Source organism: Candidatus Methylobacter oryzae, assembly GCF_003994235.2.
Lineage (GTDB): Bacteria > Pseudomonadota > Gammaproteobacteria > Methylococcales > Methylomonadaceae > Methylobacter_A > Methylobacter_A oryzae.
On record NZ_RYFG02000115.1, the window covers coordinates 1 to 57,671 of the forward strand.

33 protein-coding genes and 3 tRNA genes are annotated in these 57,671 nt (G+C 50.2%); 27 read left to right on the forward strand and 9 right to left on the reverse strand.

Features of this window, described 5'->3' with window-relative positions; translation table 11 throughout:
- Positions 1-86: 86 nt before the first annotated feature.
- Both EKO24_RS17775 and EKO24_RS17780 read right to left on the reverse strand, forming a co-directional pair.
- A complete protein-coding gene (locus EKO24_RS17775) occupies positions 87-857 on the reverse strand; it encodes a hydroxypyruvate isomerase family protein (RefSeq protein ID WP_127027577.1) in 771 nt (256 codons plus the stop codon).
- Positions 850-1,734 carry an NAD(P)-dependent oxidoreductase gene (locus EKO24_RS17780; protein WP_127027578.1) on the reverse strand — a complete coding sequence of 295 codons (885 nt, stop codon included), beginning with the start codon at positions 1,732-1,734 and terminating at the stop codon, positions 850-852. The genes EKO24_RS17775 and EKO24_RS17780 overlap by 8 nt, the downstream gene beginning before the upstream one ends.
- A gap of 455 nt (positions 1,735-2,189) precedes the next feature.
- Here EKO24_RS17780 and EKO24_RS17785 point away from each other — a divergent pair, with 455 nt between their 5' ends.
- The 8 genes from EKO24_RS17785 to EKO24_RS17820 all read left to right on the forward strand — a co-directional run bounded on the left by EKO24_RS17785 (position 2,190) and on the right by EKO24_RS17820 (position 32,091).
- Positions 2,190-4,340, forward strand: coding sequence for a heavy metal translocating P-type ATPase (locus tag EKO24_RS17785; RefSeq protein ID WP_127027579.1), 2,151 nt, complete (start codon positions 2,190-2,192; stop codon positions 4,338-4,340).
- Between the two features lie 3 nt (positions 4,341-4,343).
- Positions 4,344-5,492: an FAD-dependent oxidoreductase gene (locus tag EKO24_RS17790; RefSeq protein WP_127027580.1), complete on the forward strand. Its 1,149-nt coding sequence runs from the start codon at positions 4,344-4,346 to the stop codon at positions 5,490-5,492.
- 1 nt (position 5,493) lies between these two features.
- Positions 5,494-6,972: a class I adenylate-forming enzyme family protein gene (locus tag EKO24_RS17795; RefSeq protein WP_127027581.1), complete on the forward strand. Its 1,479-nt coding sequence runs from the start codon at positions 5,494-5,496 to the stop codon at positions 6,970-6,972.
- Positions 6,969-7,226 (forward strand): acyl carrier protein, encoded by a 258-nt coding sequence (locus EKO24_RS17800; protein WP_127027582.1) that lies wholly within the window; start codon positions 6,969-6,971, stop codon positions 7,224-7,226. The genes EKO24_RS17795 and EKO24_RS17800 overlap by 4 nt, the downstream gene beginning before the upstream one ends.
- Positions 7,227-7,536: 310 nt before the next feature.
- A complete protein-coding gene (locus EKO24_RS17805; protein WP_127027583.1) occupies positions 7,537-17,595 on the forward strand; it encodes a non-ribosomal peptide synthetase in 10,059 nt (3,352 codons plus the stop codon).
- A 28-nt stretch (positions 17,596-17,623) separates the two neighbouring features.
- Positions 17,624-30,028, forward strand: coding sequence for a non-ribosomal peptide synthetase/type I polyketide synthase (locus EKO24_RS17810; RefSeq protein WP_127027584.1), 12,405 nt, complete (start codon positions 17,624-17,626; stop codon positions 30,026-30,028).
- Between the two features lie 247 nt (positions 30,029-30,275).
- Positions 30,276-30,842 carry an elongation factor P-like protein EfpL gene (gene efpL / locus EKO24_RS17815; RefSeq protein WP_127027585.1) on the forward strand — a complete coding sequence of 189 codons (567 nt, stop codon included), beginning with the start codon at positions 30,276-30,278 and terminating at the stop codon, positions 30,840-30,842.
- A gap of 109 nt (positions 30,843-30,951) precedes the next feature.
- Positions 30,952-32,091, forward strand: a complete 1,140-nt coding sequence (locus EKO24_RS17820) for a methyltransferase (RefSeq protein ID WP_127027586.1) — start codon at positions 30,952-30,954, stop codon at positions 32,089-32,091.
- A gap of 750 nt (positions 32,092-32,841) precedes the next feature.
- Here EKO24_RS17820 and EKO24_RS17830 read toward each other — a convergent pair.
- The 3 genes from EKO24_RS17830 to EKO24_RS17840 form a co-directional block, all read right to left on the reverse strand.
- On the reverse strand, positions 32,842-33,210 hold the full coding sequence (locus EKO24_RS17830; protein WP_127027588.1) for a PilZ domain-containing protein: 369 nt from the start codon (positions 33,208-33,210) through the stop codon (positions 32,842-32,844).
- A 6-nt stretch (positions 33,211-33,216) separates the two neighbouring features.
- Positions 33,217-33,849, reverse strand: a complete 633-nt coding sequence (locus EKO24_RS17835) for an FHA domain-containing protein (RefSeq protein ID WP_127027589.1) — start codon at positions 33,847-33,849, stop codon at positions 33,217-33,219.
- Between the two features lie 109 nt (positions 33,850-33,958).
- Positions 33,959-35,209 (reverse strand): HlyC/CorC family transporter, encoded by a 1,251-nt coding sequence (locus tag EKO24_RS17840; RefSeq protein WP_127027590.1) that lies wholly within the window; start codon positions 35,207-35,209, stop codon positions 33,959-33,961.
- A gap of 302 nt (positions 35,210-35,511) precedes the next feature.
- Between EKO24_RS17840 and EKO24_RS17845 the strand changes: the two genes are divergently transcribed.
- The 15 genes from EKO24_RS17845 to waaA all read left to right on the forward strand — a co-directional run bounded on the left by EKO24_RS17845 (position 35,512) and on the right by waaA (position 51,227).
- Positions 35,512-36,963 (forward strand): sigma-54 dependent transcriptional regulator, encoded by a 1,452-nt coding sequence (locus EKO24_RS17845; protein WP_127027591.1) that lies wholly within the window; start codon positions 35,512-35,514, stop codon positions 36,961-36,963.
- 126 nt (positions 36,964-37,089) lie between these two features.
- Positions 37,090-38,418, forward strand: coding sequence for a sensor histidine kinase (locus EKO24_RS17850; protein ID WP_127027592.1), 1,329 nt, complete (start codon positions 37,090-37,092; stop codon positions 38,416-38,418).
- The gene (locus EKO24_RS17855) at positions 38,405-39,802 is read left to right on the forward strand and encodes a sigma-54-dependent transcriptional regulator (RefSeq protein ID WP_127027593.1); all 1,398 of its coding nucleotides are present in this window, start codon (positions 38,405-38,407) and stop codon (positions 39,800-39,802) included. Before EKO24_RS17850 ends, EKO24_RS17855 begins: the two co-directional genes overlap by 14 nt.
- A gap of 59 nt (positions 39,803-39,861) precedes the next feature.
- On the forward strand, positions 39,862-40,176 hold the full coding sequence (fliE, locus tag EKO24_RS17860) for a flagellar hook-basal body complex protein FliE (protein ID WP_127027594.1): 315 nt from the start codon (positions 39,862-39,864) through the stop codon (positions 40,174-40,176).
- A gap of 21 nt (positions 40,177-40,197) precedes the next feature.
- Complete coding sequence (fliF, locus tag EKO24_RS17865) at positions 40,198-42,009, forward strand: flagellar basal-body MS-ring/collar protein FliF (RefSeq protein WP_127027595.1); 1,812 nt, start codon at positions 40,198-40,200, stop codon at positions 42,007-42,009.
- Positions 42,002-43,021: a flagellar motor switch protein FliG gene (fliG, locus tag EKO24_RS17870; protein WP_127027596.1), complete on the forward strand. Its 1,020-nt coding sequence runs from the start codon at positions 42,002-42,004 to the stop codon at positions 43,019-43,021. The genes fliF and fliG overlap by 8 nt, the downstream gene beginning before the upstream one ends.
- Complete coding sequence (locus EKO24_RS17875; RefSeq protein ID WP_127027597.1) at positions 43,008-43,883, forward strand: flagellar assembly protein FliH; 876 nt, start codon at positions 43,008-43,010, stop codon at positions 43,881-43,883. The genes fliG and EKO24_RS17875 overlap by 14 nt, the downstream gene beginning before the upstream one ends.
- Positions 43,880-45,238: a flagellar protein export ATPase FliI gene (gene fliI, locus EKO24_RS17880; protein ID WP_127027598.1), complete on the forward strand. Its 1,359-nt coding sequence runs from the start codon at positions 43,880-43,882 to the stop codon at positions 45,236-45,238. Before EKO24_RS17875 ends, fliI begins: the two co-directional genes overlap by 4 nt.
- 89 nt (positions 45,239-45,327) lie before the next feature.
- Positions 45,328-45,786, forward strand: a complete 459-nt coding sequence (fliJ, locus tag EKO24_RS17885; RefSeq protein WP_127027599.1) for a flagellar export protein FliJ — start codon at positions 45,328-45,330, stop codon at positions 45,784-45,786.
- A 29-nt stretch (positions 45,787-45,815) separates the two neighbouring features.
- A complete protein-coding gene (locus tag EKO24_RS17890) occupies positions 45,816-47,552 on the forward strand; it encodes a flagellar hook-length control protein FliK (RefSeq protein ID WP_127027600.1) in 1,737 nt (578 codons plus the stop codon).
- 211 nt (positions 47,553-47,763) lie between these two features.
- Positions 47,764-48,219, forward strand: coding sequence for a 30S ribosomal protein S6 (rpsF, locus tag EKO24_RS17895; protein ID WP_127027601.1), 456 nt, complete (start codon positions 47,764-47,766; stop codon positions 48,217-48,219).
- A 32-nt stretch (positions 48,220-48,251) separates the two neighbouring features.
- Complete coding sequence (gene rpsR / locus EKO24_RS17900) at positions 48,252-48,479, forward strand: 30S ribosomal protein S18 (RefSeq protein WP_104424167.1); 228 nt, start codon at positions 48,252-48,254, stop codon at positions 48,477-48,479.
- Positions 48,480-48,541: 62 nt separating this feature from the next.
- On the forward strand, positions 48,542-49,378 hold the full coding sequence (locus EKO24_RS17905; RefSeq protein WP_127027643.1) for a YybS family protein: 837 nt from the start codon (positions 48,542-48,544) through the stop codon (positions 49,376-49,378).
- Positions 49,379-49,437: 59 nt separating this feature from the next.
- Positions 49,438-49,887 carry a 50S ribosomal protein L9 gene (gene rplI / locus EKO24_RS17910; protein WP_127027602.1) on the forward strand — a complete coding sequence of 150 codons (450 nt, stop codon included), beginning with the start codon at positions 49,438-49,440 and terminating at the stop codon, positions 49,885-49,887.
- A gap of 80 nt (positions 49,888-49,967) precedes the next feature.
- On the forward strand, positions 49,968-51,227 hold the full coding sequence (gene waaA, locus EKO24_RS17915) for a lipid IV(A) 3-deoxy-D-manno-octulosonic acid transferase (protein WP_127027644.1): 1,260 nt from the start codon (positions 49,968-49,970) through the stop codon (positions 51,225-51,227).
- Between the two features lie 103 nt (positions 51,228-51,330).
- On the opposite strand, the gene EKO24_RS17920 is transcribed toward waaA, so the two are convergent.
- The gene (locus EKO24_RS17920; protein ID WP_161990618.1) at positions 51,331-52,092 is read right to left on the reverse strand and encodes a flagellar regulator YcgR PilZN domain-containing protein; all 762 of its coding nucleotides are present in this window, start codon (positions 52,090-52,092) and stop codon (positions 51,331-51,333) included.
- Between the two features lie 491 nt (positions 52,093-52,583).
- Between EKO24_RS17920 and fchA the strand changes: the two genes are divergently transcribed.
- The 4 genes from fchA (at position 52,584) to EKO24_RS17940 (ending at position 53,661) form a co-directional block, all read left to right on the forward strand.
- Positions 52,584-53,213, forward strand: coding sequence for a methenyltetrahydrofolate cyclohydrolase (gene fchA / locus EKO24_RS17925; protein ID WP_127027604.1), 630 nt, complete (start codon positions 52,584-52,586; stop codon positions 53,211-53,213).
- Between the two features lie 190 nt (positions 53,214-53,403).
- Positions 53,404-53,480: transfer RNA gene (locus EKO24_RS17930), tRNA-Pro, on the forward strand.
- A gap of 5 nt (positions 53,481-53,485) precedes the next feature.
- Positions 53,486-53,562, forward strand: a tRNA-Arg gene (locus tag EKO24_RS17935).
- A gap of 23 nt (positions 53,563-53,585) precedes the next feature.
- A tRNA-His gene (locus tag EKO24_RS17940) sits at positions 53,586-53,661 on the forward strand.
- Positions 53,662-53,734: 73 nt separating this feature from the next.
- On the opposite strand, the gene EKO24_RS17945 is transcribed toward EKO24_RS17940, so the two are convergent.
- The 3 genes from EKO24_RS17945 to EKO24_RS17955 all read right to left on the reverse strand — a co-directional run bounded on the left by EKO24_RS17945 (position 53,735) and on the right by EKO24_RS17955 (position 57,435).
- On the reverse strand, positions 53,735-54,001 hold the full coding sequence (locus tag EKO24_RS17945; protein ID WP_127027605.1) for a site-specific integrase: 267 nt from the start codon (positions 53,999-54,001) through the stop codon (positions 53,735-53,737).
- A gap of 607 nt (positions 54,002-54,608) precedes the next feature.
- Positions 54,609-55,940, reverse strand: coding sequence for a hemolysin family protein (locus tag EKO24_RS17950; RefSeq protein WP_127027606.1), 1,332 nt, complete (start codon positions 55,938-55,940; stop codon positions 54,609-54,611).
- 157 nt (positions 55,941-56,097) lie between these two features.
- Complete coding sequence (locus EKO24_RS17955) at positions 56,098-57,435, reverse strand: POT family MFS transporter (protein ID WP_127027607.1); 1,338 nt, start codon at positions 57,433-57,435, stop codon at positions 56,098-56,100.
- Positions 57,436-57,671: the final 236 nt, after the last annotated feature.

The window sequence follows — 57,671 nt, forward strand, 5'->3', positions numbered from 1 at the left end:
TAGCGCTTGCGGTGTTTTCTTTTAGCCATTGCAAATTTTAAATTTTGCAGGTTTTGCAACTCAATGGCTACTTTTAAAACACGCACTTAGAGCGTTAACCAATTCAAGCTTTCCTCCGTCGCTCCAACCGGCTTATATTCCGCTCCGACCCATCCCGAATAGCCGGATTCTCCAATAGCTGAAAACATCCGCTCAAAATTAATCTGACCGGTGCCGGGCTGTCCGCGGCCGGGGCAATCGGCAAACTGGATATGGCCGATTTTGTCGGTGTATTCGGCAATAAATTCAGCGGGGTTTTCGCCCATTGTTTGCATATGATAAATATCGTACTGCATGAACAAGTCAGGGCGCTTCAGTTGATCCAACATGCTGAGCATTTGCGCGCCGCTATGGATGATAAATCCCGGCATATCGTTAGTATTGATCGCTTCAAACACGGTTTTAATACCTAAAGGCGAAAAAGCATCGGCAGCAAAACTCAGGTTTTCCGTAAATGTTTCCATATAGTGTCCTAAACAGTTTTTACCCAGACAGCGCCCCGGCAGGACATTAATCGCTTCCGGTTTTAACAGCCCGGCATATTCGACGGTTTGAGCGACGGCCCGCCTGAACCGGTCGCGCTTTTCAGGCACGCAAGCCAGCCCTTCGCCGCCTTGCAGCAAGTCGTCGGCCGCGACATTGAACAACACCAGTTGCAAACCGTATTCGTCCAGTCTGTCTTTAATGACGGCTGCGCTTAAGTCGTAAGGAAATTGGATTTCAACGGCGCTAAAGCCGGCTTGTCTGGCGGCCTTAAAGCGCTCTATCAGGGGCTGTTCGGTAAACAGCATGCTCAGGTTGGCGGTAAATTTAAGCATCGTTTTTTGCGTAGAGTTTGATTAGGGTTGCTGGATCTTGCTCCAGATAGCCGTGGCTGCCGTGCAATTGCATCAACTGCGAGGCCAAAGCCGACATCGGCACCGCAGTGCCTTGCTTGCCGGATAAATCAACCGCCATGTTCAAATCTTTCAGCAGCGTCTTGACCCGCCATTTGACCGGCTCGAACGTTTCGGCCGCCATTTCCGTGCCGGTGATTTGCAGCGGTTTGGAATCCGCAAAACCGCCGGCCAACGCCACCGGAATTTGCTTTGCATCGACACCGGCCTGTTTGGCCAGCGCCATCATTTCGGCGATCACCAGCACGTTGCAACTGACGATCATCTGGTTGCAGATTTTGGTAATCTGGCCGCAGCCGACTTCGCCCATATGCGTCAATTGCTTGTACAACGGCGCCAGCACGAGCCGGGCAACTTCAATATGTTCCGCATTGCCGCCCGCCATAATGGCCAGATTGCCTTGCTCGGCGCCGGCAACGCCGCCGGAAACCGGCGCATCGACCCAGCCCATGCCGCATTTTTCATGCAATAGCGCGGCCAGTTGCCGGGTGTTTTGCGGATGAATGCTCGATAAATCGATCAGCAATTTGCCGGCTGCGCCATTCGTCGCAATGTCGTTACGCACGACAGTTTCCACGACGGACGTATCGGCCAGGCACAGAATGATTATTTCGGATGTCCTGACTAATTCGGCAATGGAGAGGCAGGCTTTTGCGCCCGCACCGACCACAGGTTCCAGTTTTTCAGGGCTGCGGTTCCAGACATTGACGCTAAAGCCGGCATCCAGTAAACGTAAAGTCATCGGTTTGCCCATCAGGCCTATACCGATGAAGCCCAGGGTAGGTTTTTTATCTGTCATAAGTTTTGATTGACGGTGTGGTTAATGTTTAAAAATGAAACGCCTGATAACGGGCTGTCTTGTGATTTCATGGCATTTAAACGGTTTGTGGTGGCAAAGATTATACTGGCAGGTTCAGGTTGCTGTGAATGCATTGACGATCGGGACAGTGAACGCATTAATTTGAAGCTTCATGGGTGACAAGGTCATTCCAACTTCATTGCGCCGAAAATAACCGAGAGCACACCATCAATGACAGTATTTTGGGCATAGCGTGCGCTTTTTTCGCTGAATGCGAGGATCGTCGATTATAGAAGTCGGTGTGGTACTATTGTCTAGGGCGAGGCTTGAGGGTAATATAACTAATTAATCGGGTTGGCTCTTTCCCCTATTTCATTTTACTGCTTTGCAAAAAACATATTGCTGATAAAGTCTTTAGACTTTTTACTTTAAACTATCCAATAAAAATTACGATTATGATAGACCTTGCTATCGTTTTTCTTTCTTATTCCGGCACTAGACTTTATGAAAAATACAAAAAAAGCAAAGCGCCCCAAGAAATTCAAAAAGCAGCTAAAGACCTGAGTATCTTCCCTGCGGCAGATGAAACCGGGCTTACGCAGAAAGAACAGCAACAGCGCAATAATATCATGAGCGGCGTCACGCTGGGGGCCGCGACATTGCGCGTGTTAAACCCGACCCCGCTATTTGCGCTGCTGGACATCGCCTCTTATACCTACACCATGTTTCCGTTTTACCGTCAGGTTGAATTCGCGGTAAAAGAGCGTCTTATTAAAGACCGTAGAGTCGACAGTTATTTACTGATGGGGATCGGCAATCTGTTGCTGCTGGGCACGGGCCGCTATTTTATCGCCGCCCTGGGTTTGAGCCTGGCCTATATCAGCGAAAGCATTATTACCAAAGCAACCGATACCGCACAGCAAAACCTTCACGCCAACCTGTTCGGCCAGCTGTTCGATCCGAACCAGAAAGTCTGGGTCATCCAGGACGGCGTCGAGTTGGAAGTGACGCTGGAAAATGTCCAACAAGGCGATATCCTGGTTGTCAAAGCCGGCGAAGCGATTCCGGTCGACGGCGTCGTGGTTGACGGCATGGCCAGCGTCGATCAGCATGCGTTTACCGGCGAGTCCTATCCGGTCGAAAAAGGCGTTGGCGAAGCCGTTTTCGCGTCAACGCTGATGCTGACCGGTAAACTTCAAGTCAAGGTTGAAAAGTCCGGACGCGATACGGCCATCGGCAAATTGAGCGATATTCTCGGGCAGGCTTTCGAGAATAAAACCGAGATTCAATTGCGCGGCGAACAGTGGGCCGAAGCTGCTAATCTGCCTTTCCTGGTGCTTGCCGGCGTAGGTCTGGTTTTCTCCGGTCCAACGGGCGCGATGGTGATTCTCGGCGGCAACACCGTGCAGGCCATTCGTCTGCTTGGCCCTTTAGCCACGATCAATTACCAGAGCGTCGCGTCCTCGGAAAATATTTTAATTAAGCAAGGTCAACGCATCGAACAGATCAGCAGTATCGATACGCTGTTGTTCGATAAAACCGGAACCTTGACCGACGGTGCGTTGAACGTCAGTGCTATTCATGTCGTGCATGCCGATTACCTGGAAACCGACGTGCTGTTCTATGCCGCGTTAGCCGAACATCAGCTGACTCATCCTATCGCTAAAGCGATTATGCAGCACGCAGAGCTGGCGGGCCTGGATGTGGATAATCTCGACGACATCGAATACCGCCAAGGTTTCGGTATCGTGGTGCAATTCGATCAGCGCACCATTCATGTCGGCAGTGCCCGTTTTATGACCGTGGAAGGCATTGCGCTGTCCGATTCGGTGGCGGCATTGCAAAACCGAATCCATGAACTAGGGCATTCCCTGGTCATGGTCGCCGTTGATTCGGAGGTTGCCGGCGTTATCGAGCTGCAAGCAACCTTGCGGCCCGAAGTGCAAGCGGTCTTTAAAAAGCTCAAGGAACACGGCATTAAGCACATCGGCATCGTTTCCGGCGACCATGCGGCCCCGACGCAAAAATTAGCCGAACAGTTGAACGTTGACAGCTTCTTCGCCGAAGTGTTGCCTGAAGACAAAGCGGGCATTGTCAAACAGTTTCAAGCCGAAGGGCGCACCGTCTGCTTTATCGGCGACGGCGTCAATGACACGATTGCGATGCGCCAGGCCGATTTGTCGATTTCGTTGCGAGGCGCGACCACGCTGGCGATTGACGTGGCGGATATTATTCTGACCAACCCAGATCTTAACCGGCTGTGCGAGCTGATGGCCTTGTCCGACAAACTGGAAAACAATCTTAAGCGGGGGCTTGGAATTTGTTACACCGGCATGGGCGTTGTGCTCGCCGGCAGTTTCTTGGTCAATATGGACATTCTTACCGCGACGCTGGTGCATTTCGTGCTGGGAACCGGCGCTGTCGGCAATGCGATGTTACCGTTGCTGGAAATCAACAAGGAAAATGCCGGGAACGCACCGGAAAATCTTGATGCTGCCTCCCAGCCATCAGCTACCGCCGCCGGGCCGGCCGATCCAGCCCTCGGCGTCCCTGTCGAATTATCTCCCGTCCCGGCAAAAGCACAGCAATATCAATCAGCCGCTTAGCTTATGTCCGCATTATCCCCTGCACTCGTTATCGCCGGTGCCGGCGCCACAGGCATCGCCTGCGCGCTGGCCGCCGCCCGGCAAAAAATCCCGGTGGTTTTGCTGGAAAAATCGGACCGGCTTGGCGGCACGGTAACCGGGGCCTTGATTCATACCTTGGGCGGCTTTTTTGACGACCGCGGCGATGCCCTTAATCCGGGCCTGTCGGCGGAACTTATTGATCGACTCGTCGAAGCCAGTCCTTATACCTGTAAGCGGCGCATCGGCAAGACCTGGGTTTTAAACGTAGACCCCGCTATTTATCAGCAAGTTATCAGCCGTTGGCTTAACGAGTATCCCGGTATTAACGTTTGTTACCGGACCGGCATTAGCCATGCAGCCATCAATGCCCAACGTATCGAGGCAGTGACGGTTAACTGTGATGAGCAATCGCGCACGCTCGATACGCTGGCCGTCGTCGATGCGACGGGCCGGGCCGACATCGTGCGCAGTATCGATTCGCTCTGGGTTAGCGAGGGCTCGGCGCTGGCCGGGCTGATCGTGCAATTGGGCGGAGTTAGCCCCGGTACTTTGGATTTTCCTAAAGGCCCCGCGCTGTTACGGCATATTCGGAAAGCGGTTGAAAACCATGAACTACCGCCGGAATGCGCGACGTTATGGCTTGACGGCGGCGTTTATCCCGATGAGATTTATCTGAAATTTAATTTACCGGCAAATGATTACGATCATGCGAGGATGCTAACCGTGGTCAACCGGCTTTTAGCCTTTCTTCAGGTACGGCCTGGATTTGCCGATGCCTTCATCCGTTGCGATGGCCAGTTGGGTATCCGCGACGGAGGCCGCGTATACGGCGATTACACGCTGACCGAAGCCGATCTTAAACAAGGCCGGCAGTTTGACGATGCCGTATGCCGCGCCGCTTGGCCGATTGAATATTGGCATCCGGAACACGGGGTCAGTCTCGATTACTTCCCGCCCGGCCACAGTTATCAGATCCCTTTGAAAGCTCTCAAAGTCGGCGGGCTAAATAATTTTTTCGCGGCCGGAAAATGTTTTTCAGCGGAACCGCGCGCCCAAGCTTCGGCACGGGTGGTCGGGAGTTGCTGGGCAATGGGGGAAGGTTTGATTAACGCGTACTTTGGAAAATCGTAAAATGACACTGAATTTGGCTGAAGTTTTTTTTCAACAAGCGGCTTTAAGGCCGGAACATCCCGCGATCCTTGGGCCGCACGAACACACCTCAACCAGCTACGGGGCCTTGCGAAAAGAAATCCAAACCTTGGCGGAACAGTTACAGGCCGCCGGCATCCATCCCGGCATGAATATCGGCCTGCACTATCCGGGCGGCCAAGCCTACATTGCCTTTACTTACGCGCTTTGGGCCTGCGGGGCCTGCGTTACGCCGATTCCGATGGAATTGGCGACGGAAGAAAAGCAACTGATTTTCCAGCATATCGCGATTGACGCGGTCATAAGCACAACCGGTTGTACGCTATTTGCCGCATTTGCGCACGGTGAATCCATACCGTTAACTGCACAAGCCTGCTTACTGAATCTTACCCCCTTGCGTACGCCGCCCGCGGAGTTGGCCGGACTGAACCCGGCGTTCATCCGCTTTACCTCGGGAACCACCGGCGAAGCCAAAGGCGTGATTCTTTCCCACGACAGCATCTTTGCCCGCATCCAGGCCGCCAATGAAGGTTTAGAGATCGATGCGAACGACCGTATTGTTTGGCTGTTATCGATGGCCTACCATTTTGCGGTGTCCATTGTTGCTTACCTGAGCTTTGGTTCCACGATCATCTTATGCAAGAACAGCTTCGGCAGCACGATTTTGCAGGCCGCCAACCGGCATCGCGCCACGCTGATTTATGCGGCGCCGACGCATTACGAGTTAATGAGCCACGACCGTAGCGAGCAAACCTTGTCGGGCATACGCCTGGCCATCGTCACCACCGCTTACCTCCGACCCGACATCGCCGAGGCTTTTTACCAGCGCTTCGGCATCGCGCCGAACGAGACCTACGGCATTATTGAAGTGGGCCTGCCGGCCGTAAACCTTGATGCGCCGAAACAAAAACGCGGCTCGGTCGGCAGATTATTACCCAGCTACAGCGTCAAACTGGACTCGCCCGATGAAAACGGCATCGGCGAAATCATGCTCAGTGGTCCTGGGCTATTGGATGCGTATTACCAGCCGTGGCAAGCGCGCGGCGTTATCCTGAACCAGCACGGCGGCTGGTTGGCGACAGGCGATTTGGGCTTCATCGACGAGGACGACTACCTGTTCATCGTCGGCCGCAGCAAAGAAATGATCAGCGTCGGCGGCATGAAATTCTTCATCCGCGAAGTCGAGACGGTCCTGGAGCGTCATCCCGCTATCCAGGCCGCCTGCGTATTTGCCGTTAAAGCGCGCCGCCTGGGCGAAACGCCGATGGCCCATGTCGTGCTGGCCGATAACCATGAACCGCCCGATGAAGCAGAACTCAAAGCATACTGCGGCGAACATTTGGCCGCTTACAAAATTCCCGACCAATTTCACTGGGTCGATAGCTTGGCCCGCACCGCCAGCGGCAAATTGATCCGCAATACCGATAAATTATTGTCCACCCAAACTATAAAAACACTATGAACTTACAGCTCCTACGCGAACATATTATTAACCAATACGTTAAAGACAAAGCGCCGGAGGGTTTTAACGACGATTACAACTTGATCGACGAGGGCATCCTCGACTCCCTGGCTATCATGAATTTGATTGCATGGCTGGAAAAGCAGTATGCGATTGAATTTGACGAAGGCGATATCGTGCTGGAAAACTTCAACTCCGTGAATGCGTTGGTTGATTTCGTGCAAAAAAAGAGCGCCGCTAGCGCAGACCGTTAACTTATTCAACACATGTGAAGAATGGAACAGGGATGACACGGATTAAACGGATCATCACGGATTTTAAAAAAGCGTCATCGAACTTTGTTACTATGAAAGTAATAAAGATTAGTGGCAAGTAAGCGTGTCCAAAACAGTATCACTTTCATGAACCGGGGCGAAAATGTTTTTCATGAGCGTTAGGGCTAAAAATCCGTGTAAATCCGTCCTATCCGTATCACCCGTGTTCTATTGAGCAACGCTGAGTAGTCACGAAGAAAATAACGGCTACTTACCTCACTGACATCAACGTATTTAAGGAAAAAATACTGTGCAAGTTATCCCATCGACACCGCTCTCATACAGCCAGCAAGCGCTTTGGTTCATTTACCGCGATGCGCCCCAAAGTGCGGCTTACAATATGGCTTTGCCGCTCCGGTTTACCGGAGATGTCGATGTACAAACTTTGCGGCAGGCCTTACAGCGCCTAGTCGAACGCCATTCGATGCTGCGCAGCCGTTTTTCCGAATTGGACGGCGTGCCGTACCGGCATGTCGCCACCGGCATTGATGGCTATTGGCAGGACGTTGACGCGGAGGGCTGGACGGAAGTAACCCTACGAGAGGCGCTTTACCGCCAGTCACTGCAGCCTTTCGCGTTGGAACACAGCGTATTCCGCGCTACTCTGTTCCAAGGCTCCGGCACGGGCGACGTATTGCTGTTGAATCTTCACCACATTGCCGGCGATGCGGCCTCCCTGGCTGTTCTCGGCAAAGAATTATTGGCGTTTTACGGGGTGGAAAACGTGCCGCCAACGGCTACGGATTATGCTGATTACGTCCACTGGGAGGCCGAACTGCTTAACGGCCCCAAAGGCCAACGCATGGCGGCCTATTGGCAACAACAGCTGGCCGGCGACGTGCCGGTTTTGCAGCTTCCGACCGATTATCCGCGCCCGGCGCGGCAGACTTTCAACGGCGCCTCGGTGCGTGTCGAACTGCCGGAGCCGTTGACGGAGGCCGTCAAAAATCTCGCCAAAGCTCACAAGACGACCTTGTTTACCGTGCTGTTCAGCGCCTACCAAGTGCTGTTGCAGCGTTATTCGGGGCAGGACGACATTTGGATCGGCATACCGACCTCGACGCCGCGCAACCAAGCGGAATTCGCCGACATGGTCGGTTATTTGGTCAACCCGATGATCATGCGCGGCGATTTTGCCAACGCCAACAACGTCAGCTTCAGCCAACTCCTGCAACGTAACGGTAAGCACATGCTGACCGGGCTTTACCACCAGCCTTATCCGTTCACACAGTTAATCGAACAGCTGCAGCCGCACCGGAATCCGGCTTATCCGCCTTTGGTGCAAGCGATGTTCGCGCTGGAGCGCGACGACCTGATTCCCAAGCATTTTTCAGCGAACGGCGTGCAAGCCCGAAGCCTGGCTATTGCGCAAATGGAAGGTCAGCTTGATTTGGCGCTGACTTTTTCCGATAGCGACGACGGCAAAACCTTGTCGGCACTTTGGGATTACAACCGCGACCTGTTTAACGAAGTCACCATTGCCCGGATGGCCGAGCATTTGCACGTGCTGTTGCAAGGTGCGGTCGACGATGCCGAACAAGACATCGCGAAGATGCCGCTGCTGACAGACTACGAACAGGCGCAGCTTAAGCAGTGGACGTCAACGGAAACGGATTATCCGAAAGACCAAACGGTTGTTGATTTGTTTGAACGGCAAGCAAGCACAAAGCCCGATAATATTGCGGCGATCTTTGCAGAGCAGTCGCTGAGCTATTGTCAGCTGAACGACAAAGCCAACCGGCTGGCGCACTATCTGCTTGATCTGAAAACGGAAACGGGGGTGCCGTTATTGGCCGCTAACCCGCTGATCGCGATTGCGGTCGAACGCTCACTGGACATGGTCGCCGGCCTGTTGGCCATCCTCAAAATCGGCGGGGCTTATCTGCCGATAGATCCGGATTATCCAAGCGCCCGCATTCTGGATATGCTGGACGACAGTGCAACGCCGTTATTGCTGACTACAAGCAATGCCCAAACCCGGTTGCCGTTGGCCGGCGGTAAACAGGATTATATTGTGCTGTGCCTTGATGAACTGGATGTCACTGGCCAACGCACAGACAACCCGGCCGGAAGAGTAGGGCCGGAAGACTTGGCTTATGTGATTTACACCTCGGGATCGACCGGTAAGCCGAAAGGGGTAATGATTGGACATCAAGCCTTAACCTTGCATAGCCAGGCCATGTTGCAACACTATGGGCTGACTGAAAACGATAGAATTTTGCAATTTGCTTCGCTGAGCTTCGACACCTCGCTGGAGCAGCTGTTGGTCGCCTGGCTGAGCGGTGCCTGTTCGGTGCTGTTAACAAGCAATTTAATGCCGGCACAGGACTTATTGGCTTTAATAAAAAAACACGCCGTCACGGTAGCCGACTTACCGCCGGCTTATTGGCAGCAGATGCTGGATATTGCAACGCTTGCCGATGACTGGGTTAGCCTCAGAATGCTTATTTTAGGCGGTGAAGCGCTGCCGCACAGCTTGGCTCAGCAAACCCGCGACCGCTTTCCCGCATTGACTTGTTTCAATGCTTATGGGCCGACCGAAGCGACTATCACGCCTTGCATTTACCGTTTGCCGCCGACGTTAACCGGCAACACAAATTACGTCGCCATCGGCAAGCCCCGCGCAAACACGCCCGTTTATATTCTTAACGGGCAGCATCAACCCCAACCGTTAGGCATTCCGGGCGAATTGTGCATTGCCGGTGCCGGTCTTGCCCGCGGCTATCTGCACCGGCCCGAACTGACCGCCGAGAAATTCGTCGACGTCGAATTGTTCGGCAAAAGCGAACGGATTTACAAAACCGGCGACCTGGCCCGCTGGTTATCCGACGGCAACCTCGAATTCCTGGGCCGCATCGACCAGCAAATCAAGCTGCGCGGTTTCCGCATCGAATTGGGCGAAATCGAGGCGGCGCTGTGCGAATATCCCGGCGTCAAGGAAGCCGTCGCGAACCTGTACGAAGCCGACGGCGATAAGCGCATTGTCGCTTACCTGACGACCGATAACGCCGGCTTCAACACCGATGAGCTGCGCGGCTCGCTAAAAGACCGGCTGCCCGATTACATGGTGCCCAGCCATTTCATCGTGCTTGATGTTTTGCCGCTGACGCCGAACGGCAAAATCGACCGCAAAGGCTTGCCTGCGCCTGAGTTTCAGGCCGCAAGCGGTTTTAGCCAGCCCGTTACGCCCAGCGAAGACTTGTTGGCGGCTTTATGGGCCGGCGTCCTCAAACGCGAGGCCATCGGCCGCCACGACAATTTTTTCGAAAGGGGAGGGCATTCGTTGCTGGCGACGCAATTGATCGCCCGCATCCGGGAAAGCTTCCAGGTCGAATTGCCGATCCGTACGGTGTTCGAGCACCCGCAACTGTCGGAACTGGCGGCGGCCATTGACGCAGCCGCCGGCGGCATCCGCCTGCCTGCGATTGAGCCGCAGGCCTCAGATGAAGTCAAAGTCTTATCTTTCTCCCAGCAACGGCTGTGGTTCCTGAACCAGTTCGAGGAAAACAATAGCGCAACCTATAACATGCCGTTGGCTTTGCGGCTGTCGGGCCGGCTGGATGTCGACGCCTTGCAGCAAAGCCTGCACTGGCTGGTGGAACGTCATACCGGCCTGCGCAGTCATTTTCCAACGCTTGCCGGGCAGGCGCAGGTAGATATCCGGGACATTGAAGCCCTGCAAATCCAAGATTTGCGTCTTCTGCCGGCCGGAGACAGGGAACGTGAAGCCGCGCGCCTGACCGACAGCCACGCCGTTGCGCCTTTCGATCTGGAACAGGGCCCGTTATTCAGGGCCGACCTGCTGTTGCTGGACGATGCCGGCGCGGTGCTGCTGCTGAACATGCACCACATCGTCAGCGACGGCTGGTCGATGGCCGTGTTCATGCGCGACTGGCAACACGCCTATACGGCTTTTGCCGAGGGCGGCCAGCCCAGCTTGCCGGTGCTCCCGATCCAATACAGCGACTATGCGGCTTGGCAACGGCAGTGGCTCCAGGGCGACGTGCTGCACCGGCAAATCGATTACTGGACAGGGCAGCTTAACGGCCTGCCCGAATTATTGGAGCTGCCGACCGACAAGCTGAGGCCGCCGCGGCAAAGTTACCGGGGCGCGCACGTTGCCCACAGCCTGCCGTCAACGCTGAGCCAAGCCGTCACCCGGTTAAGCCGGCAACAGGGCGTGACCGACTTCATGACCTTGCTGGCGGCCTTTGAGGTGCTGTTGTCGCGCTATAGCCGCCAGCAGGACGTTTGCGTCGGCAGCCCGATTGCGAACCGCACTCACGCCCGTACCGAGGATGTGATCGGCTTCTTCGTCAATACACTGGTGCTGCGCGGCCAAATTGACCCGCGACAAAGCTTCGCCGCGCTGTTGCAGGCCACCCGCCAGACCTGCCTGGACGCTTACGCGCATCAGGACATCCCGTTTGAAATGCTGGTCGAGAAACTGCAACCCACCCGCAGCCTGAGCCATAGCCCGCTGTTCCAGGTCATGTTTGTGTTGCAAAACAACGAAGCCGCCGAATTGGCTTTGCCTAATCTGGAGGTTAGCGTTCTTGAAGCAGACTACCCGATCGCCAAATTCGACCTGACCCTGAATGTCGCCGAACAGGATGGGCAGTTGCAGTGTTACTGGGAATATGCGACCGACCTGTTTACCGGCGACACGGTCAAGCGCATGGCGGAACATTTTGAAGTACTGCTTCATGCCGTCGTCGCCAACCCGGAGCAGGCCATCGGCCAACTGCCGTTGCTGACCGAACAGGATATTCTGCAATTGCAGGCCTGGAACGACACCGCGACCGACTACCCGAAAGACCAGACTATTGTCAGCCTGTTTGAACGGCAAGCAACCACAACACCCGACAATATTGCCGTGGTTTTTGACGGCCAGTCGCTTAGCTATCGTCAGCTCAACGATAAAGCCAACCAACTGGCGTACAATCTACTCGACCTGAAAACGAAAGCGGGGGCGCCGTTATTAACCGGCAACCCTTTGATCGCGATTGCGGTCGAACGTTCGCTGGACATGATCGTCGGCCTGCTGGCCATACTGAAGGCGGGCGGAGCCTATCTGCCGATAGACCCCGATTACCCGGCCGTCCGTATCCGCCATATGCTGGAGGACAGCCAAGCCCCGCTGCTGCTGACCCAAAGCCGCCTGCAAGGCCAATTGTCGCCGGCTGAATTGGAACATAACTGTACGTTGCTGTGCATCGATGAACTGGAACTCACCGGCCGGTCCACGGAAAACCTGCCGCTAAAGCCCGGCCCCGAGGATTTGGCTTATGTGATTTATACCTCCGGTTCGACAGGGGTGCCGAAAGGCGTCTGCATAGCCCATACCGCCGTGGTCCGTTTAGTTAAAAACACCAATTATATTCAAATCGGCATGGACGATTGCCTGGCGCAGGCCTCGAATGTTTCCTTCGATGCGGCCACCTTTGAAATTTGGGGAAGTTTATTAAACGGCGCCCGGCTAGTCGGCGTCGCCAAAGAGCTGCTGCTGTCGCCGCAGCAATTGACGGAGCATTTGCAAAGCCAGCGCATCAACACGCTGTTTGTGACCACGGCATTATTCAACCAAATTGCACAAACCCAGCCCGGCTGCTTTAAGAGCTTAAAATACCTGTTTTTTGGCGGCGAACAGGTTGATCCGTATTCGGTCAATACGATTTTAAGAGGCCATGCCCCCGAGCAGTTGCTGCACGTCTATGGCCCCACCGAAACGACAACGTTCGCGTCCTGGTACCGGGTCAATAACGGGCAAAAAACGGATAACACTATCCCGATCGGCAAGCCTCTTGCCAATACCGAAATCTTTATCCTGAATCCGCAACACCGGCCGCAACCGCCGAATGTGCCCGGCGAGTTGTGCATAGCCGGGACCGGTCTGGCGCGCGGCTATCTGAACCAGCCCGAATTGACCGCCGAGAAATTCGTCAATGTCGAGCTGTTCGGCAAAAGCGAACGCATTTACAAAACCGGCGATTTGGCGCGCTGGCTGCCGGACGGCAATCTGGAATTCCTGGGCCGCATCGACAACCAAGTAAAAATACGCGGCTTCCGCATCGAATTGGGCGAAATCGAGGCGGTGCTGTGCCAACATCCCGGCGTCAACGAAGCCGTCGCGAACCTGCACGAGGCCGACGGCGACAAGCGCATCGTCGCCTATTTGACCTCCGCCCAGGACCACTTCAGCCCCGATGACTTGCGCGGCTGGCTGAAGGACCGTCTGCCCGACTACATGGTGCCGAGCCATTTCATGGTGCTTGACAGCCTGCCGCTGACGCCGAACGGCAAAATCGACCGCAAGGCCTTGCCTAAGCCGGATTTGACCATTCAGGGCGAACAACAGTTGCCGCATAGCGCCACCGAACAATTGCTGTGCAGCCTCTGGTCGCAAGTGCTGCGCTTCGACGTGGCGAGCGTCAGCGCCAACTTTTTTGCCGTAGGCGGGCATTCGCTATTGGCGACCCAACTGGTTTCCCGGATTCGCGAGAGCTTTGACATTGATATGCCGTTGCGGACTGTTTTTGCCTATCCGTCTCTCCGGGAACAGGCCGAATGGCTGGACCGGCAGCAACGCGGTTCGGAATTGCCTGTCATCCTGCCGTTGGCCGAAGGCGAAGCGCCGGCACTGTCTTTCGCCCAGCAACGCCTGCGCTTTCTGGCGCAACTGGAAGGGCAGAGCGCAACCTATAACATGCCGGCAGCGTTCCGGCTGGAAGGCCGGCTCAATGAAGAGGCGCTGCAACGTACCTTGACCGACTTGATCCAGCGCCACGAAACCCTGCGTAGCTGTTTTCCGATGATTGACGGAAAGCCAAGCGTACAACTGAACAAGGCTTATAACCCGCTCAGCGTCACGGACCTTAGCGGTTTAGCGGATGCCGAACAACAAGGCCAAATTGCCGAATGGGTTGACCGTCACGCCAATGCGCCTTTCGACTTGAGCAGCGGCCCGCTGTTCAAAGCGCAACTGCTCAGGCTTGGCGGCGAAGACCATATCCTGCTGTTCAACATGCACCATATTGTCAGCGACGGCTGGTCGACAGGCGTGATGATCCGCGATTGGTGCCGGTTGTACGAAGCGGCTGTCCAGAATCGCGAACCGCAACTCGACGAACTGACTATCCAATACAGCGATTACGCGGCCTGGCAAAGAAACTGGCTGCAAGGCGCGGTTCTGGAACAACAGCTGGACTACTGGACAAACAAGCTGGCCGGCGCGCCGGAATTACTGGAACTGCCGACCGACAACCCGCGTCCGGCAGTCATGAGTTATCGGGGCAAGCATCTGCAAAGCACGTTGAATCCGATACTGACGCAATCAATCAAGCAGTTGAGCCGGAAACAGGGAGTCACCGACTTCATGACCTTATTGTCGGCCTTTACGGTATTGCTGTTCCGCTACAGCGGGCAAACGGATATTGTGGTCGGTTGTCCGATTGCCAATCGCACCCAAAGCCAAACCGAGCATCTAATCGGCTTTTTCGTCAATACGTTGGCCCTGCGCATGCAAATCGATGCCGACCAGGCCTTTTCGGACTTGTTGAACCAGGTTAGAAAGACCGCGCTTGAAGCCTACAGCCATCAGGATATTCCGTTTGAAGCGCTGGTTGAAAAAATCAATCCCTCCCGCAGCTTGAGCCACTCCCCGCTGTTCCAGGTGATGTTCGTGCTGCAAAACGCGCCGGAAGCAGCGCTGGAACTGAGCGATTTGCAGATCACGCCGGTTGAATCCGAGCATGCGACGGCTAAATTCGATTTGACCTTGAGCGTCGAGGAACAAGGCGGGACGTTGGTTTGTAATTGGGAATACAACACGGATCTGTTCCGCCAGGAAACCATCGCCTTAATGAGCGAACATTTCCAAGTATTGCTGGAGGGCATCGTTTCCGGGCCGGAACAATCGCTAGCCGGGCTGCCGTTACTGACGGCTGCCGAACAACAACGGCTACAGGCCTGGAACCGGAGCGAAAGCGATTATTGCCAAGACTTGAGCATTGTTGATTTATTCCAGGCCCAGGCCGAAAAAACGCCCGACAATATCGCGGTGGTTTTTGAGAGCCGGCAGTTGACCTATCGCCAACTGAACCAACAGGCCAACCAACTCGCGCATTACCTGCTCGACTTTAAAACCGGCAACGGTTTGGTCGGCATTTGCGTGGAGCGCTCGCTGGAGATGATCGTCGGTCTGCTGGCCATACTGAAGGCGGGCGCGGCTTACGTGCCGCTTGATCCGGATTATCCCGAACAACGCCTGCAATTCATACTGGAGGATTCCGCGGTACCGGTGTTGCTGACCCAAAGCCATTTGCTTGAAAGAGTGCCGGCATCGACTGCGAAAGTGGTTTGCATCGATAAGGAGTGGGACTTGATTGCGGATCGTCCCGTCGATAACCCGGCCCGACAAAGCGGGCCGGGTGATTTGGCCTATGTGATTTATACCTCCGGTTCGACCGGAAAGCCCAAGGGCTGCCAACTGACGCAAGCCAACGTCACGCGGCTTTTTAGCGCAACCGATCACTGGTACCGGTTCAGCGAGCAGGACGTGTGGACGCTGTTCCACTCTTACGCGTTCGATTTCTCGGTCTGGGAAATATGGGGCGCATTATTCTACGGCGGCAAACTGGTGATTGTGCCGTACCACACCAGCCGTAACCCCGCGCTTTTTTACCAATTGCTGATAGATCAGGGCGTCACGGTACTGAACCAAACGCCTTCCGCATTTAAACAATTGCAGGACGTCGATAAGCGGCCGGATGAACTCAGTTTGCGGTTCGTGATATTCGGCGGCGAAGCGCTGGATTTTGCGGCGCTGCAACCGTGGTTTGCGCGTCACGGCGACAGCCGGCCGCAACTGATCAATATGTACGGCATCACCGAAACTACGGTCCATGTCACCTACTATCCGGTCGCAGGCGGGGACAATCAGGGCAAGAGCATCATCGGCATACCGATTCCGGATTTACAGGTCTGGGTGGTTGACGCGTACAACAACCCGTTGCCGATCGGTGTGCCCGGCGAAATGCTGGTCGGCGGCGCCGGCGTCGCACGCGGCTACCTGAACCGTCCCGAGCTAACAGCTGAACGCTTCATCGACATCGAACTGTTCGGACAACGGCAACGCGTCTATAAAAGCGGCGATTTGGCGCGCTGGCTTCCTGATGGCAACATCGAATACCTGGGCCGCATCGACAATCAAGTGAAAATTCGCGGATTCCGGATCGAATTGGGAGAAATAGAAGCTTGCCTGGCCGGCATTCCCGCTGTCAAAGAGGCGGTGGTCCTGGCCAGCGGCGAAGGCGAGGCCAAAGCCTTGGCGGCCTACGTCACCGCGGACTCCGTCTTGAAAGTCGAGGAGCTCCGGGCGAGCCTCAATGCGCTGCTGCCCGCTTATATGGTTCCCGCGTATTTTGTGCAGCTGGACGCGTTGCCGCTGTTGCCGAACGGCAAGATCAACCGCAAAAGCCTGGTAGGCCTGAAACCGATCGAGTCGCTAAGAGAATTTCGTCCACCGCAAAACGCGCTGGAGTCGGAACTGTTGTCGATTTGGCAAAACCACCTGGAAACGGACGACATCAGCACCAACGCGAATTTCTTCGAAATCGGCGGTAACTCGTTGTCGCTGGTCCGCGTGCATTGGGAAATCGAAAAGCAGCATCCGCAAACCACGCTGATGGATTTATTCGCGCACCCGAATATTGCAGATTTGGCGTTGTTTCTTGCCGGAGGGGAAAAAACAAGGATCGCGATAAAAACCTTAACGCTGGACGAAAAATACTTTTCGGCAGGGAACGGCGGCCTATTCGAATATAGCCTGGATGATGAATTGTCCGTGCGCTTAAACGAACTGGGAAACAGCGAAAACCTGGATATACAGCACATCCTCCGGGCCGCGTTCGCCTACCTGTTATTTGAAATCAGCGAGCAGGCGGACGTTCCGTATTATGCCGCGTTGAATAACCGGCAGGTCATATCCGTTCGCCATGATTTTGAGGCAATCGATTCGCTCCAGGAGCTGTTGCAGGCCTCGCGAGATGCATTTCTGAACCCTGAGGAAATCTATCCGGTCGATGACTTTTTAAAAACCGGTGCGAATCCGGGCTCTAGCGAAGTGTTAGCCTTCTATTCCAATAACGGCGGCGATTTCGATAATGCGGACTTGGATTGGCAGGCCGACACCGGCAACGGCACCGTGAACATTGCCTTCAAGTTCAGCGCGCGCATGGACCGGGAAGAAATGAAAGGCTTGCCCGGACTTTATGTCACCATCCTGGAAGAAATAATAAAAACAGCGTAAGCGCATAATCACCAAAAATCGGCAAATCATGAAAAAAATTCTCACAATACCGAAGCAAGCGAACGTCAACATTAAGGAAAGCTCAACAAAGGATATCGCCATCATCGGCGTCAGCCTGAAACTTGCCGATTATGAGGATACGGAAAATTTCTGGGAAGATTTGGTTTCCGCCAAGGATAGAATCCGCGCGATTCCCGAGCAACGCAAAAAAGACGCGGACGAAATCCTGCGTTTCTTGGGCCAAGACCCGGAGCAGTTTAGCTACCGGGAAATAGCCTACCTGGACAGGGTGGACGAGTTCGACTACCGCTTCTTTCACCTGTCGCCGAAAGAAGCCGAAATTATGTCGCCGAACCAGCGGCTGTTCATGCAAACCGCATGGAAAGCGCTGGAAGATGCCGGATACGGCGGCACGAAACTCAAAGGGGCCAAGGTCGGCGTATTCATGGGCATGAGTTCGGCCCACGAATACGGGGAACTGGCCGGCCAAATCTACCGAGACGACAGCGAACAAATTTTCCTGAGCAACGTGCCGTCCAATACCGCGACCCGGCTTTCGTTTGTGCTGGATTGGCGCGGTCCCGCGCTGATGGTCGATACCGCCTGCTCGTCGTCGCTGACCGCGGTGCATCTGGCTTGCCGCGCATTGCGCGCGAATGAATGCAAGCTTGCCCTGGTCGGCACGGTCAAAACGGCGATTTTGCCGGTGGCTCTCGAGAAAGTGGAAATTGAATCCTCGGACGGCAGAACCCGGACATTCGATGACTCCTCGGACGGCACCGGCGGCGGCGAAGGCGTCATTGCGGTGCTGTTGAAGCCGCTTAACCAGGCTTTGAAGGATCAAGATTCGATTTATGCGGTCATCAAGGGCAGCGCGCTGAACCAGGACGGTACCGCCGCCGGCATGACGGTGCCGAATGCCGACGCGCAGGCGGAATTAATCGACCAAGCCTGGAAAGATGCCGGAATAGACCCGCGAAACCTACGTTTTATAGAAGCGCATGGCACCGGCACCAAGCTGGGCGATCCTATTGAAATAGACGGCATTAACAAAGCCTTTGCTAAATACACCAACGACAGGCAATTCTGCGCGGTCAGTTCGGTGAAGACCAATTTCGGTCACCTGGATCACGCGGCAGGCCTGATTGGTCTGGTCAAGGCGGCTTTAAGCCTGCAAAAGAAAAAAATCCCGCCGCTGGCGCATTTCAAAAAAGCCAACAGCAAGATTCCGTTTGCAAACTCGCCGGTATTCCCGGCCGACAGGTTGATCGATCTGAGCGATGCGGAGCAGCCGCTGCTGTGCGGCGTCAGCGCTTTTGGCTTAAGCGGCGTCAATTGCCATGTCGTGTTGGAGGAAGCGCCCGCGCCAAAGCAAACCGATGTTTCTCCGAAAGTGTTCCACCGCTTCGAAAAAAAGCGCTGCTGGCTAAAAGTCCCTGCTGCTCCTTATGCAACGAATCGGGACGCGGTCTTCATCAAACAAACGCCGGCGCAAACGCCCGGACAGCTTATTTACGAAATCGGCATCGACAGCGGCGAGGATTGGCTGCTGAATGAACATAAAGCGGGCGGGCAAACTTGCCTGGTTGGAGTTGCCTATTTTCAGTTACTCGCGGAAATTGCCAAAAAACAGGGCTATAAATCGCCGCTGGCCGTGCATGAGCTGTTCTGGGAAAACCTGCTGGTTATCACTCCGGAAGAAATACGGACCTCCCCTGACCGCTTGGTCGCGACGTTAAAAGCATCGCCGGACGGTCATGCGGTTTCGGTACTGCGAAAACAACCGGCGGGCAATTGGACGCAGTATGCGACCGCGGAAATAAAAACAGCGTTCGACACAGCTCCGGCACGCCTCGACATAGAACAAATAAAAGCGCGATGCGAAGCAATAGAACTACCCGGCCGTGGCTTTAATAGCGGCAATCAAAGTCTAGTCGAAGTCGGCAGACGCTGGGATTGCCTGGAAAAAATCTGGAAAAACGATAACGAACGCCTGACCCTTTTAAAGTTAAAGGATGAATTCAAGGCCGACTTGAATCGTTTTGACTTCCATCCGCCCCTGTTGGATGCGGCCTTGAGCTCGGGCCTGACGGAACCGGGCTTCCTGCCGATGATGTGCGCCGACGCAAAATTATACCGGCCCATCGGCGGGGAAATTTACAGCTATGTCACAGCCAAAAGCGAGTCGGAAGAAATACAAAAGTACGATGTCGTTCTAGCCGATGCCGATGGACAACTATGCGCCGAGTTTCGCGGGCTTACGTTCAAACGCGTTCAACATCAATGCGGACTGTTCCGCACGGTTTGGCTTCCGAAAGAACAACAGCATTTGCAAACGCCCGGAGAAGTCTGTGTGCTGGGGAATTTTTCGCCATTGCAAGATAGGCAAACCTTTGCTATTCCACGTTCGGAAGATCAGTGTATGGCGCTGATCGAGAATCTGGAAAAACACCGGATCGGTAAAATAATCTACTCCCCTTCCCTGCCGGATGGCGACTGCGCATCCCTGGAGGAACTTGAATCAAGTCTGGACCTGGGCGTAACCGGCCTGTTCCGACTGGTCAAAAACTTGATTAAACAGAATGGCACGCGAGCGCTGGAAATCCTGGTCATCGGCAAAAACACTTTCGAGGTAACGAACGACGAACCCCATTTAAATCCAGCTTATGCGGCGCTGTCGGGCTTGGCAAAAGTCATACCTTTAGAGTACGACAATATCGCCTGCAAATTTCTTGACCTGGATGACACGGCTACAGCGGAACAGGTTCTAGCTGAGTTTACCGGCTTCGACAGCCCGGCCAGACCTGCGGCTTACCGCAACGGCATACGCTACGAGCAGGATTTTCGAGCCATTCAAAGTTCGGGGACAGCCGTTGCAATTAAAGAGCAGGGCGTTTACCTGATCACCGGCGGCCTAGGCGGAATGGGCATCGAATTCGCAAAAGACCTGGCCGCCCAAAAATCTGTAAAACTGGCGCTGATCGGGCGCACAGGCTTGCCGCCTCGCGAAGAATGGGCAGCAGCGCAGGACGGCAAGGTTGCCGAAAAAATCAAGGTGATCCTGGACATAGAAGCAGGCGGATCGGAAGTGCTGGTCATTGCGGCCGACGTGTCAGACCCGGTGCAAATGGAACAGGCAATCAACGAGACGCGCGAAAAGCTCGGCAACATAGACGGCGTGCTGCATTGCGCCGGAATCGCAGGCGACGGCTATTTGTTCAGGAAAGAAGAAGCGACTTTTGCCGGCGTACTGCGTCCGAAAATACAAGGGACTTGGCTTCTGGACCGGCTTACCCGGCAAGATAAGCCGGACTTTTTTATTCTTTGTTCGGCCCTGTCCGCGGTGCTCGGCGCTCCAGGGCAGGGCGATTACATTGCCGCGAACGCCTATCAGGACGCGTTTGCCGCGTTTCGGAACAAACAAGGCCTAAGAACGCTGGCGATCAATTGGCCGGCTTGGAAAGAAACCGGCATGGCTTTCGACTGGCAAGTCAGTGAAAGCCAGTACGCGCTGACCACAAAAGAGGCAATCGATCTTCTGCACAAGCTGCTTGCTTACGAAGGGAGCCAGGGCATCATTGTTCCGCCGGATCTTGTTATTCAAGATGTCTCCCAAGCGCCGAAGGAAAAGGAACATACCGAAACAAAAGCGAAACAGCAGGCGACGGTCGTTCTTTCCGGCCGAGACGACGGCAGCTACAGCCCGGTCGAAATAGCCGTGGCTCAATCCTGGGCCGAGATTTTGGGCTACGACGAGATCAACGTGCTGGACGATTATTACAGCCTGGGCGGCGATTCAATCGATGCGAATAAAATAAGCAATTTGATTGCGAAAAAACTCGGCACGAAAGTGTCGATGGACGTCATTTTCAGTCATCCGACCATCGAAAAATACGCAGCCTTTATCGACAACAAAAACCGCGATAGCGAGTCCCGCAACGCTATCGAAGTCGTTGAAAAGCAGCCTTATTACCCGGCATCCGCGGCTCAACGCCGGCTGTACATTCTCTGGGAATTGTCGAAACAGAGTCTCGGCTACAACCTGCCGAGCATTCTGTTTATAGAGAACAAAGTGGATGCCGGACAACTGGCCCGCGCTTTCGACAAGCTGATAGCGCGGCACGAATCCTTCCGCGTTTCGTTTGCGATGAAAGAAGGGCGGCTTGTGCAGGTTATTGCCGACCATGTCGATTTCACGCTGTCCGAAATCGCGTTGAAAAGATCGGAGCTGGATGCCTACGCCGGAAAATTCTCCCGACCGTTCGATCTTGCCAAAGCCCCGCTGCTCAGGGCCGAATTGGCAACGCTCGATACCGGCGAACAGGTGTTGCTGTTCGACGTTCACCATATCGTCGCCGATGCGTTTTCGCTGCAAATTATTTTTCAGGAATTGAATGCGTTTTACAAAAACGAAAATCTTCCCGAACTGAAAATACAGTACAAGGATTTCGCCCGCTGGCAGAATGCGCATTTTGAAACGGAAGCTTTTAAAGTCCATCGGGATTATTGGCTGAAACAATTCGAACAAGACATTCCGGTGCTGGATTTTCCGTTTGATTTCCAGAGACCTCCTGTCATCACTTATGAAGGCGCGGTGCTGTCGTTCTCCGTGGATGAAGAGCTTCTTAACAAGGTCCGCCATTTTTCGGCGAAAAATGAAACCACGCCGTTCATGGTGTTCCTTAGCGCTTTCTACCTACTGTTTCATAAATACAGCAGGCAGGATGATATCATTATCGCGATTGCCGACCTGGGCCGGAATGCGCCGGAAGTCAGCGAAACGATCGGCATGTTCATCAATCATCTGGCCATCAGGGCTTTCCCGAAAGACGAAAAAACGCCGGCGGCATTCCTGGCGGAAGTCAAAGAGCTGATGGTCAACGCCTATGCCCATCAGGAATACCCGTTCGACCAGTTAGTCCAGAAATTAAACCTGCCCAGGGACATGAGCCGCGATCCGTTGACAGGCATTACGTTCTCGTACATGAATTTCGAGCAGCCGGAGCAGGACGAAAGCGGACTGCAATTCAGGCCTTACCAGGGGCAAGTGAAAGATTCGTCGAAATTCGATATGGCGATTTTCGGCACGGAATTCCCGGATAAAATCGATTTTGCGATCGAATATTACTCCGCCGTTCTCAGCGAAGCGACGATGGAACAGTTCGGCGCGCGTTTCCTGAAAACCCTCGGCGAGCTGGTCGGCGAAGCAGCGAAAACGATAGCCGACATCGATGTACTAACGGCGGGCGAGCGGGAAAAAATTCTCGTCGATTTTAATCGAACCCGTGTGCCTTATCCGGCCGATCAATGCGTACACGAATTTTTCGAGGCGCAGGCGGAAAAAACGCCGGATGCGGTGGCGCTTGTTTTCGGCGAACAATCGCTAAGCTACAGCGAGCTGAACAGCCTCGCCAACCAAACGGCCCTCCATCTGCAAAGCATCGGCGTGGGGCCGGAAGTCTTGGTCGGCGTTTGCATGCAACGTTCGATTGAGATGATCGTCGGAATGTTGGGCATTTTGAAAGCCGGCGGGGCTTATTTGCCGTTGGACCCCGATTACCCGGCCGAGCGCCTGGCCTTCATGCTTGAAGACGCGCAAATCCTGGTTTTGCTGACGCAATCCAGCCTAACCGGAACATTGCCGGCTACGCAAGCGCGAATCCTGTGCATGGACAGCGCGGCTGAAAGCCTCCGGCAATTGAATTCCGCGAATATCCAAAGCGCGGTCAAGCCGGACAATCTGGCCTATGTGATCTATACCTCCGGCTCGACCGGCAAGCCGAAAGGCGTTGCGATCAATCATCGAAATACCGCGGCCTTTATTGCCTGGTCAAAAACGGTTTTTTCGCTGGAAGAATTGGCCGGCGTCGCGGCCACGACATCGATTTGCTTCGATCTTTCGGTATTCGAAATATTCGTGCCGCTGGCTGTCGGCGGCAGCAGCATCCTGCTTGAAAACGCGCTGCGCCTGCCCGAATTGCCCGCCGACGCGAACGTGACGCTGCTGAACACGGTCCCATCCGTTATCAATGAGCTGGTTAAGCTGGATTTGATACCGGCGTCGGTACAGGTCGTTAATCTTGCCGGGGAAGCGTTAAAGAACGATCTGGTGCAGCGCGTCTACCAGTCCGATACGATCAAGAAGGTCTACAACTTGTACGGGCCGACCGAGGATACAACGTATTCGACGTTCGCGCTGATGAAAAAAGGCGATACCGAAGCGCCGCTGATTGGCCGACCTATCGACAACACCCAGGCATTCATTTTGGACAACAACTGCCGTCCGGTTCCTATCGGCGTCGCAGGGGAACTTTACCTGGGCGGTGCGGGCCTGGCGCGCGGTTATTTGAACCGGCCGGAGATGACGGACGAACGCTTCATAGCCAATCCTTTCGGAGAGGCAGGATCTAGGCTCTACAAAACCGGCGATTTGGCGCGATTCTTGGCGGACGGCAATATCCAATATCTGGGACGCCTGGACAATCAGGTGAAAATCCGCGGATTTCGGATCGAAATCCCTGAAATCGAAGCCACGCTCGGCAAATACCCGGCTATCGTCGAGAGTGCCGTGCTGGCCTTGGAAAGCTCCGACCGGAAAGAAAAGACGCTGGTTGCTTATATCGTTGCGGATCAAAATCTTGATCCGGCGGAGCTTAAAAAATTCCTGAATCAATGGCTGCCCAGCCATATGGTCCCGTCCTCCTTCATCTTGCTGGATGCGATGCCGTTAACGCCGAACGGCAAAATGGATAGACGCGCCCTTGAGGCCATCGGTGGAAATTCCGGTGCGCCGGAAAACCAAGCCGTCATGCCGCAAACGGAATTGGAGGAGCGGATTGCCGGGCTTTGGAAAAAAGTCCTGCGCGTGGACAAAGTGGGCATTCATGATAATTTCTTTGAAGTTGGCGGTCATTCGCTGCTGTTGCTGCAATTGCAACAGGAATTGCAGACAGTGCTCGGGAAGCGTCCGCCGATGGTAGACTTGTTTCACTATCCGACCATTCACGCTTTTGCGGCGCACCTGACCGGCGGCGCGAAGGCGCCGGAAATCGCCGCGCCTGCGCCAGCGGTTTCTTCCACGACGAAAGATATTGCGGTGATCGGTATGGCCGGACGCTTTCCAGGCGCAAGCGACGTGGACAGCTTTTGGGCGAATTTGCGCGACGGCATCGAGTCGATCTCGTTTTTCTCCGAAGAAGAGCTGTTGGCGGAAGGTATCGATCCGGTGCTTGTCAGGAATCCCTCTTATGTCAAAGCCAATGGGATTTTGGACGGTATTGAGTTGTTCGATGCGGCCTTTTTCGGTTTCTCTCCGAGAGAAGCCGAAATCATGGACCCCCAACAACGCTTGTTCATGGAGTGCGCCGCGGCAGCGATTGAGCATGCCGGTTACGATGCGGAGCGGATAAACAGGCCGGTCGGGGTTTTCGCCGGGGCCGGAATGAATACGTATTACACGGATAACCTAAGCTCCAACCGGGAACTGCTGCAAGCCGTCGGCGATTATCAACTGATGGTCAGCAACCAAAACGATTTCATAACCACACGGACCTCCTACAAACTGAACCTGAAAGGGCCCAGCGTCAATATTCAAACGGCTTGTTCCACGTCGCTGGTTGCGGTGCATATGGCCTGTCAAAGCCTGTTGAACGGGGAATGCGACATCGCGCTGGCCGGCGGGATTTCGGTGAAAGCCAACCAAAAGTCAGGTTATCTTTACGTCGACGGCATGATCCTTTCTCCGGACGGCCACTGCCGGGCTTTCGATGCCGCTGCGCAAGGAACGGTCGGCGGCAACGGCGTCGGTATCGTGATGCTGAAAAAACTGGACCAGGCCATTGCGGACAAAGATTGCATCCACGCGGTCATTAAAGGTTCGGCGATCAATAACGACGGTATTTTGAAAGCCGGATACACAGCGCCGAGCGTGGAAGGCCAGGCGGAAGTGATTACACGGGCAATGCGCGGGATAGCTCCTGAAACCATTACCTATATAGAAACGCACGGCACCGGCACACCAATGGGAGACCCGATTGAAATCGCGGCCTTGACCCAAGCTTATCAAGCCCATACCGGGAAAAAACAATTTTGCGCGATTGGTTCGGTAAAGACCAATATCGGCCATCTGGATGCGGCCGCCGGCATAGCGGGGCTGATTAAAACCATCCAGGCGCTGAAACATAAATCGTTGCCGCCGAGCCTGCATTTTAAAAAGCCCAATCCTGAAATAGACTTCGCCGGCAGCCCGTTTTATGTGAATAGCCGTCAGGCCGAATGGACATCGGGCGGAACTCCGCGCCGCGCGGGCGTCAGCTCGTTCGGTATCGGCGGAACCAATGCCCACCTGGTTTTGGAGGAAGCGCCGGAAGTTTTACCGGCAAGCCATGAATCGCGCCCGCAAGTTCTGCTGTTATCGGCCAGAACGGAGTCCGCTCTGGAAAAGGCTACCGCGAACCTTGCCGAACATTTCCGGCAAAATCCGGACATCAATCTTGCCGATGCGGCATTTACGCTGAATACCGGGCGAAAAGTCTTCAAGCATCGCCGCATGCTGGTTTGCCGGACCGCGGACGAGGCTGTAAAGACGCTAAGCACAGCAAACGGGCTGTTGAGCCGAAAATGCGAGAGCGACGGGCACCCGGTGGTGTTTTTGTTTTCCGGCCAAGGTTCCCAATACGTCAACATGGCGTCGGGACTCTATGCCCGTGAACCGGTTTTTCGCGAACAGGTTGATCGTTGCGCGAACATCCTGATCCCGTTGATGGGGCTTGATATAAGGGACATACTGTATCCGGCTAATGGCGCAACGGAGCAACAAGCAACTGAACTCGAACAAACGGCCGTCGCGCAGCCGGCGCTGTTTGTGATTGAATACGCGCTGTCGCAATTATGGATGGCCTGGGGAGTCCAGCCCGCCGCGATGTTGGGGCACAGCATCGGCGAATACGTTGCCGCCTGCCTGGCGGGCGTGTTTTCGCTGGAACAGGCGCTGGAGTTGGTTGCCTTGCGCGGACGCTTAATGCAGTCGCTTCCGGCAGGGGCTATGCTCAGCGTGGTGTTATCGGAACAGCAGATTCAGCCGTATTTGAACGCGGATATTTCGCTGGCCGCGGTCAACGCCTCGAGCTTATCTGTCGTTTCCGGCCCAAGCGACGCTATAGAGGCTTTGGAAAACCGCCTGTCCCTCCAGGATATTCAATCCATTCGCTTGCATACCTCCCACGCTTTTCATTCGGCGATGATGGAGCCTATCCTGCCGGCTTTTGTCGATTGCCTGAGCAAAATGACATTGAACGCGCCGCAAAAGCCTTATATATCCAATTTGAGCGGCGACTGGGTCACTGCCGAGCAAGCGACCGACCCGAATTATTGGGCCCGGCACTTGCGCTCCGCGGTACGTTTTACCGACGGCATGGAAACCTTATTGAAAGCCCCGGAATCGGTATTTTTGGAAGTCGGGCCGGGGCGGGTGTTGACGACATTGGTCAAGCGCCATTCTCCTTCGACAGGCGAGCCGGAAACCGTTTCCTCGCTGCCTTCGCCGAAAGATCCTGTTGACGATGACCAGACGGTTCTTGCTGCGTTGGGCAAACTATGGCTGGCGGGAGTATCGGCTGACTGGTTTGCTGTTCATGAACGCATGAAGCCCCGTCGAATAGCGATGCCGACCTATCCGTTTGAACGGCAACGCTATTGGATTGACGGGAAAGATGCGCCGGCGGGAAATTCGCCGGTTCCGCAAAACACAAGAGAAAAACTGCCTGATTGGTTTTATTTGCCGTCGTGGAAAATCTCCGCGCCATTGAATTTATGGCTGGAGCAGGAGCAAACACCGGAACCCGCCAATTGGCTGCTGTTTATCGACGATTGCGGTCTTGGCGATTCATTGGCCGAACAACTTGAAGGGCTTGGACAGGCAGTTGTCACGGTTAAGGCAGGCAAAGCATGGCGGCAATTATCGGATAATGCCTATGTCATGAACCCGGAAACAGCGGAAGACTATGAAACCCTGCTGAATCAGCTGAGAGCAACGCAAAGCCTGCCGCAGACCATTGTTCATCTGTGGTCGGTCAACCGCTTGGATAGTCGCGGAACGGAAACCGAGATCACCGCACAGGCGCAGGCAACGGGCTTTTACAGCTTGCTGTTCCTGGCGCAGGTGCTCGGAAAACAGCAGCAATCGCCGCTGGAACTGATCGCCGTCTCCAACAACATGCAGGCCGTTACCGGAGATGAACAACTGCAACCGGAAAAAGCGACGTTGCTGGGCCCCGTGCAAACGATTCCCCAGGAATATGCGAACATTCAATGCCGAAGCGTGGACGTAACCCTGCCGATTGCAAACGCCGAATCGGAACAACGGCTGATCGGGCAACTGTTGGCGGAAATCCTGAGTAAAACGGCTGACAGGGCGATAGCCTATCGCGGCAAACAGCGCTGGCTACCGTCTTACGAATCTATTCATTTAGAGCAAGCGAAAACAAAGAAAAGGTCATTGTTAAAAGAAAAAGGCACCTACTTGATTACCGGCGGTTTGGGCGGCATCGGGCTGACGCTGGCGGAATATCTGGGCAAAAACTTCTCTGCCAACCTGATTTTAATCGGCCGCTCGGCTTTTCCGCAGCAAAATGACTGGGCCGGATGGCTTGAAAGCCACGAAGCCGATGACGAAACCAGCCTGAAAATTCAAGCGCTGCAAGCACTGGAAAACCAGGGCGTCCGGCTATGGATTGCCCAGGCCGACGCGGCAAATCTGCAACAAATGCAGGATGTCGTTGCGAAGGCCAACGAACGCTTCGGTCCGATTCACGGCGTCATTCATGCGGCAGGACTTGCAGGCGGCGGCGTGATCCAGCGCAAAACGCCGGAAACTGCCGCATCGGTTCTGGCGCCGAAAGTCGACGGGAGCGTGGTTCTGCATACGCTGTTTAAGGACGCAAAGCTGGATTTCTTGCTCCTTTGTTCTTCATTGAGCGCGATTTTTGAAGCGTTCGGCCAGGTGGATTATTGCGCGGCCAATGCTTTTCTCGATGCTTACGCCCTTTATCTTCGTTCGCAGGGAATTCCGGCCATCAGCCTTAACTGGGATCTGTGGCGCGAGGTGGGCATGGCGGTCAAAACCGCAACGCCCGATTCGTTGCGGGAGCGGCGCGAACAAGAGATGCAGCTCGGCATCACGCCGGAGGAAGGCCGGGAAGTCTTCCGGTTGGTCATGGAATCCGCGCTGACAAGGCTTATGGTGTCAACGCAAAAGCTGGAGCCGCGGCTGGAGCGGCCCGCTACGGCCGCTCTCCCTGAGCCGGAGCCGAAAACAGCGGACAGTGCGATGCGGATGCATTCGCGGCCCGAATTATCGGTACCTTTGGTCGTTCCTCGCTCGAATATCGAGCTTGCGCTGGTCAATATCTGGCAGAAGCTGTTAGGGATTGAACCCATTGGAACCCAGGATGATTTTTTCGAGCTGGGAGGCGATTCGCTGCTGGCAATCGGTTTGATATCGAAGCTAAAAGAGAAATTAAACAAAGAGCTGTCCACCGCGTCTCTCTACCAGGCTTCCACCGTCGAAAAGCAGGCCATCCTGCTGATGGAGCAGGACGACTCGTCGCCGTGGTCGCCGCTGGTCGATATTCAACCGGAAGGATCGAAGCCGCCGCTGTTTTGCGTTCATCCTGCCGGAGGCCATGCGATTTGTTATTACGATCTTTCCCGCTGTCTGGATAAGGACCAGCCTTTTTACGGGCTCCAGGCATCCGGGCTTGAGGAAGGCCAGGAACCTTACGCCACGGCAGAAGAGATGGCGGCCTTTTACCTTAAAACGATCAAAGAGCATTTCCCGCAGGGGCCCTACCGCTTGGCCGGTTGGTCCTTTGGCGGACTGATTGCGTTTGAATTGGCCCAACAGTTCAGGGTGCAAGGGGACGAGGTTGCTTTGCTGGCTTTATTCGACACGCAACTGTCGGACACGTTGACCGGGGATCAGGTTGCCGAAGAGGACAGCGCTGAAATTCTGGTCAATGTGATGTCGGAGATGATTCCTGATTTATCGTTGCAGGAACTGCGGGAATTGGACGGCGAGGAAGAGCAACTGCATTATGTGATGGATAAGGCCTTGGAAGTAGGATTCTTCCCGCCCGGCACCGATTTTATGGTGTTCAGGCGTTTATGGGAGGTTTTAATAACCAATCGCCGCATCATCCAGACCTATATTCCGAAGAGATACGACGGGAAGATCTCCTTTTTCCAGGCCACCGAACTGGGCAAGGGCTTGCATGTCAAAACCAGCGAGGCCTGGAAACAGTTTGTTGCCCAGGAACTCGATCTTCATATCATCCCCGGCAATCATTACAACATGGTTAGTTCTCCGCAAGTTGAAGTCCTTGCCGATAAACTGGCCCTGTGTATGGAACGCATCAATGTGTCGGGTTTAAGTTAGTGATTCGGAAAAGGAAAACTATAAAAGCCCGGTGCTATCAATAACGCAGACGCCAATGATCTTAAAGCGGGATCGCGGATTTTTGCGTGCTCAGTTCATGACCATGCCAACCATGTGCCCGCTTTAAGCTTGAATTCTACGATATAATGGCTGTCATGGCGGCTTGAGTCTGGTTAGTCTTGGCGCTGTTTTTTAACATGAATGCTTGCTGCAATGCTGTCGGCAAGTTTAATCAAGAGGATATTTCGTGGCAAAAGCGAGTGATTTAAAAAGAGGGATGGTGGTTGAGATAAACGGCGTACCGCATGCGGTTAAGCAGGTTGATGCTAAAAGTCCATCGTCCCGCGGCGCATCGACTTTATATAAAATCCGTTTTACTAATCTTAAAACCGGTCAAAAACTGGATGAGTCGTTAAAAGGCGATGATTTTTTTAAGGATGCCGATCTGGTGCGCGCTAAAGTGCAGTTTTCTTATGTCGACGGGGATAACTATATCTTCATGGATATGGAAGATTACACCCAATACAGCTTGAGCAGCGAAGATTTGGAAGGCCAAATCGAGTATTTGACCGAAGGCCTGGAAGGCATCGTGGCTTTGTTGGTCGATGATGCGGTGTTGGGCATTGAATTGCCAAGCTCCGTGGTGTTGCCGATCGTGGAGACGGCACCGGCCATTAAAGGGGCAACCGCATCGGGACGCACCAAGACAGCCAGGGTGACTACCGGGCTGGAGGTTCAGGTCCCTGAATATCTGGAAACTAATGAGCTGATTAAGATCAATACCGAGACCGGCAAATTCATGTCGCGTGCTTAGTTGTATTTGCCGGTATCCGCCAGCCTATAATTTAGATTATCGACAATACCGATTAGGTGGGTTTTATCCGTGCTGATCATTCAACTCCGCATTCCAATCGCTGAAATTAATGACTATCCGTTTGACTGTTGCTCAAGGCGAGTTTGAGCTGAACCGGCTGCCGAAGCGGCCGCGAGAGCTGCTGCAAGCCTGGGATGCGGCCGATGAATACTTACTCGATACCGTCGCGGAAAAGCTAAAGCTGCCGGAAGATGCGCGGATCTTGATAGTGAATGACAGTTTCGGCGCTTTGGCTGTAGCGCTAAACGCTTTTCGGCCTCATGCCATATCGGACTCTTATCTGTCGCAGCAGGCGACGCGGCTCAATCTTGCCGCAAACGGCTTGCCTGAACACAGTGTCAGCTTGCTGAACAGTCTTGACATATTGGACGGTGCATTTGACTTGGTGCTGATTAAGGTCCCGAAGACCCTGGCATTATTGGAAGACGAGCTGATACGTTTGCGTCCCCATTTGACCGCTTCAACCCAGGTGATATTGGCGGGTATGATTAAAAATCTGCCGCCTTCGGTTTGGAAATTGTTGGAGCGCCTGATTGGGCCGACAACGACTTCGCTGGCAAAAAAGAAGGCTCGGCTGATTTTTACCGCTCTCGATGCCGAACTGGCCATTCCTTCCAATCCTTATCCGGTTTACTATCGGCTTGAAAACACCGAGTATTTGATCGTCAACCACGCAAACGTGTTTTCCCGTGACAGTCTTGATATCGGGACGCGCTTTTTCCTCCAACATCTCCCGTTCCAGAAGGATGTCCGCGATATTATCGATTTAGGTTGCGGCAACGGCTTGGTCGGTTTAATCGCCGCCGAGCGTAATCCGGCTGCGACCGTGCATTTTTTCGACGAGTCTTTTATGGCTGTCGCATCGGCCAGGGAGAATTTCTACCTTGCGTTCGGAGAGCAGCGCGAGGCGACTTTTCACGTCGGCGACGGATTGATGGAAGCTGAATCGGCGTCGGCCGACCTGATTCTTTGCAACCCGCCGTTCCATCAGCAAAATACGGTCGGCGATCAGATTGCCGTCGGTTTATTCCAGCAAGCGCGAAGAGTATTGCGCCAAGGCGGCGAGTTGTGGGTAATCGGTAATCGCCACCTGGATTATCATATTTATCTTGGCCGTCTTTTTGGGAATCACGAGATCGTCGCGTCTAACGCGAAATTTGTCGTTGTGAAGGCTGTATTGCGCGGTTAACTTGATAAAGATCAGGCAAAAAAAACTCCATCGATGCTTGCGCTGATGGATAGGTCGGAGAGTATTGCGCGGTTAACTTGATAAAGATCAGGCAAAAAAAACTCCCGATGCCGATCAAGCATGGGAGTGAGGAGTCAAACAGGAGAGATACTGTTTGAGGTAGGATACCAAGAGGTGGTGAAAAATTTAGCCTAGCAATTTGCGACTCAAAACGATATTGCTGAACAGGGCGGCAGTCGCGAACATAATTGTCGAAACAATGAATTCGCCTGAAAGAAAGCCTGGAATACCAATGAAAAACATCAGCCCTATTAAAATATCTCTTTGAAAATCAGTCGTTTTAAATGCCCTTTGCTGTTTTGAAGATAAGAAATGAGTAGCGTTGGACGTACTATACATACGTAAAAAATGGTTGACAATATCAGTTAGTATTGATTAACAGTTTCCTAATTGGAAATAGTTTGTTTAAGCGGCTCATATTTAAAACGCAAAAATATCCGTCTGAAGCCTGTGTATAAGGTTTTCAGTTACGCGCTTTGAATCGAAACGGCGAATGATGATTAATATCCTGCGGCTTAAAGCTGACGCTATATGCTGAAGAAAATTTAGTGCGGCGGTTAATGATTGCGTATGCCGATGCAGGACCTGGAAGGATGTTTTAGATAGCGAAGGCGCTTCGATTGAAGCTATCAAGCGCCCTGGATATAACTGATGGGCAATAATGCCGGAGAATTCGGTTTCTAATTCCTGCTATTCGATCAATGCCAATAAATCTCTTTCTAATAAAGTACTGTTGCCTAGGTTGAGTTCAACTAATCGGCGTAATTCGGAGATGCTGTCAATGTCAATATGCTCGCATTTAAAGCCCACCTTACTGCCTACAACATGAGTTACGCTTAATTCCATTTTTATCTGCACTTGTTCGGACAAGCGCAATGTGAGGGTATAAAGTTCTTTCGGGTCTTCTTCCCAAGGAAGTTCGAAACGTAATAAACAGCCTTTTAAACACAAATCGATAATTTCGCAATGCCACGTTTTTTCTTTACAGCTTAAAAGAACTTCCGCTGTGTAGACGATACGATGAAAATGACGGCTGTCGTTGTTTTCTGTTGAATGCATAAGGAATTAATTTAAAAAAAATTGCAGGGATGTGTTATCAACAACCAACACATCATTGGTGTTTAATTTTAAGGATTTGTCGTTCAAGGGCTCGTTATTGACGGTTATCGTGCCGCTATTTTCCAAGACGGAAACAAAATAGCCATCTTTTCTTCTCGATATTGCAATAACGCCGCTGCCGTTGTGGCCAAGCCGCGTCATAGATTTTTTTAATTGTAAAATTTTGCCGATATTGTTGCCGTTCATGATTTGCAAGTTAGCGGCAGGGGTATGTATTTCGTTGTCAATTTCCCGATTGAGTAATTTTACGTCTTCGTCAATAAGGTTTTCCGCTTGAGAAGATTCTACAAATTCTGTGGTATTGAAAATAATCTCATGCTTTCCCAACGATATAATGTCGTTGTTACTGAGATTGCAGGCTTTGACAGGCTTGCCATTGATTATTAGCGGGAATTCATCATTAAGTTGCTTAATAATGTATTCACTGTCGCGAATAACTATGGCGGCGTGAGCGGGCGCCACTGCCAAGCTGTCAATGGTTAAATCATTGGTTTCATCGCGACCGATATGTATGATTCCATGCTCAAACAAGCTCGAATGGATAGCTTTATTTTTAAAAAAAACAGTGAGTTTTGCCATTGAACCGGTAGCTCATCTTTAAACGAGTCCTGATTATAGACGGTATTTTTTAGTTGTTAAAGAAATTCGCTTTTTGGGGTTATTGCTCAGTCAGCTCGGCTGTCAGGGCTTATTTTTTAGGCAAGAATTTAACCAGCTTAACGCTATTTTCATCCCGTTTTATGATTTCCAGAATGTATCCATGCAGCTTGATACTGGTACCTGCTTCTGGAATGGTTTCCATGAATTCGATAATAAGCCCGTTCAGCGTTTTTGGCCCTTCCGTTGGCAGCGACCACTGCGTGACACGGTTTAATTCTCTAATGGTAATGTTGGCGTCGACCAGATAGCTACCGTCGCTTTGTGTCCTTACCGCGACATCGTCGGTAATCAGTTCCCCTACTATTTCCTGCAATAAATCGTCCATTGTGACCAGTCCTTGCACGTCGCCATATTCATCGACCACTAAACCGATGCGGATCTTTTCATGTTTAAAACGATGCATTTGATTATGCACCGGGGTACTTTCAGGGATAAATGAAGGCTTATCCAGCAGGTTTATGATGGTTTGTTTGTCAAAATCTTCTTGATTAAGTAATGCGAGGACTTTTCTTAAATGTATGAAGCCGATAATTCTGTCGATACTGGTTTTATAGACCGGTAAACGAGTATGCGGGCTGGTTTTTATTTTGATAATAATGTCCTCAATAGGTAGCTCAAGGTCTACGCCAATGATTTCATTGCGGGGCGTCATAATGTCTTCGACAGTCGCCGATTCAAGATCCAATATGCCCATCAGCATTTTTTGGTAACGTAAAGGCATTAAGCTCTCTGCGTCGCTAATAATGCTTTTTAGTTCCTCTTTATTTAATGCGTCACGGTTATCTTTTTTGACATCGACACCGGCTATTCGCAGAAGCAGATTAACAAATAAGTTCACGAACCAAACGACGGGATACAATATTTTCAGTAGAGGGGTGTAGAGCCAGGCCGCGGGGAAAGCCAGAGGTTCGGGTTTGACTGCGGCAATTGTTTTGGGGGTTACTTCTGAGAAAATAAGCATTGCGATAGTCAAAATTACCGCGGCAATAGCAACACTGGATTCCTCGTCGGCGTAGAGTTTAATGGCAATGACAGTCGCGACCGAGGATGCGAAATTGTTAACAAAGGTATTACACAGTAAAACCAAGCAAAGTAAGCGTTCCGGTCGTTGCAGCAATCGATGCGCTTTGGTTGCGCTGGAATGTTTTAGTTTGACTAGATGTCTTAAACGATAACGGTTTAACGTCATCAAGGCTGTTTCCGAGCCGGAAAAAAAAGCGGAAAAAATAAGCATGGCGGCAAGTATGCCGAACAGCATGCTAAGGGGCATATCGTTCAAAGAAAGTGCACTCTCAAGTTATGAAAACAACCCTAGTGTCTATGATGAGAAATTTTTGTCAAGCTTGGATAGGGGGTGCGGCTTGTTTAGTGTGTGTAAATCACATTAAAAAGGCCATAGAACAATATGAAATAAAATGAATTTTGACAGAATGTCTGTTCAATGCTTAACTTTGCCGGATAGCTAAATAGTTTAAAAGGACTATCTTTAAGATCATGCTGGCTGACGGATAGCCGTTATTGTTGCGAAAAATGTAAGGCTAAATTTAATGGCCAATAAATAAGAGTGATGAGTGTAAAAATATGGCGTTGCCTCGCATTTTGTTAATTGACGATAATAAAACAAGAATCCAACAGCTGGAGGCTGTCTTTCAGTTCATGGGATGCAAAACAGAAGCTGCGGGGTCAATGGATTACGGTCCTTGTTTCAGCCGGACTGAACAATTCAACGGCATCTTTGTCGGTGACGGCATTGATAAGCAGGCGACAGTCGTTAGTAATATTGTGGAGCTGGCAAACACAATCCCTGTCATTCTATTGGTCAGTAAAGACACCGGCTTGCAAGTTTCGACGGTAATTACTAATAGCGTGTCTCAAGTATTGGAATGGCCGACTACCTATCCGCTATTGAAGCCGATACTCGATAAACTCTCTGCATCCGCCAGCCTGGTAACTTTTACGGTGCGTGGGGAATCCGACCGCCGGTCATCCTCAGCCGATCGTCTGAAAGGCAAAAGTCAAGCTATTGCCGGTATTCGCAAGCTAATTGACCAGGTTGCAGAGTCAGACGCAACGGTTCTAATCCTGGGAGAATCAGGGACAGGTAAGGAAGTCGTTGCCCGTGCTTTGCATGATGCGTCATTCCGAAGAGATAAGCCGTTCGTGCCTATCAATTGCGGAGCGATTCCGGGCGAATTATTGGAAAGCGAATTATTCGGCCACGAGAAAGGAGCATTTACCGGTGCTTTAAGCGCCCGGCAGGGCCGCTTTGAGATGGCCGAAGGCGGAACTCTTTTCTTAGACGAAATTGGCGACATGCCGCTGGCTATGCAAGTTAAGCTGCTGCGCGTATTGCAAGAACGCACTTTTGAGCGCGTCGGCAGTAACAAAACCATACATTGCGATGTGCGGGTTATTGCGGCAACGCATAGGTCTCTTGAAAATGAGATTAAAGAAAACCGGTTTAGGGAAGACTTGTTTTATCGATTAAATGTTTTTCCTATTGAAATACCGGCTTTAAAAGACAGGTCAGAAGATATTCCGCTGTTAGTGAACGATCTTATCGCACGCATGGAAGCCTCTAATCGGGGATCGGTGCGATTGACTAATGCGGCTTTAGCAGTGCTAAGGCAACACGAATGGCCTGGAAACGTTAGGGAGCTGGCAAACTTGATAGAAAGATTGGCGATCATTAACCCGAAAGGATTGGTTGATGTGGCCGATTTGCCGGAAAGGTTTCAGCATTACGCCGTTCCTGAAGACGTTGCCGATGAGGCAGAAGCGGTTGATACTGACGAAGAGGAGCATGGTGAGCGAATGGAGGTCCTAGGCGCTTTTGAGGGAACGTCCAATGCTTTGGCGCAATTGCCGGAGCAAGGTATAGATCTGAAAGAGTATTTGAATGTTTTGGAAATCGATTTAATACGTCAGGCGTTAAATGAGTGCAGTGGGGTGGTTGCTCATGCCGCTAAACGATTAAATATGCGCCGTACAACGTTAGTTGAAAAATTACGCAAATACGATTTGCAACGTTAAGGTTAAAAAGTCAATTTTTCGACGCTTGATTTTAAGCTATTGATATTATTTGTATTGGTATTTGGTCTGGTTTTTGCTTGTTCGATAATAAATCAGTTTAAGTTTTAAAAAGCAGAGTGCTCAAATATGAATCTTTATCAAACTCAGAAAAAGCAGAAAGCCGACCAGCTCACCGATGCGTTCCGTATCTTTAATGAGCTATCCCAGAATTTATCTGTTTCTTACCAAGGTTTGGAGGAGCAGGTTGCCAAGTTACATGGTGAACTTGCTTTTGCCCATAGTGAACGGCTTAAAACGCTTGAAGAAAAAGAAAGGCTGGCCGGCCGTTTGGAAAAGATACTGGCAGCCCTTCCTGCCGGCGTTATCGTGTTGGATGTGGGCGGGAAAGTTGTGGATTGTAACGCGGTCGCGATGGATTTTTTGGGTGAGCCGTTGATTGGTCAAGATTGGCTCGATGTTGTTGCGCGCAGCTTGATTCCTGTTTCCGGTAACCCTCATGAATGCCAGTTGAGCAATGGCAAACGGGTGAATATGACCGTCAGCAGGGATGTTGTCTGTAACGATGCCGCTGATTCAGGACAAATTATTGTGTTGTCGGATGTCAGCGAAATGCGCAACCTCCAGGATTTATTGAACCAGCAAAAACAATTGTCGGCAATGGGCGAAATGGTGGCGAGCATGGCGCACCAGGTCAGGACTCCGTTGACAACAGCAATACTCTACGCATCGCAAATGGGGAGTCCTGCACTGGATAACGAAAAGAGGCTGCGGTTTTCTCAAAAAATTCTTGAGCGCCTGCAATACCTGGAAAGGCAGGTTAACGATATGTTGATTTTCGCCAAAGACGGACGATTGGCAATGGAGACTTTCTCGCTGGCCGAACTATTGAATCATTTGCGGGAAACAGCGAAAGAATATACCGGTAGCGGCAGAATTGATTTGCAGATTATTAATGACGTGCAAAATGACACAATGCTAGGCAATGAAAATGCTTTGCGTGGTGCGCTACTTAACCTGTTGAACAATGCGGTCGAGGCGGTAAGCCAGAATGGCTGCATACGGATCTCGGTGTCCCAGCTTGGCAGCAGTGAGTTGCGGATTGTGATTAAGGACGATGGGCCGGGCATTGCTAAGGAATTATGTCAGCGAATCTTTGAGCCCTTTTTCACAACTAAAACGCATGGCACAGGCTTGGGACTGGCCGTTGTCGACAGTGTAGTAAAGGCGCATGGCGGACATGTCCATGTTGAGTCGGTTCTGGGGCAAGGCACTGTTTTTTCATTAGTTCTTCCCTGTATCGATCAGGCTTTTAATGTATTGCCGGGCGGTTTTTCACATAAGGCTGTCCTACCTGATGCCCTTCGGGTAAATACAAATCTGTTCCCGACAGATTTGTCCGGCAAAAATCACCATCAAAACCATAACAAAGGAGAGCTGAGCCATGAAACAGTATGATGTGTTGGTTGTTGAAGATGATTTGTCGTTGTGCGAAGCGCTTTGCGATACCTTGGAAATAAGCGGTTATCGTGTCGTTTCCGCTCGCAACGGTACGGAAGCATTGATCAAGTTGGAGCAGGGGCAGTTTAAGCTAGTCGTCAGCGATGTGCAGATGCCGGTTATGGACGGCTTTCAATTGTTGAAAAATATACAGCACAAGTATGCGGAAACGCCTGTGCTGCTGATGACTGCGTTCGGAACCATTCCTAAAGCAGTCGAGGCCATGCAGGCAGGGGCTGCCGATTATCTTATCAAGCCATTTGATGCACAGGCACTGGTCAATAAAGTCGCCGATTACGTAGTGACCAATCCATCGGCAGCCAATACGGCGGTTAGTGAGCGGGTCGTGCAAGACGAAAGTATGAAAAAACTTTACTCGCTGACTGCCAAAGTAGCTAAAACCGATGTGAGCGTATTGTTGCAGGGCGAAAGTGGAACGGGCAAGGAGGTTCTTGCTCATTATATTCATCAGAACTCGATGTATTACCAAGGGCCTTTTGTCGCAGTGAACTGCGCCGCGATTCCTGAGAATATGTTGGAAGCGATGTTGTTCGGTTACGAGAAAGGCGCTTATACCGGTGCGGTTCAATCCATGCCTGGAAAATTTGAACAAGCACAGGATGGTACTTTGTTACTGGACGAAATAGCCGAAATGGATTTAAGTTTGCAAGCGAAGTTATTGCGGGTATTGCAAGAAAAAGAAGTGGAGCGGCTGGGCAGTCACAAAAAACTCAAATTGAATGTCAGGGTCTTGGCGGCGACCAATCAAAAATTAAAAGAACAGGTTGAGCAAGGACGGTTTCGTGAGGATTTGTATTACCGCCTCAGTGTGTTTCCTATCAATATTCCACCGTTACGTAATAGGCCGGGCGATATTTTGCCGCTGGCACGGGAATTGATGCAACGGCATCAGTTGGAAGGCAAAAAATTGCCTGAATTCGATAATGAGGCTATTAAAAAAATGTCAACTTACAGCTGGCCCGGCAATGTCAGGGAGTTGGATAATGTTGTGCAGCGGGCTCTTATTCTGCGTACCGGCGACAGGATTACGGTTGATGATTTGGTGTTTGAAGATACAGGATTGACTGTGGACGCAATTGATAGAAACTCTTCCATTGAAACAGTTAAAGGCGGGTATCCGGCTGAAGTTAAAGACGAAAAACCGGAAATCTGCGCATTGGGCGAAGGGGTCCGTTCTGCCGAGGAAAGTATTATTTTACAAACCTTGCAAATGGAAAACGGTAGCCGCAAGATAACGGCTGAAAAGTTGGGTATTAGTCCTAGAACGCTTCGATATAAAATGGCGAGGATGAAAGACGCTGGTGTTATTATTTCATGCTAATATGTGGCATTAAATATGCTTTAAACTCTATATCATTAAGAATGTAAGAGGAAGACCCCATGAGTGATATGAATGTCAATCAAGTTTTGGCTCAGATGCGGGCAATGTCACTTGAAGCCGGCGGCGCTAAAGTGCAAGAAACAGGAGGCGGCGCAGATTTCGCAGCCATGCTAAAGCAGACTATAGGGACTGTTAACGAGGTTCAGCAGACTGCCGGAAAAATGGAGGACGCTTTTGAGGCTGGCGACACTAATGTCAGTCTCGCAGAGGTTATGGTGGCTTCGCAAAAGGCGAGCGTTTCATTTCAGGCAATGCTACAGGTCAGGAATAAATTAGTTGAAGCCTATAAAGACGTCATGAATATGCCAATGTAGTAGGCAGACTGTGATAAAAAAATGAGCGAACAGAGCAGTAATAGCCTGATTGAGGCAAATCGCCAGCATGAGCCCATGGTAAATAACGCGGGGCATCTTGATGGGGAAGCGTCTCATATTCTGGCAACCAAGATCGATGGGCACCCTGCTATTAGAGGGCTGGCCAGTCTGACGATAGCGCGTCAGATCGGGTTAATGCTGGGGCTCGCTCTTAGTGTCGCTATCGGAGTTGCTATTGTGCTATGGTCGCAAGAGCCGTCCTATGCTCGCTTGTATTCCGAAATCGGCGAAAACGATGTGTCCGAAATTCTTGATATTCTGAATAAAGAGAATATTAAGTACAAAGTCGAAAACGGTTCCGGAGCCATTATGGTGCCGATGGACCAGGTTAGTGCGATAAAACTTAAGTTAGCCTCTCAGGGATTGCCCAAGAGTAACAGCCTGGGATATGAGTTGCTGGATAAGGAGCAAGGCTTCGGGACTAGTAAAAGCGTTGAAACAGTGCGCTTTCAACGAGCTTTGGAAGGCGAAATCGCTCGAACTATCATGTCTATCCAGAACGTAAAGACGGCCAGGGTATTGTTAGCCATTCCCGCGCAGTCGGTGTTCGTCCGCGAGCGTAAGAAGCCTAGCGCTTCCGTTATAGTCAATTTATATCAAGGCCGGTCACTCGATAAAGGCCAGGTTGAATCAATTATCCATTTAGTGGCTTCCAGCGTGCCGCAATTGGAAGCCGGGCAAGTGACAGTCGTCGATCAGAAAGGCCAGTTGCTGAATAGCAATGAATCATCGGTAGCGGGCAATCTAACGTCCAAGCAATTTGAATATAAGAAAAATATTGAAGAGCACCTGATGGGGCGAATTCAAAATATTCTGTCGCCATTGGTGGGTAGCGATGGGATGCGCGTACAGGTTTCGGCGGATGTGGATTTTACCGAGACTGACAGGACTCAGGAAATGTTCAATCCGGATTTGCCGGCTTTAAGGAGCGAACAAACATCGGAAGAGCAAAGTACGCAATCGCCTACTCAAGGTGTTCCCGGCGCATTATCCAATCAGCCGACCCCGGCAGGCGCGGCTCCAGACCCGGCAGCAGCAAATTCGACGGCTTCGGGAGCGACAAGTTCGACTACTTCTCCCAGTTCGGCATCAAAAAATGCAACCAGAAATTATGAGCTGGACAAAACTATCACTCATACCCGGTTAGCTACAGGCGCATTGCGTAGATTGTCGGTGGCTGTCGTTGTTGACGATCGGCATATGCCTCAGAGCGACGGCACCTTTAAAGCGCAACCTTACTCGCAAGAAGACATTCATCGTTTTAGCGATCTGGTTAAGCAGGCTGTCGGTTTCGATAATAGTCGAGGCGATCAGGTTACGGTCACCAATGTGGCTTTCAAGATAGACGATCTTGTTGAGGCATTACCTCCTATACCTCTTTGGGAACAAGGCTGGTTTCTTGATGTTATGAAGCAAGTTGCTGCCGTATTGGCCGTATTATTCCTGCTTTTCGGAGTGTTGAGGCCCACGATGCGCAGTCTTGTCGGTCGTGATATAGAAGAAAAGAAAGCTTTGGCCTTGGCAGAAGCGCAGGAAAAGGCGGCGGCTATCGGCGGAACTGTTGGATATAATGAGCAAGGGGTGCCGGTCGCGGTGCCGGCAGGCCAGCATACCGTGAATTTGTCAACAACTCCCGAAGAAATACAGGATATGTTGCTTTTGGATGTGCCGCAAAGTTATGAACATCGCTTGGAATATGTGAAGCGATTGGTCGATGATGACTCTAAAGTAGTCGCGCAAGTTATTAAATCGTGGATTAAAAAAGATGGCTAAAGGCGAAAGTAAGGGAGAAAAGGAATTAACCCAAGTTGATCGTGCTGCTGTTTTGTTGCTGGCGTTGGGCATGGATAGGGCTGCGCTTGTTTTAAAGCATATGACGCCCAGGGAAGTGCAGACTCTGGGCATTACTATGGCAAGCGTGGGAGAAATCTCCATAGAAATGATGGATGATGTGGTTGAGGAGTTTATTGTCGCGGTAAAAAGACAGACCGCATTGGGCATGGATACCGATGAATATATCCGCACCGTTTTGATCAGCGCTTTGGGAGCCGATAAAGCGAACAGTATTCTCGATCGTATTTTACAAGGCGGTAATACCAAAGGTATTGAGCAGCTGAAATGGATGGATACCCGGTCGATTGCGGACATGATTCGCTTAGAGCATCCGCAGATTGTTGCGACTATCATGTCATTGATGGAAAGTGAGCAGGCAGCAGATGTAATGATGTACTTGCCGGAAAGTATGCGCGCCGATCTGATGATGAGAATCGCCACAATGAAAGGCATACAGCCATCCGCTTTGCGAGAGCTGGACCAGATTATGGAGAAACAATTAACCGGTTCCGATAATGTCAAATCCACCAGTATTGGCGGCGTTGACGCGGTTGCTAATATTTTAAACTTCCTGGATGGCGGTGCAGCGGATTTAGTGATGTCGGGCATTGCCGAGCACAGGTCTGAACTGGCTCAGGAAATCCAAGAGAAGATGTTTACCTTTGAAGATCTTACGTCGATTGATGAGCGGGGCATGCAAACATTGTTGCGCGAAGTTTCAACCGGACAGTTGTTGCTGGCGTTGCGGGGCGTGGGTAGTGAGCTTAAGGAAAAAATATTCAGCAATATGTCCAAGCGTGCAGCTGAAATGCTACGTGATGATTTAGAGGCTTCTCCGCCTGCTAAGTTAAGCGAAGTGGAATTGGCTCAGAAAGATATATTGGCGATTGCTAAGAAACTGGCAGATGCGGGCGAGATCCAAATGGGAGTAGGCGGTGATGAGCTTATCTAAGACGCCTAGATTTACTGCCTCCGAGCTGGAGGCATTAAGGCTATGGAGCATGCCGGACGTTTCCGGAACAGAGCAGGTTAAGGAGCCTGAGCCGGCCGAGCTGGAGGGTGAGCCTACACCGATCATGACGGTTGATGAAATTGAAGCCATGCAAAAGCAAGCCTATGACGAAGCGTTCGAGCAAGGCAAAATGCACGGTTTTCAGCAAGGTTTTCAACAAGGTCACGATGAAGGCTCAAAAAAAGGTTATCAAGATAATTTGCATTTGTTGCAAAGCCAGGCAGCAATTCTGGCTAGTCTTTTAGAATCATTGAGTGAGCCTTTTAAGCGTCTTGATGAAGAAGTGGAAAAAGAGCTGGTCAGGCTGGTTATAGCTATCTCAACGCAGCTGATACGCCGGGAAATCAAGCAGGATCCGGGGCAAATTATTGCCGTTGTTCGTGGTGCAGTCGGTGTTTTGCCGCTTGCGTCGCAAAAAATCAGTTTGAAGTTACACCCTGAAGATGCTGAGCTGGTGCGTTCAGCATTGGCGCTGGATGAAATGTCTCCAAGCTGGAGCATAATTGAGGATCCGTTAATAACGCGCGGAGGCTGCGAAGTCGATACCGAGTTTTCTCATGTTGATGCGACTCTGGAGCATCGATTGGCTGCCGTGATCGCAACTTTATTGGGAGGCGAGCGGGAACGCGACAGTAAGGCCGCTGTTGCTGCTGGATTATCGCCATCCCTGGAAGCCAAAACGCCCGATATGCATTCCATGGCGGAGGAAGATACAGTGCAACACGGGGAGGCGTCGCCAAGAGCTCTGGAAGCGAGTTCGTTAGATGACGTGCCGGCAATTGCCGAGGACGGAGAGCAGTGATTCCGGATGCAGATCGATCGCAAATTTGGCTGGCTAAATTAAAACCTTATTTTGAAAGATTGGCGGAAGTGCCTGAGCTTGTCGTTGAAGGCAGGCTTTCCCGTATGGTGGGGCTGACGCTCGAAGCCGTTGGTTGCCGCGCCGCTATTGGCTCCCGCTGTCGGATTGAGACTAAAAACGGCAGAATGATTGAAGCGGAAGTGGTGGGATTTTCCGATGCACGAATTTTCTTAATGCCGACTGCGGAAGTGCATGGGTTGGAGCCCGATTGCAGGGTTATTCCAATGGGGAAGAATAGCTTGGCTAAAGTCGGTTTCGGCTTATTGGGGCGTGTGTTGGATGGGGCGGGAAATGCAATTGATGATAAAGGTCCGCTTAAGACGGACGCCTCGATCTCGCTTAACGGCGTGCCCATCAATCCGCTATCGAGAAGGCCTATTCGAGAACCGCTTGATGTTGGTGTTAGGGCTATAAACTCGATACTCAGCGTTGGGCGTGGGCAGCGTATGGGCTTGTTTGCCGGTACCGGTGTCGGTAAAAGTGTGTTGTTGGGGATGATGACTAAATTTACGACGGCGGATGTTGTCGTGGTTGGGTTAATTGGCGAGCGGGGACGAGAAGTTAATGAGTTCGTGCTGAAAACCTTGGGTGAAGAAGGTCTCAAAAGAGCGGTTGTTGTTGTTTCGCCTGCGGATTGTCCTCCTTTAATGCGCGTTCATGCCGCGTTATTATCAACCAGTATTGCCGAGTATTTTCGTGATCAAGGGCTTGATGTTTTGTTGTTGATGGATTCGTTGACGCGATTTGCACAGGCGCATCGTGAAATTGCCTTGGCCATCGACGAGCCTCCTGCGACCAAAGGCTATCCTCCGTCGGTTTTTGCCAAATTGCCGCATTTAGTGGAACGAGCCGGTAACGCCGACCACGGTGGGGGATCTATTACCGCATTTTATACCGTGCTGGCAGAGGGCGATGATACCAATGATCCTATTGCCGACGCCGCCCGTGGCGTGTTGGACGGGCACGTTATATTGTCCAGGAGTTTGGCGGAGTCGGGACATTTTCCGGCTATCGACATAGAGGCGTCAATCAGCAGGGTTATGCCGGATATTATTGATGCGAATCATATGCAGATGGCGCGCGAGTTACGGCGACTGTATTCGCTCTATCAACAAAATCGGGATTTAATTAGCGTTGGCGCTTACCAGCCAGGTTCGGACCCTAGAATTGATAAGGCTATTGAAAAAAATCCCGCGATCTTAAATTTTCTGCAACAGAGCATGGATGAGCCGGTTGATATAAATCGCAGTTTACAGGAGTTGGCAATGTTACTGGGCGTACAAAGAGCGGCTTAGTTGAAATCCAAGTCCCCCTGCGTTATACCCAGAGGGCATAAGTTTCGTTTGAGCAGACGAGCTGCTCAACTCAGCTTTAAAGGATAGAAGTGAAAAAATCACAGCGTATTAAAACAATTGTAGAAATTAAAGCCGTTCAAGAGAAAAGCGCGTTGGAAGTGCTAGGTGCGGCCCAGAGGAAGCTTCAGAGCATGCAGGAGCAAATCGAGGGACTAAAAAAGTACCGTAAGGAATACCAGCAGAGATTTGATCAGTTGGGGATTAAAGGAGTTAATGTCGCGCAACTTCTGGAATTTAGATCGTTTATCGATAAACTGGATAAGGCAATAATGGGACAGGAGCAAGTGCTGCGATCGATTGAGGCAGAAGTAACGGCTAAAAGAAAGGTATGGGAGGAATTGCATCATAAAACCCAAAGCTTGCAGAAAGTTTGTGATTCGGCGCTGGTGGTAGAAATGAAGCAAGAGGCTAAGCGGGAGCAGCAAGAGCAGGATGAGCGGGCGTCGAGGATAGGTCGAGGTAACTCAAGTGGCACGGGAAATGCTTGATATTAAGTGGAATCTCGGGAGGATTGGTTATGATCATTGAAAATGCAAATTTATCATCTTTGGCACCCAGCAGCGTTACAGTTGAAAACGCATCTACGCCTTTAGCGGACGGCAGTGTTGTTTCCGATGGTTTCTCGGGAGCATTGGTAGCTCAGATTGAGTTATTAGGTAATATAAAAGCTGGAGATTCGTTGCCATCGCAAGCGCAAATACAGGATACTGCCTCGCTTTCCAGTGTTGCCGTCTTGCCGGACGCTAAAGCGGATACGCAAGATTTTGCCGCTTTATTAGGCAATGGTTTGCCGCTTTCATATAAAACAAAAGACGATGTTGATCATGAGGCTGCTTTGGCTGCGGTGACCGACACATTAAAATATATTTCTACAGGCGCTACTGCTGTAGAAAAAACTGCAGTGGTTGAGCAAAACGTGAAGAATGTTATGGCGATGATTGTTCCTGCTGAGCAAGATGTAGCCAATGTGGTTTCAGCGCCTGTTCCTGTTCGGCAAAACATGACGAATACTGTTGTGGTAGCTGTTCCTGCGCCTGTACCGCAAAGCCCGACAAATTCAGATACAGTGACTGTTTCAGTTCAGAAAAATATAGCAAATTCGAGCACTTCGTCTGCTTCGAATGAGCAAAATGTCGAGAATTTGATAGTAGTGGCTGCTCCGGCTAAGCAGAGTATGGCAAGTGTAGTTTCGGCCGAGCAAAATAAGAAGAGTGTAAATATCGCCACTGCTCAGATCAAGCAAGATACGGTAGAAGCAGTGGTCTTGGGTGCTGATCAAAGCACGAAAGATATTGTAATGGATGACATGGCCCAATCGGACTCTGAGCAGGCAAATGATGGGGGCGGTAAGATGCGGAATGAAGAGGATGCACAGCCTGCAACGGTTAAGAGCAATAGCGAGTCTGAAGGGGTGGGGGCTACTATTACTCTCCCTCCTGTCATACAGGCTGAACAAGTTGCAGCAGTCAATAATTTGACGCCTGCCGCTGTGGTTTCTGATGGCGCAACTAAAACAGACGGGATATTGCCTTCTTTTGCAAAGCCATTAGCAGGTGATGGCGGTTCAAATCAGTCAACTAAAATTCTTGGTGAAAGCCTGCAAGGTGGAACGCTTTTCAGTCGGATGTCGGCTCAGGATAAACAAGAGTTTAATTTAAATTATTTTCAGAATTCAGGGCAAACTGAAAAGGCCGGACAAGTTGATCGGCAGGCTTTCGGTCTGGATGGGGAAAAGGCTTTGCCTAGGGTTGGGGCGGACATGCTTCAGCCTACTAGAGTGAGTGACAATAAAACAGATGTTCCGGCAATGACTAAGCCGCTATCGCATCCGGAATGGAACAAGGATTTAGGCGAAAGGATTGTATGGATGACTAATAAGGCAATACCTTCAGCAGAAATTAGGTTGAATCCGCAACATCTCGGTCCAATATCGGTCCGCGTTGATGTGACTGACGACCAAGCAACAGTTGCATTTACAGCGCAGCATGCGGCTGTCAGGGAAACGCTTGAGGCATCTATTCCTAAGTTACGTGAAATGATGGGAACCCAGCAACTTAATCTGGCGGATGTAAGCATTTCACAAGGTTCTGCTTCAGATCATGGTCGTTCGCAGTCGCAAAATTTCGCGCAGACAGCTGACGGTCAAGGGCAGGGTAGAGAGGCTGTTGTCGCTGATGGGATTGATGATGTGGAGCAAGAAATTGTAAATGGACGAGCTGTAGTTAGTAAGGGAGTGTTGAGTATTTATGCGTAAGTTTCTTGAGCGGTTCGCGTTTTAACATCTACTGAGATATGAAAACACTTCTTGGGTTCGACGCTCATGATGTATTTGCTTTCAAATTCCATGCTTTCCAATGGCTGAAAAAACATCTATAATGAGCGGTTCTTAGGAGCAATCCGCTCCTCCTTGCTTTACCATTTTATTAAAATCTAAGGTGGAAGGCTTAACCCAAAAGGAAAAAATCATGCGACATTATGAAATTGTCTTTTTAGTCCATCCTGATCAGAGCTCTCAGGTTCCTGCGATGATTGAGCGTTATAAATCAACCATCGAAGCAGCATCAGGTAAAATCCACCGCTTGGAAGACTGGGGACGTAGACACCTAGCTTATCCTATTAATAAAATTCATAAAGCGCATTACGTGCTGATGAATGTTGAGTGCGATCAAGCAACTTTGTCAGAGTTGGAAAGCGGCTTTCGTTTTAATGATGCCATTTTGCGTAGTATGACCTTATTGCAAAAATCGGCTATTACCGAACCATCTATCATTGCAACATCAACAGCTGAAGAAAATAAGGCCGCTGAATCAAGAGCTAAAGACGCAGCAGCTAAAGCGGCGGCTACAGCCGACAGCGATGACGAAATTGATTTGGATGATATTGACGAAGATTTTGATGCTGAAGCACTCGCTTCTGAATAAAACTTTTAACACTTGGATTTACGGGAACTATTATGGCACGTAACATTAGACGCAAGAAATTCTGCCGCTTCAGTGCAGAAGGTGGAACAGAGATTGATTATAAGGATCTGGACTTATTAAGTGATTACATCACTGAAACCGGAAAAATTGTTCCTAGCCGTATTACAGGAACAAGCGCTAAATATCAAAGACAATTAGGCGTTGCAATAAAACGAGCTCGTTTTATTGCGCTGCTGCCTTTCTGTGACGCTCATAAATAATAAGTTGGACGATTTCAGTGGGCTTTCTGGCTGAGTACATTATGCGGGGAAGAATGCAAGCCATGCTGGTGGCTTCCACTCTTGCCTTGGTATCTCTGGTTATGCCTCCTGTTAGTATAGTAAGTTCAGCCTCTGTTGCTCTTGTCACTTTAAGGCGAGGAGCTGTTGAGGGATTAATCGTTTTAACATGTTCAACCGCGATAGCAGTTGTATTAGGCTTTTTTCTATTAGGCAATTATCAGTTTGTATTGCTTTACGGAATGGTATTGTGGATTCCGGTATGGTTAATTTCAATCATATTAAGAGAGGGGCGGTATTTATCCCTGGCGATTGAAGTTGCGGTATTGCTTGGTGTTCTGGGGGTTATTGGCTGTTATCTCTATAACGCCGAGATGGCAACAATATGGAAAGGCGTTCTTTCACAAATGGTGCCGCCAAATGCTCCAGTTGAAGATATTCAACATACCTTGGACGTGCTTTCCCATTACATGACCGGAATAGTTGCCGCGGCATCAGTATTCGGTCTGCTGTTCGGGCTGTTTCTGGGGCGTTGGTGGCAAGCCTTGCTCTATAACCCAGGCGGGTTCAGGCAAGAGTTTTTGTCATTGAATACGCATCCGAGATTGGCAATAGGCAGTATTGTTGTGGTGGGTATTGCATCATTAAGTTCCGGTGCAATCTCTGAGGTCTCGTGGAATATCACTATCTTGCTATTTGTGTTGTACACATTTATAGGGACGGCAGTATTGCATACTTTGTTCGCATCGATGAAGATGGGGCGATATGCCGTGCCGATGTTCTATATAACCTTGTTTTTGATACCCCATGCCATGCTGCCTGTTGCCTTAGTTGGGCTAAGCGATACGTGGATGAACTTGCGAAACAAAATTTCGAATTAACAAATGCCTTAATGGCGCAAAAAATAGCCGGATAAAATCCGATAATGAGGTAATAAAAGATGGAAGTTATTCTTCTTGAAAAGATAGCAAATTTGGGTAACCTGGGTGATAAAGTTACCATTAAGGCAGGTTATGGCAGAAACTATCTTATCCCGTACGGTAAAGCGGTTGCTGCAACAGCTACCAAAATTGCTGAATTCGAAGCGCGCCGCGCAGAGCTTGAGAAAGCGGCAGCTGAAAAACTAAGCGCAGCTCAGGCGCGTGAAAGTGCATTGAGTAAGCTTCAGGTTGTTATTACGCATAAAGCCGGCGATGAAGGTAAGTTGTTTGGTTCAGTCGGTACACAGACGATCGCTGATGCAATTACCGAAGCAGGTGTTGCCGTTGAAAAGCATGAGATTCGTTTGCCTCAGGGGGTTATTCGTCAAATCGGTGAATACCAGATTGATGTTGTGTGTCATACCGATGTCGTTGTAAAAATGCCTATTAAGATTGCTGGTGAAGCATAATTACTAAAGGTATAAGGTGAAAAGGTAAAAGGTTGTATGGGGTAAGTAAAATCACCCTTACAACTTTGAGCCTTTTAACTATGCGAGTTATTTACTCCTGTTTTTTTTATCTGTTAATTCCCTTCATAATGGTTCGCCTGATTTGGCGAAGCCTTAAAGCGCCGGCCTATCGGAACAGATGGGGCGAGCGATTCGCACTTTATAGCAAGAAGTTTCCCCAGAGTGTTATTTGGTTTCATGCGGTTTCGGTTGGTGAGGTCGAGGCCTTACTCCCGCTGGTTAAGCAAATACAACATCAGTATCCTCGTATACCGCTATTAATCACAACTACAACGCCAACTGGATCCGCTCGGGTTAGAGTTGTGATGCAGGAAAGTGTGGAGCATGTCTACTTGCCGTACGATCTGCCGGGGGCAATTCATCGATTCATGCAGTGTTTCAAGCCGAAAATGGCCGTTATTATGGAGACTGAAATTTGGCCTAATCTTTTCGCTCATTGTAGTCACGATGACATTCCTTTGTACATTATCAATGCCCGCTTATCGGAAAAGTCGGCAAGTGGTTATCGGAAAATCCCTGCTCTTATTTCTCCGGCTTTAGCTTGCGTTAAAGTTATTGCTGCGCAAACGCAGGATGATGCCCGCCGCTTTATTGCCATTGGAGCGAGAGAGGAAACGGTTAAAACGCTAGGCAATATAAAGTTTGATGTTGAAGTTGCAGAGGAAATTATTGATCGGGGCTTGCAGTTAAAGGCTGAATTATTTAATGGGCGCTTTGTTTGGCTGATCGCTAGCACTCACAAAGATGAAGAGGCAATATTTCTGGATATTTATAAAGAAATAAAACAGGAAATTCCTGAGTTATTGCTGGTTATCGTGCCAAGGCATCCTGAACGGTTTAGTGAAGTAAAAAAACTGTGTGAGCAAAAACAATTAGCTGTGGTAATGCGTACGGCTAAAGATAGCTGTCGTCAGTATGTTGATGTTTATTTGGCCGATACTATGGGAGAGTTAAAGATGCTCTATGCGGCCTCTGATCTGGCGTTTGTTGGCGGTAGTATGGTACCCGTTGGTGGGCATAATATTCTTGAGGCGGCTGCAGTTGGGGCTCCGGTTCTATTTGGCCCTTATATGACGAACTTCAAAGAAATAGCTGAAGGAGCGCTGCGGCAGGGGGCGGCAATTCAATGTCAGAATAAAAGTGAAATAATTGATGCTATTAATGTTCTGTATGCAGATTCCATGTTTAGGCGATCGCTGGCTGAAAAGGGTAAGGCATTCATTCGGCAAAACCAAGGTGCGATCGCCAGAGTTTTGGGTTTGCTTAGCCAGGATATTTGATTTCAATTTTATTTATCCTTCATGTTGAGTTGTCATGCTGGATTTTGATTGCTCAATTACTTTTGATAATTTCGCAGAAAATTAATATCAAACAAATAACTGTTCATTGGTAATGAAAGTCTATTTGATTAATAAGATACTGCAATGCTGTATCAAGCCGGTATGAGGCTTGTTTTATTTCGCAGCCAATACGGTTTATTTGTTTTGAGCGGGTGGGAATGGTTATGTTGTTGACGATTTTCAGTTGGGCTAAGAACGCACTTTTATCGGGCAAGACAATATTGCAGTCTGTATGTAGCTCTCCGATAACAATGGAATGCTGATTTTCGGGTTGATGAGAATAGGATAAGCCCGTCACGCTAATATCAATTACGCTAAAGCATTCGTTTCGGTTTTTATATTGAATTATCACGGGGCTGCTGATGGGAATTTTTACCCGGCGAGCATCTCTTTTCTGTACCCATTCGATGCTCTGGGGAATGGGTATCTTGAGGTTAAACGTGCCGTCAATATCATGGCCGGTAAATTCATTTAATATAAAATTAACGGCAATGCCTTCAAAGTTAGCAGAAGCTACTAGTCTGTTTTGCGAGAGTAGATCTTTATTAAATCGTTCGTTTTGAAATCCACCTAAGTAAATATGATTGCCTTCAATGAAGGTAATTGTTGTCAGCAAAGTGCTTGTTACGAGTTTTCCAGGGGCTTTAACCGATAGCAAGGTATTTTTGTTGAACAGGAGGTTTAGTTTTTTTCTGATTTCACTTTGATTGGTAATGGTGTAGTTATTATAAGTTTCGCTTATGATTGCAGGTTCGGTAGCATAGCTGTGATGCGATTCAGCATGATTTAATTGGTTTGTCAGCATTGTCCTCTCCGCCATATATTTGACAAAAATGTACTAATAGCCGATTAAGCAATAATTCGGCCATAAATGGATTTTATATCCTTTCATGTTCTTACTCGCTTTGTGGCCTATCCTGATTTGGCGAGGCTCATTTTGTGATCTGAGTCGCTACTGGATATGTTTTGCACCAATAAAGACGATAAAAGATATGTTTTTTATGTATGCAGTATTAATACAACTTCATGTCAGTCCTATTAATATTGACTGCTTTTTGGGATTGATGAGACTGATTAGCAATTATCGCAAACAGTAATATCTTAAATTTTGTTGGTGATTGGTCGCTTGTTAATGTTGATTGCTTTCTTTATGCGATAAGTATGCTTTTTTGTATTATGAATATTTTTGAGGTTAAGTTTTTGTTATTGTGCAGATAAAGCTTCTATTTCAAAAGAGCTTCAACGCTTTTTTATAAATTTTTACTATGGCTGTCTACATTGAAGGGATGTTGCATTATGAATGAAATAAAAGATAAATCAGTTCAGGCTTTTATTGATGAACTGGCTAGTAAGGCGCCTACGCCAGGTGGTGGTAGTGCGGCAGCAGTAATGGGGGCGCAAGCTGCTGCTCTAATTAGTATGGTTTGCAATTTGACCATAGGTAAGCCTAAGTACGCCGAAGTGGAAGTTGAAATGCAATCATTATTAAAAAAATCAGAGGAACTGCGCGAGGCTTTGACGGGAATGATAAAGGCCGATGTCGAAGTCTTTGATCGCTTGATGGGGACATATGGCTTGCCAAAAGATTCTGATAAAGAAAAAAGTGTGCGTAGCGAAGCAATTCAGTCAGCATTAAAAGAGGCAACGATAGTTCCTTTGATGTGCGCAAGCGCTTGTGCGGAAGCTATTGCATTAAGCAGAATTGCCGCGGAGAAGGGCAATGTTGGAGTAATAAGTGATGCAGGCGTTGCGGTAATGGCCGCTTACGGGGCATTAAAAAGTGCTGCGTTAAATGTTTATATCAACGCAGGAGGGCTTAAAGACAGAGCTTTTGCCGATGCGAAATTGGCGGAGTTGGAAGCGCTTTTAAATGGCGCCGATACCGCTGCGGAAGAAGTTTATCAAATTGTTAAAGCTAGACTCTAATTTATTTAAGTTATTGATTTTTAAGTTTTTATTGTAATTTGTTTGCAGCTGGGTAATTAAAAGTGTTTTAATCACTACAATTATTTCGATAAAAATAAAAAAAGATATTGACGATGCAGGGAAGAGTCGTTATCATAGGCAGCTCTTAGAGAGTGGTTAGGAAGTTTGACAAGCCATTAAAAAGAAATGTCGGGGTATAGCGCAGTTTGGTAGCGCGCCTGCTTTGGGAGCAGGATGTCGGGAGTTCGAATCTCTCTACCCCGACCAATTTAGCGCTTGTAGCTCAACCGGATAGAGCACCGGCCTTCTAAGCCGGGGGTCGCAGGTTCGAGTCCTGCCAAGCGCGCCATTCGTAGAATATGCCATATTATGGTGAGCGTAGCTCAGTCGGTAGAGTCCCGGATTGTGATTCCGGTTGTCGTGGGTTCGAGCCCCATCGTTCACCCCAATAAATTCAATAGCCTGCGTAACGTTTAAAACATTTGTTTTACAGGTTACTGACAAAGCTACTGACAAATACATCATTTTCCTGCCGGTTTCACGGTATCTAATTTCACGTCGTATATTTTCAGCATCGACGCATTTCTGTGTCCTGATGCTTTCAGTTTGTCGCCTTCAGAGTCGCTAACGCCCTTTCTTTTCAGATCGTGGAACGTGAATGGGACGAAATTGATTCTCTGCTCCTCGGCCGCTTTTTTGGTTGCCGTGCCGATTCTGCCCATCGCTGTTTTTAGGCTCTCGACTTGGATTTTGTCGCCAGTCCGTTCTGAGATAATGATATATCTCATTTCTGGCTTGATGGGGTGTCGCCCGTTACCTGCCTTTAAGCAGTCATTTTGCGGATTCCATAAGTATATCTATTGGTTAAAGCTAATGCTTGCTTGATGAAAATATAAAATAAAAGGGTTGAAAAAACGATTTACAATGGTTTTTTTCAACCATTAAGTTTGCATTGATTTATTTGTGTTTGTTGTATTTATTTGATTTTTTAAGGATTATTCTTCATAGTAATTTATGGCATGGAAATGGCTTTAGAGTTTATAAATTGTTGTTAAAAGCTGTCAGGTATTCAACGTCTTTCATGTTTTCATGAATCGGTTGAGTAAATATTTAACTTATTTTATAGAGGTAAAGCCGCGATGATATTCGATATTGTACTTACAGGTGCTTTTTGTATAGCTGTTTTCTATGCTTATGTTTTTATTAAGAAAATAATGGCTAGTGAAGCCGGTTTGTAAACAGGTGTTTTAAAGCGAAAAGAAAGGGCTAAAGCTGGGTAGGCATGAGCCAAGGTCAATACAAGTGCTGTTTTATTGTCTGAGTATTTAATCCTTGCATGCGAAGTAAGCCGATAAAATTACGTCGCATGCAAGGATTGATAAGCGTTAAGTATATCTATTCATCACCTGAATCGTTAACTTCATTCGGATAAACCTGGACATAGACAATACGGGATTCATTCATTTTCCTGACCACAACATCGAATTGATTAAATTCAATTTTTTGGCCTTCTACCGGAATATCGCGCAGTTTGGCCATGATAAGCCCGCCAATCGAAACCTCATCTTCCAGATCAAGTTCTTCATTTTCGATATCAATGCCCATAATACGTTCCAGGGAAAATATCGGCAGGCTGCCTTTGCCTATTAGGGTGCCGTCATCGAGCCGAGTCCAATCGTTATTGTTGGGGCGGAACTCGTCGCGTATCTCGCCGACCATTGCGCTCAATAAGTTATCCAGCGTAATGAAACCTTTCGGTTTTTGTCCTTTTTGCCCAATGATTGCAAAATGCGAGGTGCCCATGCGGAATTGGCGGAATAATTCCAGTGCCGGTTTATGAGGCAAGGTGTATTTAACAGGCCGCAAATAATGACTTAGGTCCTCAATCGTCTTGCCTTCTTGCTGGGCCAAAAACAAGTCTTTCAAATGAATCACGCCTAACACGTCAATATCATTACTATCGAAATAGGGATAACGGCTGAAGCGTTTTTGAGATATGGTTTGCAGGTTTGTTTGCAGTGACGCGTTGCGATGTAATGCAGTCATCTCGTGGATAGGGCGCATCAGGTCGGAGACTTCCAGTTCGCTGAAATCGAGCGTTTTTGCCAGAATGTTCCATTCGTCGCGGGTGAACCGGCCCTCCGGGCTGTTACTGCGTAAAATAAGTTTAAGTTCGTTGGGTGAGTAATGGGTATCGTGATCGTGGACATGACGTAAACCCAATAAGCGCAATACTAAATTGGCGCTGGAGTTCAACAGCCAAATAGCAGGGTACATCAGCCAATAAAACCCGTACAGCGGCACGGCGCCCCATAAGCTGATTTTTTCGGGATTACGGATTGCCAGTGATTTTGGTGCAAGTTCACCGATAACAATATGCAAAAACGAGATCAGCGAAAAGGCAAAAGTAAAGGAAACGCCGTGTACCATTTCCGGCGATGTGACATTTAGCCCGGCAAACACCGGTTCTAGTAAGTCGGCGAACGCAGGTTCACCAATCCAGCCCAGGCCAAGCGAAGCAAGTGTAATGCCGAGTTGGCACGCCGATAGATAGGCATCGAGTTTTGCATGCACTCGCCCTAAAACTCGTCCACGCCAGCCTTGCGTTTTAGCAATTGAACGGATGCGAGTTTGGCGTAGTTTGACGAGTCCGAACTCCGCAGCTACAAAAAAACCGTTAAGCGCAACTAGCAATAAAGCAGCAATGATCGGAAAAAAGTTACTCATATCAAATTAAATTGTAATAAAGAAGCGTAGCAATATACCGTTGATCGCTTGGTTTAAAGAGAGTTTGTAGTCCATGCTGGATAAATCCGGAAAAGGAATGCGTAAATTCACTGTACTCTGTAATAACACATTTTAAAAGCCATTTGCCGGCCATGTTTTACGTTTCTTCTTGCAGATAAGTCTGCTCTTCGTAATGACGACTATGCCAAACAAATCCTATGGCCGTCACCAGCATCAAGATGGCGAAGAACCAGAAATAAGAGGCTCCGGCAAGACGGCTGGAACCATCCGGGTTCTCAATGAAGAAATTTACTGCGCTGGTGAATAGGTTCCCGAACGCGACTGCCGCCATATACAGCGACATCACGAATGATTTCATCGATCTTGGCGCCTGAGTATAGGAAAACTCCAGGCAAGTTATCGACACCATCACCTCGGAGGAAGTCAGTAGTAAGTAAGCCAGTAACTGCCAGCAGATGTTGGGGTGATAGCCGGCATCAATGCGCATCTGGATAACGGCAATCAACACAAACGACAAGACGGTGATAAATAGGCCGATGGCGATTTTGTTCATGTAACTCAAGTGTAAAAATCTGCCCAGTGCCGGGTATAGATGCTTATAAAACAGAGGCGTGAGTAAGACGATCAGTAGCGGATTGGCGGCTTGAATTTGCGATGGCAATATCTCAACGCCGAACAGGACTCTATTCATTTGTTGTGCCTGAAGAACCCAGGATGAACCGTTCTGGTCAAACAACGCCCAAAACATCGCGATGAATAAATAAATCACGCTGAGCTTGCCTAGGCACCGCAAACCTTCGCCGCTCAAGGCTTCTCGTACAAAACCCATGCCGGCGGCGGGTATATGTACAAACCGGTATCGGCCGGACCAGAATATTATCGTCGCCAGCAGCATTAAGATGCCCGGAACTGAAAATGCGACCGGTGCGCTGTAGGTTTTTAGGAGCCAAGGGACCATGAGCATCGCAATAAAAGCCCCGAGATTAACCGTCAAATAAAACCAGCCGAATACCTTGCTTAGCCAATGCCGGTTGCCGGCTCCGAACTGGTCGCCGACATGAGCGGAAACGCAGGGTTTAATGCCGCCGGCGCCCAGTGCGATTAAAGTTTGGCCTACCAACAAGCCCGTCCGTGTGTCGTCCAATGCCAAGTAAAAATGGCCTAGACAATAAACGGCCGACAGCAAAATGATTGTCCGGTATTTTCCCAATAAACCATCGGCCAATAATGCGCCTAGAAACGGTGTGAAATAGGTCATGGACACAAATAAGTGGAAGTAAGCTTTAGCCTCGCTTGAGGTCATAGGCGCCAGTTGACCGTCCGCGTTCATCAGGTATTGCGTCATAAATACGACCAGAATCGCCCTCATACCGTAGTAGCTAAAGCGTTCGGCAAATTCATTGCCGATAATAAAAGGAATACCGGAAGGTATCTCAGCGGAAGGGGCGGGGGCGGTTCGGTATGGGGTTTTCACAAAATAATAGCCTTGATGGATGATGACGTCAGTTTCGTATATCGTCGAAAAAACTGATCAATGTCGGAACAAAAGCCGACGCGTCTGGGTGAAATGTGCTTCGACGGAAGGTAAGCAATGCTTAGCGATAGATACATTAAAGCCCAGTATTTATTAGGTGGGACATTTAACTCGATGCTGGGAAATTTGCCCGGAACATGAATTCATTAACATGGGCAACAGCATTTGTGTTCGGC

Excerpts from the sequence above, each read along its gene's own strand:
- EKO24_RS17775 (WP_127027577.1), bottom strand. The coding sequence starts at position 857 with ATGCTTAAATTTACCGCCAACCTGAGCATGCTGTTTACCGAACAGCCC.
- EKO24_RS17780 (WP_127027578.1), bottom strand. The coding sequence starts at position 1,734 with ATGACAGATAAAAAACCTACCCTGGGCTTCATCGGTATAGGCCTGATG.
- EKO24_RS17785 (WP_127027579.1), top strand. The coding sequence starts at position 2,190 with ATGATAGACCTTGCTATCGTTTTTCTTTCTTATTCCGGCACTAGACTT.
- EKO24_RS17790 (WP_127027580.1), top strand. The coding sequence starts at position 4,344 with ATGTCCGCATTATCCCCTGCACTCGTTATCGCCGGTGCCGGCGCCACA.
- EKO24_RS17795 (WP_127027581.1), top strand. The coding sequence starts at position 5,494 with ATGACACTGAATTTGGCTGAAGTTTTTTTTCAACAAGCGGCTTTAAGG.
- EKO24_RS17800 (WP_127027582.1), top strand. The coding sequence starts at position 6,969 with ATGAACTTACAGCTCCTACGCGAACATATTATTAACCAATACGTTAAA.
- EKO24_RS17810 (WP_127027584.1), top strand. The coding sequence starts at position 17,624 with ATGAAAAAAATTCTCACAATACCGAAGCAAGCGAACGTCAACATTAAG.
- EKO24_RS17820 (WP_127027586.1), top strand. The coding sequence starts at position 30,952 with ATGACTATCCGTTTGACTGTTGCTCAAGGCGAGTTTGAGCTGAACCGG.
- EKO24_RS17830 (WP_127027588.1), bottom strand. The coding sequence starts at position 33,210 with ATGCATTCAACAGAAAACAACGACAGCCGTCATTTTCATCGTATCGTC.
- EKO24_RS17835 (WP_127027589.1), bottom strand. The coding sequence starts at position 33,849 with ATGGCAAAACTCACTGTTTTTTTTAAAAATAAAGCTATCCATTCGAGC.
- EKO24_RS17845 (WP_127027591.1), top strand. The coding sequence starts at position 35,512 with ATGGCGTTGCCTCGCATTTTGTTAATTGACGATAATAAAACAAGAATC.
- EKO24_RS17850 (WP_127027592.1), top strand. The coding sequence starts at position 37,090 with ATGAATCTTTATCAAACTCAGAAAAAGCAGAAAGCCGACCAGCTCACC.
- EKO24_RS17855 (WP_127027593.1), top strand. The coding sequence starts at position 38,405 with ATGAAACAGTATGATGTGTTGGTTGTTGAAGATGATTTGTCGTTGTGC.
- fliE (WP_127027594.1), top strand. The coding sequence starts at position 39,862 with ATGAGTGATATGAATGTCAATCAAGTTTTGGCTCAGATGCGGGCAATG.
- fliF (WP_127027595.1), top strand. The coding sequence starts at position 40,198 with ATGAGCGAACAGAGCAGTAATAGCCTGATTGAGGCAAATCGCCAGCAT.
- fliG (WP_127027596.1), top strand. The coding sequence starts at position 42,002 with ATGGCTAAAGGCGAAAGTAAGGGAGAAAAGGAATTAACCCAAGTTGAT.
- EKO24_RS17875 (WP_127027597.1), top strand. The coding sequence starts at position 43,008 with ATGAGCTTATCTAAGACGCCTAGATTTACTGCCTCCGAGCTGGAGGCA.
- EKO24_RS17890 (WP_127027600.1), top strand. The coding sequence starts at position 45,816 with ATGATCATTGAAAATGCAAATTTATCATCTTTGGCACCCAGCAGCGTT.
- rpsF (WP_127027601.1), top strand. The coding sequence starts at position 47,764 with ATGCGACATTATGAAATTGTCTTTTTAGTCCATCCTGATCAGAGCTCT.
- rpsR (WP_104424167.1), top strand. The coding sequence starts at position 48,252 with ATGGCACGTAACATTAGACGCAAGAAATTCTGCCGCTTCAGTGCAGAA.
- EKO24_RS17905 (WP_127027643.1), top strand. The coding sequence starts at position 48,542 with ATGCTGGTGGCTTCCACTCTTGCCTTGGTATCTCTGGTTATGCCTCCT.
- rplI (WP_127027602.1), top strand. The coding sequence starts at position 49,438 with ATGGAAGTTATTCTTCTTGAAAAGATAGCAAATTTGGGTAACCTGGGT.
- waaA (WP_127027644.1), top strand. The coding sequence starts at position 49,968 with ATGCGAGTTATTTACTCCTGTTTTTTTTATCTGTTAATTCCCTTCATA.
- EKO24_RS17920 (WP_161990618.1), bottom strand. The coding sequence starts at position 52,092 with ATGCTGACAAACCAATTAAATCATGCTGAATCGCATCACAGCTATGCT.
- fchA (WP_127027604.1), top strand. The coding sequence starts at position 52,584 with ATGAATGAAATAAAAGATAAATCAGTTCAGGCTTTTATTGATGAACTG.
- EKO24_RS17945 (WP_127027605.1), bottom strand. The coding sequence starts at position 54,001 with ATGAGATATATCATTATCTCAGAACGGACTGGCGACAAAATCCAAGTC.
- EKO24_RS17950 (WP_127027606.1), bottom strand. The coding sequence starts at position 55,940 with ATGAGTAACTTTTTTCCGATCATTGCTGCTTTATTGCTAGTTGCGCTT.